Annotated in this window: 59 protein-coding genes and 1 pseudogene (2 of these 60 only partly in view); 44 read left to right on the top strand and 16 right to left on the bottom strand. The window is 71.0% G+C overall.

Annotated features, from left to right (window positions below):
* Positions 1–289, top strand: the 3' end of a protein-coding gene (locus OG448_RS13050) for an RtcB family protein (RefSeq protein ID WP_405553698.1). 905 nt of this gene lie to the left of the window's left edge; only the last 289 of its 1,194 coding nucleotides appear in the window; the start codon falls outside the window, past its left edge; its stop codon occupies positions 287–289.
* A 6-nt stretch (positions 290–295) separates the two neighbouring features.
* Here the strand turns inward: OG448_RS13050 and OG448_RS13045 are convergent, their stop codons facing one another.
* Both OG448_RS13045 and OG448_RS13040 read right to left on the bottom strand, forming a co-directional pair.
* Entirely contained in the window at positions 296–1,069 is a 774-nt protein-coding gene (locus OG448_RS13045) for an SDR family NAD(P)-dependent oxidoreductase (protein WP_405553696.1), read from the bottom strand.
* Positions 1,070–1,121: 52 nt separating this feature from the next.
* Positions 1,122–1,460, bottom strand: coding sequence for a YnfA family protein (locus OG448_RS13040; RefSeq protein ID WP_405553695.1), 339 nt, complete (start codon positions 1,458–1,460; stop codon positions 1,122–1,124).
* Between the two features lie 89 nt (positions 1,461–1,549).
* Here OG448_RS13040 and OG448_RS13035 point away from each other — a divergent pair, with 89 nt between their 5' ends.
* From OG448_RS13035 to OG448_RS13020, 4 genes are all read left to right on the top strand, one after another.
* A complete protein-coding gene (locus tag OG448_RS13035; protein ID WP_405553693.1) occupies positions 1,550–2,047 on the top strand; it encodes a hypothetical protein in 498 nt (165 codons plus the stop codon).
* 23 nt (positions 2,048–2,070) lie between these two features.
* The gene (locus OG448_RS13030; protein ID WP_405553692.1) at positions 2,071–2,565 is read left to right on the top strand and encodes a MarR family winged helix-turn-helix transcriptional regulator; all 495 of its coding nucleotides are present in this window, start codon (positions 2,071–2,073) and stop codon (positions 2,563–2,565) included.
* A gap of 83 nt (positions 2,566–2,648) precedes the next feature.
* On the top strand, positions 2,649–3,365 hold the full coding sequence (locus OG448_RS13025) for a response regulator transcription factor (protein WP_405553690.1): 717 nt from the start codon (positions 2,649–2,651) through the stop codon (positions 3,363–3,365).
* A complete protein-coding gene (locus OG448_RS13020) occupies positions 3,365–4,786 on the top strand; it encodes an ATP-binding protein (protein ID WP_405553688.1) in 1,422 nt (473 codons plus the stop codon). Before OG448_RS13025 ends, OG448_RS13020 begins: the two co-directional genes overlap by 1 nt.
* 3 nt (positions 4,787–4,789) lie before the next feature.
* Here OG448_RS13020 and OG448_RS13015 read toward each other — a convergent pair whose 3' ends face one another.
* Complete coding sequence (locus tag OG448_RS13015; RefSeq protein ID WP_405553686.1) at positions 4,790–5,089, bottom strand: hypothetical protein; 300 nt, start codon at positions 5,087–5,089, stop codon at positions 4,790–4,792.
* A gap of 198 nt (positions 5,090–5,287) precedes the next feature.
* Positions 5,288–5,743 (bottom strand): hypothetical protein, encoded by a 456-nt coding sequence (locus OG448_RS13010; protein WP_405553685.1) that lies wholly within the window; start codon positions 5,741–5,743, stop codon positions 5,288–5,290.
* A gap of 201 nt (positions 5,744–5,944) precedes the next feature.
* Between OG448_RS13010 and OG448_RS13005 the strand changes: the two genes are divergently transcribed.
* The gene (locus OG448_RS13005) at positions 5,945–7,204 is read left to right on the top strand and encodes a hypothetical protein (protein WP_405553683.1); all 1,260 of its coding nucleotides are present in this window, start codon (positions 5,945–5,947) and stop codon (positions 7,202–7,204) included.
* Between the two features lie 4 nt (positions 7,205–7,208).
* Here OG448_RS13005 and OG448_RS13000 read toward each other — a convergent pair whose 3' ends face one another.
* Entirely contained in the window at positions 7,209–7,946 is a 738-nt protein-coding gene (locus OG448_RS13000; RefSeq protein ID WP_405553682.1) for an SDR family NAD(P)-dependent oxidoreductase, read from the bottom strand.
* A 129-nt stretch (positions 7,947–8,075) separates the two neighbouring features.
* On the opposite strand from OG448_RS13000, the gene OG448_RS12995 reads away from it, so the two are divergent.
* The gene (locus tag OG448_RS12995; protein WP_405553680.1) at positions 8,076–8,678 is read left to right on the top strand and encodes a TetR/AcrR family transcriptional regulator; all 603 of its coding nucleotides are present in this window, start codon (positions 8,076–8,078) and stop codon (positions 8,676–8,678) included.
* 3 nt (positions 8,679–8,681) lie between these two features.
* On the opposite strand, the gene OG448_RS12990 is transcribed toward OG448_RS12995, so the two are convergent.
* On the bottom strand, positions 8,682–9,320 hold the full coding sequence (locus OG448_RS12990) for a hypothetical protein (protein ID WP_405553679.1): 639 nt from the start codon (positions 9,318–9,320) through the stop codon (positions 8,682–8,684).
* A gap of 337 nt (positions 9,321–9,657) precedes the next feature.
* Between OG448_RS12990 and hemL the strand changes: the two genes are divergently transcribed.
* The 8 genes from hemL (at position 9,658) to OG448_RS12950 (ending at position 17,823) form a co-directional block, all read left to right on the top strand.
* Positions 9,658–10,974, top strand: a complete 1,317-nt coding sequence (gene hemL, locus OG448_RS12985; RefSeq protein WP_405553677.1) for a glutamate-1-semialdehyde 2,1-aminomutase — start codon at positions 9,658–9,660, stop codon at positions 10,972–10,974.
* Positions 10,975–11,033: 59 nt separating this feature from the next.
* The gene (locus OG448_RS12980) at positions 11,034–11,690 is read left to right on the top strand and encodes a histidine phosphatase family protein (protein WP_403385714.1); all 657 of its coding nucleotides are present in this window, start codon (positions 11,034–11,036) and stop codon (positions 11,688–11,690) included.
* A 158-nt stretch (positions 11,691–11,848) separates the two neighbouring features.
* Complete coding sequence (locus OG448_RS12975; RefSeq protein WP_405553675.1) at positions 11,849–13,141, top strand: hypothetical protein; 1,293 nt, start codon at positions 11,849–11,851, stop codon at positions 13,139–13,141.
* Positions 13,142–13,244: 103 nt separating this feature from the next.
* Entirely contained in the window at positions 13,245–13,835 is a 591-nt protein-coding gene (locus OG448_RS12970; protein WP_405553674.1) for a TlpA family protein disulfide reductase, read from the top strand.
* A 1-nt stretch (position 13,836) separates the two neighbouring features.
* On the top strand, positions 13,837–14,610 hold the full coding sequence (locus OG448_RS12965; RefSeq protein WP_391295510.1) for a cytochrome c biogenesis protein CcdA: 774 nt from the start codon (positions 13,837–13,839) through the stop codon (positions 14,608–14,610).
* Between the two features lie 3 nt (positions 14,611–14,613).
* A complete protein-coding gene (locus OG448_RS12960; protein ID WP_405553672.1) occupies positions 14,614–16,305 on the top strand; it encodes a cytochrome c biogenesis protein ResB in 1,692 nt (563 codons plus the stop codon).
* Positions 16,302–17,402: a c-type cytochrome biogenesis protein CcsB gene (gene ccsB / locus OG448_RS12955; protein WP_405553671.1), complete on the top strand. Its 1,101-nt coding sequence runs from the start codon at positions 16,302–16,304 to the stop codon at positions 17,400–17,402. Before OG448_RS12960 ends, ccsB begins: the two co-directional genes overlap by 4 nt.
* Positions 17,403–17,427: 25 nt before the next feature.
* Positions 17,428–17,823, top strand: coding sequence for a hypothetical protein (locus OG448_RS12950; protein ID WP_405553669.1), 396 nt, complete (start codon positions 17,428–17,430; stop codon positions 17,821–17,823).
* 76 nt (positions 17,824–17,899) lie between these two features.
* On the opposite strand, the gene OG448_RS12945 is transcribed toward OG448_RS12950, so the two are convergent.
* The 3 genes from OG448_RS12945 to OG448_RS12935 all read right to left on the bottom strand — a co-directional run bounded on the left by OG448_RS12945 (position 17,900) and on the right by OG448_RS12935 (position 20,900).
* Positions 17,900–19,294, bottom strand: a complete 1,395-nt coding sequence (locus OG448_RS12945) for a condensation domain-containing protein (protein WP_405553668.1) — start codon at positions 19,292–19,294, stop codon at positions 17,900–17,902.
* Between the two features lie 136 nt (positions 19,295–19,430).
* Positions 19,431–19,880 carry a nucleoside deaminase gene (locus OG448_RS12940; RefSeq protein ID WP_405553666.1) on the bottom strand — a complete coding sequence of 150 codons (450 nt, stop codon included), beginning with the start codon at positions 19,878–19,880 and terminating at the stop codon, positions 19,431–19,433.
* Between the two features lie 45 nt (positions 19,881–19,925).
* The gene (locus OG448_RS12935) at positions 19,926–20,900 is read right to left on the bottom strand and encodes a zinc-binding alcohol dehydrogenase family protein (protein WP_405553664.1); all 975 of its coding nucleotides are present in this window, start codon (positions 20,898–20,900) and stop codon (positions 19,926–19,928) included.
* Positions 20,901–21,026: 126 nt separating this feature from the next.
* Here OG448_RS12935 and OG448_RS12930 point away from each other — a divergent pair.
* Positions 21,027–21,347: pseudogene (locus OG448_RS12930) on the top strand (ArsR/SmtB family transcription factor); the annotation flags it as partial.
* 21 nt (positions 21,348–21,368) lie between these two features.
* Here the strand turns inward: OG448_RS12930 and OG448_RS12925 are convergent.
* A complete protein-coding gene (locus tag OG448_RS12925; protein ID WP_405553661.1) occupies positions 21,369–21,644 on the bottom strand; it encodes a PLD nuclease N-terminal domain-containing protein in 276 nt (91 codons plus the stop codon).
* A 75-nt stretch (positions 21,645–21,719) separates the two neighbouring features.
* On the opposite strand from OG448_RS12925, the gene OG448_RS12920 reads away from it, so the two are divergent.
* The 8 genes from OG448_RS12920 to OG448_RS12885 all read left to right on the top strand — a co-directional run bounded on the left by OG448_RS12920 (position 21,720) and on the right by OG448_RS12885 (position 30,002).
* The gene (locus OG448_RS12920; protein ID WP_405553659.1) at positions 21,720–23,177 is read left to right on the top strand and encodes a menaquinone biosynthesis decarboxylase; all 1,458 of its coding nucleotides are present in this window, start codon (positions 21,720–21,722) and stop codon (positions 23,175–23,177) included.
* A gap of 79 nt (positions 23,178–23,256) precedes the next feature.
* Positions 23,257–24,156, top strand: coding sequence for a menaquinone biosynthesis prenyltransferase MqnP (mqnP, locus tag OG448_RS12915; protein ID WP_405553657.1), 900 nt, complete (start codon positions 23,257–23,259; stop codon positions 24,154–24,156).
* A gap of 289 nt (positions 24,157–24,445) precedes the next feature.
* Entirely contained in the window at positions 24,446–25,096 is a 651-nt protein-coding gene (locus tag OG448_RS12910; RefSeq protein ID WP_405553656.1) for a UbiX family flavin prenyltransferase, read from the top strand.
* Positions 25,097–25,163: 67 nt separating this feature from the next.
* Positions 25,164–25,619 (top strand): Lrp/AsnC family transcriptional regulator, encoded by a 456-nt coding sequence (locus OG448_RS12905; RefSeq protein ID WP_018543802.1) that lies wholly within the window; start codon positions 25,164–25,166, stop codon positions 25,617–25,619.
* Positions 25,620–25,681: 62 nt separating this feature from the next.
* The gene (mqnE, locus tag OG448_RS12900) at positions 25,682–26,845 is read left to right on the top strand and encodes an aminofutalosine synthase MqnE (RefSeq protein WP_030813748.1); all 1,164 of its coding nucleotides are present in this window, start codon (positions 25,682–25,684) and stop codon (positions 26,843–26,845) included.
* Positions 26,846–26,896: 51 nt separating this feature from the next.
* On the top strand, positions 26,897–27,430 hold the full coding sequence (locus OG448_RS12895) for a GNAT family N-acetyltransferase (protein WP_405553654.1): 534 nt from the start codon (positions 26,897–26,899) through the stop codon (positions 27,428–27,430).
* A gap of 94 nt (positions 27,431–27,524) precedes the next feature.
* Positions 27,525–27,812, top strand: coding sequence for a DUF4229 domain-containing protein (locus OG448_RS12890; RefSeq protein WP_405553652.1), 288 nt, complete (start codon positions 27,525–27,527; stop codon positions 27,810–27,812).
* Between the two features lie 183 nt (positions 27,813–27,995).
* Complete coding sequence (locus OG448_RS12885) at positions 27,996–30,002, top strand: AMP-dependent synthetase/ligase (protein WP_405553650.1); 2,007 nt, start codon at positions 27,996–27,998, stop codon at positions 30,000–30,002.
* On the opposite strand, the gene OG448_RS12880 is transcribed toward OG448_RS12885, so the two are convergent.
* Together OG448_RS12880 and OG448_RS12875 are read right to left on the bottom strand one after the other, a co-directional pair.
* The gene (locus OG448_RS12880; protein ID WP_405553648.1) at positions 29,984–30,655 is read right to left on the bottom strand and encodes a class I SAM-dependent DNA methyltransferase; all 672 of its coding nucleotides are present in this window, start codon (positions 30,653–30,655) and stop codon (positions 29,984–29,986) included. The two genes, OG448_RS12885 and OG448_RS12880, sit on opposite strands and share 19 nt — an antisense overlap.
* Positions 30,656–30,884: 229 nt before the next feature.
* The gene (locus OG448_RS12875; RefSeq protein WP_030813734.1) at positions 30,885–31,088 is read right to left on the bottom strand and encodes a cold-shock protein; all 204 of its coding nucleotides are present in this window, start codon (positions 31,086–31,088) and stop codon (positions 30,885–30,887) included.
* A gap of 285 nt (positions 31,089–31,373) precedes the next feature.
* Here OG448_RS12875 and OG448_RS12870 point away from each other — a divergent pair, with 285 nt between their 5' ends.
* The 6 genes from OG448_RS12870 (at position 31,374) to OG448_RS12845 (ending at position 37,418) form a co-directional block, all read left to right on the top strand.
* Positions 31,374–32,222, top strand: a complete 849-nt coding sequence (locus OG448_RS12870; RefSeq protein ID WP_405553646.1) for a menaquinone biosynthetic enzyme MqnA/MqnD family protein — start codon at positions 31,374–31,376, stop codon at positions 32,220–32,222.
* A 55-nt stretch (positions 32,223–32,277) separates the two neighbouring features.
* Complete coding sequence (locus tag OG448_RS12865; protein ID WP_405553644.1) at positions 32,278–33,843, top strand: serine/threonine-protein kinase; 1,566 nt, start codon at positions 32,278–32,280, stop codon at positions 33,841–33,843.
* Entirely contained in the window at positions 33,836–34,552 is a 717-nt protein-coding gene (locus tag OG448_RS12860; protein WP_405553642.1) for a prepilin peptidase, read from the top strand. The genes OG448_RS12865 and OG448_RS12860 overlap by 8 nt, the downstream gene beginning before the upstream one ends.
* A gap of 144 nt (positions 34,553–34,696) precedes the next feature.
* The gene (mqnC, locus tag OG448_RS12855) at positions 34,697–35,911 is read left to right on the top strand and encodes a cyclic dehypoxanthinyl futalosine synthase (RefSeq protein WP_405553640.1); all 1,215 of its coding nucleotides are present in this window, start codon (positions 34,697–34,699) and stop codon (positions 35,909–35,911) included.
* Positions 35,912–35,918: 7 nt separating this feature from the next.
* Entirely contained in the window at positions 35,919–36,518 is a 600-nt protein-coding gene (locus tag OG448_RS12850) for an imidazolonepropionase-like domain-containing protein (protein WP_405553638.1), read from the top strand.
* 204 nt (positions 36,519–36,722) lie between these two features.
* On the top strand, positions 36,723–37,418 hold the full coding sequence (locus OG448_RS12845) for a demethylmenaquinone methyltransferase (protein ID WP_405553637.1): 696 nt from the start codon (positions 36,723–36,725) through the stop codon (positions 37,416–37,418).
* Positions 37,419–37,429: 11 nt separating this feature from the next.
* Here OG448_RS12845 and OG448_RS12840 read toward each other — a convergent pair whose 3' ends face one another.
* Together OG448_RS12840 and OG448_RS12835 are read right to left on the bottom strand one after the other, a co-directional pair.
* Positions 37,430–37,738, bottom strand: coding sequence for a PASTA domain-containing protein (locus OG448_RS12840; RefSeq protein ID WP_405553635.1), 309 nt, complete (start codon positions 37,736–37,738; stop codon positions 37,430–37,432).
* 119 nt (positions 37,739–37,857) lie between these two features.
* Positions 37,858–38,364 carry a GNAT family N-acetyltransferase gene (locus OG448_RS12835; RefSeq protein WP_405553633.1) on the bottom strand — a complete coding sequence of 169 codons (507 nt, stop codon included), beginning with the start codon at positions 38,362–38,364 and terminating at the stop codon, positions 37,858–37,860.
* 47 nt (positions 38,365–38,411) lie between these two features.
* Here OG448_RS12835 and OG448_RS12830 point away from each other — a divergent pair, with 47 nt between their 5' ends.
* Complete coding sequence (locus tag OG448_RS12830) at positions 38,412–39,746, top strand: geranylgeranyl reductase family protein (RefSeq protein WP_405553631.1); 1,335 nt, start codon at positions 38,412–38,414, stop codon at positions 39,744–39,746.
* Positions 39,747–39,759: 13 nt separating this feature from the next.
* Here the strand turns inward: OG448_RS12830 and def are convergent, their stop codons facing one another.
* Both def and OG448_RS12820 read right to left on the bottom strand, forming a co-directional pair.
* Positions 39,760–40,380, bottom strand: a complete 621-nt coding sequence (gene def / locus OG448_RS12825; RefSeq protein WP_405553629.1) for a peptide deformylase — start codon at positions 40,378–40,380, stop codon at positions 39,760–39,762.
* Between the two features lie 127 nt (positions 40,381–40,507).
* Positions 40,508–41,332: an NlpC/P60 family protein gene (locus tag OG448_RS12820; RefSeq protein ID WP_391295463.1), complete on the bottom strand. Its 825-nt coding sequence runs from the start codon at positions 41,330–41,332 to the stop codon at positions 40,508–40,510.
* Positions 41,333–42,096: 764 nt separating this feature from the next.
* Between OG448_RS12820 and OG448_RS12815 the strand changes: the two genes are divergently transcribed.
* The 13 genes in view from OG448_RS12815 to OG448_RS12755 are tightly spaced (at most 15 nt apart) and all read left to right on the top strand, a layout consistent with a single transcriptional unit that may run on beyond the window.
* Positions 42,097–42,456 (top strand): NADH-quinone oxidoreductase subunit A, encoded by a 360-nt coding sequence (locus tag OG448_RS12815; RefSeq protein ID WP_030813697.1) that lies wholly within the window; start codon positions 42,097–42,099, stop codon positions 42,454–42,456.
* Positions 42,457–42,470: 14 nt separating this feature from the next.
* Positions 42,471–43,025, top strand: coding sequence for an NADH-quinone oxidoreductase subunit B family protein (locus OG448_RS12810; protein WP_161202280.1), 555 nt, complete (start codon positions 42,471–42,473; stop codon positions 43,023–43,025).
* On the top strand, positions 43,022–43,765 hold the full coding sequence (locus tag OG448_RS12805; RefSeq protein ID WP_405553626.1) for an NADH-quinone oxidoreductase subunit C: 744 nt from the start codon (positions 43,022–43,024) through the stop codon (positions 43,763–43,765). Before OG448_RS12810 ends, OG448_RS12805 begins: the two co-directional genes overlap by 4 nt.
* Entirely contained in the window at positions 43,762–45,084 is a 1,323-nt protein-coding gene (locus OG448_RS12800; RefSeq protein WP_030813690.1) for an NADH-quinone oxidoreductase subunit D, read from the top strand. The genes OG448_RS12805 and OG448_RS12800 overlap by 4 nt, the downstream gene beginning before the upstream one ends.
* Entirely contained in the window at positions 45,081–45,938 is an 858-nt protein-coding gene (gene nuoE, locus OG448_RS12795) for an NADH-quinone oxidoreductase subunit NuoE (protein WP_405553624.1), read from the top strand. Before OG448_RS12800 ends, nuoE begins: the two co-directional genes overlap by 4 nt.
* Positions 45,938–47,287 carry an NADH-quinone oxidoreductase subunit NuoF gene (nuoF, locus tag OG448_RS12790; RefSeq protein ID WP_405553622.1) on the top strand — a complete coding sequence of 450 codons (1,350 nt, stop codon included), beginning with the start codon at positions 45,938–45,940 and terminating at the stop codon, positions 47,285–47,287. The genes nuoE and nuoF overlap by 1 nt, the downstream gene beginning before the upstream one ends.
* A complete protein-coding gene (locus OG448_RS12785; protein WP_405553620.1) occupies positions 47,284–49,788 on the top strand; it encodes an NADH-quinone oxidoreductase subunit G in 2,505 nt (834 codons plus the stop codon). Before nuoF ends, OG448_RS12785 begins: the two co-directional genes overlap by 4 nt.
* Positions 49,785–51,146, top strand: coding sequence for an NADH-quinone oxidoreductase subunit NuoH (gene nuoH / locus OG448_RS12780; RefSeq protein ID WP_405553618.1), 1,362 nt, complete (start codon positions 49,785–49,787; stop codon positions 51,144–51,146). The genes OG448_RS12785 and nuoH overlap by 4 nt, the downstream gene beginning before the upstream one ends.
* Positions 51,139–51,741, top strand: a complete 603-nt coding sequence (gene nuoI / locus OG448_RS12775; protein ID WP_405553616.1) for an NADH-quinone oxidoreductase subunit NuoI — start codon at positions 51,139–51,141, stop codon at positions 51,739–51,741. Before nuoH ends, nuoI begins: the two co-directional genes overlap by 8 nt.
* Positions 51,738–52,580: an NADH-quinone oxidoreductase subunit J gene (locus OG448_RS12770; protein ID WP_405553615.1), complete on the top strand. Its 843-nt coding sequence runs from the start codon at positions 51,738–51,740 to the stop codon at positions 52,578–52,580. Before nuoI ends, OG448_RS12770 begins: the two co-directional genes overlap by 4 nt.
* Positions 52,577–52,876 (top strand): NADH-quinone oxidoreductase subunit NuoK, encoded by a 300-nt coding sequence (gene nuoK / locus OG448_RS12765; protein WP_030742982.1) that lies wholly within the window; start codon positions 52,577–52,579, stop codon positions 52,874–52,876. The genes OG448_RS12770 and nuoK overlap by 4 nt, the downstream gene beginning before the upstream one ends.
* A 15-nt stretch (positions 52,877–52,891) precedes the next feature.
* Positions 52,892–54,838, top strand: a complete 1,947-nt coding sequence (nuoL, locus tag OG448_RS12760; protein WP_405553613.1) for an NADH-quinone oxidoreductase subunit L — start codon at positions 52,892–52,894, stop codon at positions 54,836–54,838.
* Positions 54,839–54,843: 5 nt separating this feature from the next.
* On the top strand, positions 54,844–55,897 hold the 5' portion of the coding sequence (locus tag OG448_RS12755; protein ID WP_405553611.1) for an NADH-quinone oxidoreductase subunit M. The gene runs 518 nt beyond the window's last position; the window shows 1,054 of its 1,572 coding nt (coding positions 1–1,054); the start codon lies at positions 54,844–54,846; its stop codon lies beyond the right edge, outside the window.

Here is a 55,897-nt window from a genome sequence, read left to right as displayed (position 1 = left end):
GGGCTCGATGGGCACCAGTTCGTACGTCGTGAAGGGGCTCGGCAACGAGAAGTCCTTCAACTCGGCCTCACACGGCGCCGGTCGGCGGATGAGCCGGTCCGCTGCGAAGCGCCGGTTCACTGTGCGGGACCTGGAGGCCCAGACACGGGGCGTCGAGTGCCGCAAGGACGCGGGCGTCCTGGACGAGATTCCGGCCGCCTACAAGGACATCGACCAGGTGATGGCGCAGCAGCGCGACCTGGTGGAAGTGGTGGCCAAACTCAAGCAGTTCGTCTGCGTGAAGGGCTGAGGCGTCTCACAGTTCCCGGTGGACCTTGGTGTTGCTGGCCTGGGCTCGGGGGCGGAGGACCATGAGGTCCACGTTGACGTGGCTGGGGCGGGTCACCGCCCAGGTGATGGCTTCGGCCACGTCGTCGGCCGTCAGGGGTTCGGCGACGCCTTCGTAGACCTTGGCCGCCTTTTCCGTGTCGCCGTCGAAGCGGGTGAGGGCGAATTCCTCGGTCTTGACCATGCCGGGGGCGATCTCGAGGACGCGGACCGGCTTGCCGACGATCTCCAGGCGGAGGGTCTCGGCGAGGACGTGCTCGGCGTGCTTGGCGGCGACGTAGCCCGCGCCGCCCTCGTAGGTGGAGAGACCGGCGGTGGAGGAGACGACGACCACCGTGCCGTCGCCGCTGGCCTCCAGCTTGGGCAGCAGGGCCTGGGTGAGGTTGAGGGTGCCGAGGACGTTCGTCTCGTACATCGTGCGCCAGTGCTCCGGGTCGGCGCTGGCCACCGGGTCCGCGCCGAGCGCGCCGCCCGCGTTGTTGACCAGTACGCCGATGGTGCGGAACGCGCCCGCGAACTCGTCCACCGCCGCCCGGTCCGTCACGTCCAGCGGGTAGGCGGTGGCCGAGTGGCCCGCCTCGGTCAGCTCCTTCGCCAGGGCCTCGATACGGTCGGCCCGGCGCGCGGTGAGCACCACCCGGTACCCGGCCGCCGCGAGCTGCCGCGCGGTGGCCGCCCCGATACCGCTGCTCGCGCCCGTGACGACGGCGATGCGGGACGCGGCGGAGGGGGCGCTGGCCATGGGCTGCTCCTGGGCAGAGAGATCGGGGACTCGCGTCCAGCCTAGGCGAGCCTCAGCCGCCGTTCCTCGGGGCCCACATGATCACGGCCATGCCGGCCAGGCAGATCAGGGCGCCGGTGATGTCGTAGCGGTCGGGGCGGTAGCCGTCCGCGACCACGCCCCACAGGATGGACCCGGCCACGAAGATGCCGCCGTATGCCGCGAGGATGCGGCCGAAGTGGGCGTCCGGCTGGAAGGTGGCGACGAACCCGTACGCGCCCAGCGCCAGCACCCCGCCGGTCATCCACAGCCAGCCCCGGTGCTCGCGTACGCCCTGCCAGACCAGCCACGCGCCGCCGATCTCGAAGAGGGCGGCGATGACGAACAGGGCGGCGGAGCGCAGGATCAGCATGGGGAGAAGCCTGGCACGCGCCCCCCGTTCACCTGTTGGAGGGCGCCTGCGGTCCGGCTCGCGTGGCATACATCGGGTGGGTGGAACCGGTGACGGAAACGGGAGTGGTCGGCGTGCGGGTACGGACGAGGGCATGGCTGCTGCTGGCCGGCTGCGCGGGCGCGGTCCTGTGGGCCGGGGGCCCGGCCCAGGCGGCCCCGGCGCCCCGCGCCGACCTCGCCTTCCACGGCCACGCCGTGATCGACGGCGACCGGATGGAGGTGCGGCTCACCCCGCGCGACCACGGCCCGGCCGCCGTGCCGGAGGCGAGCGTGCGGCTGCGGTGGTCGGTGGGCCCCGCCGGGGCGGTGACGCTGTCGCCGGGGTGCGCGCGGACCGGGGAGCGGACGGTGGTCTGCGGGACCGGCGCGCTCGTCGCGGGCCAGGCGGGGGAGGAGGTCCGGCTGGGGGTCCGGCTGCGGGTGCCCGCGCCGGAGGTGACCCTGGAGGTGGAGACCGCGTGGAACGGCGGGGTCACCGACCCCGACCGCAGCAACGACCGGCTGCGGGTGCTGGTGCTGCCCACCGGCGACGAGTACTCGTTCTGACCCGCGGACGCGAGGAGGACGGCATGGCCGGGAACGACAGCGCGCGGCCCCGGCTGCTCGCGGAGCTGGACGCGGTGTCCCGCCGCTACATCGCCTCCTACGCCCTGTTCAACCAGGCCGTCGCCGACCGCATCGGCCTGCACCCCACCGACCTGCAGTGCCTGAACCTGCTCACCCTGGAGCCCGAGCCCGTCACCACCGGCCACGTCGCCGCGCTCACCGGCCTCACCACCGGCTCCGCGACCCGCCTGGTGGACCGCCTGGAGCGCGCCGGGTACGTCGTACGGCGCCGGGACGCGGGCGACCGGCGCCGGGTGCTGGTCGTCCCCGTACCGGAGAAGATCGCGGAGTTCCGGCACGTCTGGGAGGAGCTGTCCGGCGACTGGTCGCGCATCTTCGGTGAGCTGGACGACACCGAACTCGCCGTCATCATCGGGCACATGCAGCGCACGGTGGAGTTCACCGGGGAGCGGATCGCCCGGCTGCGCGAGGGCCGGGACACCGAAACCGGGGTGTGAGCGCCGGTGAGAGCCGGGTAAAAAGGGCGCCCGCGGGCCCCCGGCCCCGGCCGGAGCGCCGCCGCCCTTGGCAGACTGGGGGCGTGCCCCACACTGTGCTCCTCGCCGAAGACGACCGCGCCATCCGCCATGCCCTGGAGCGGGCCCTGACCCTGGAGGGCTACGCGGTGACGGCGGTCGCCGACGGCGTCGAGGCGCTGGCGCAGGCCCACCGCACCCCGCCGGACGTGCTGCTGCTGGACGTGATGATGCCCGGCATCGACGGCCTCCAGGTCTGCCGGGTGCTGCGCGCCGAGGGCGACCGCACCCCGATCCTGATGCTGACCGCGCTGGTGGAGACCGCCGACCGCATCGCGGGCCTGGACGCGGGCGCCGACGACTACGTGGTCAAGCCCTTCGACGTCGAGGAGGTCTTCGCCCGCCTGCGCGCCCTGCTGCGCCGTACCTCCCCCGCTCCCGCGGGCGAGCCCGGCCCGGCCCGGGACGCGCAGCTCTCCGACCGGCAGATCGAGGGCGCGGGCATCCGCATGGACCTCCAGGCCCGCCGTGCCTGGCGCGCGGGGCGCGAACTGGAGCTGACCAGGACCGAGTTCGAGCTGCTGGAGCTGCTGGTGCGCAACGCGGGCATCGTGCTCGACCACGCCACCATCTACGACCGCATCTGGGGCTACGACTTCGGCCCCGGCTCCAAGAACCTCGCCGTCTACGTCGGTTATCTGCGCCGCAAGCTGGACGCCCCCGGCGCCCCGCAGCTCATCCACACCGTGCGCGGTGTGGGGTACGTCCTGCGGGAGGAGTAGTGGGCCGCTCCTGGCGGCTGCCGGGCGGGTCCCGCACCGGACTGCGCTCGCTGCGCACCACGTTCGCCGTGTCGTTCGCGGCCGTCACCGCCGCGGTCACGATCCTGGTCGGCATCCTGTCGTACGGCTCGGCCGCGCGGCTGGTCCGGGTCGACCAGCAGTCGGTGTTCACGCAGGTCGTGCGGGACGTGCAGGCCGAGGTGCGGCAGCACCCGATGACCCCGGACGACTTCTCCTCCGCCCGGCCCGGCCACGACCTGGTGCGGCCGGCCCGTACGGACGTGCAGGTGCTCGGCGCGCGCGGGGAGGTCGTGGACCACGGCACCCCCGGCCTGCCCGTCACCGCCCGCGACCGCGAGGTGGCCGGGGCGCGGAGCGCGGGGAGACTGGCCGAGCACAAGGACGTACGGGTCGGCGAGGACCTCTTCCGGGTCGCCACCGTCTCGCTCGGCGGTGGCCGGGGCGCGGTGCAGGTGGCGCAGGAGTTCAGCGACACCGAGGACCTGCTGCGCACCCTCCAGCAGCGCACGCTGATCCTGATGGCGGCCGTGGTGGTGGGCGCCGGGCTGTTCGGCTGGTGGCTGGCCCGCCGCATCACCCGGCGCCTGGTGCTGCTGACCTCCGCCGCCGAGGACGTGGCCCGTACCCGGCGACTCGGCATCCAGGTGCCGGTGACCGGGCCGGACGAGGTGGGGCGCCTGGGCCGCGCCTTCGACCGGATGCTGGGCCGGCTCGCCCAGTCCGAGGAGGACCAGCGGCGGCTGGTGCAGGACGCGGGGCACGAGCTGCGCACCCCGCTGACCTCGCTGCGGACGAACATTTCGCTGCTGCGCCGGATCGACGAGCTGCCGCCGGAGACGCGCGAGGACCTGGTGGCGGACCTCACGCTGGAGGCGCGGGAGCTGACCGACCTGGTCAACGAGCTGGTGGACCTGGCCGCCGGGCAGTCGGACTCCGAGCCGCCGCAGTGGGTGGACCTCGCGGACATCGCTGAGGACGTGGTGGGGCTGGCCGTGCGCCGTACCGGCCGGCGGATCGTGCTGGCGGTGAGCGGGGACACGTACGCGGAGGGCCGTCCGGGACTGCTCCAGCGGGCGCTGTCGAACCTCGTGGAGAACGCGGCCAAGTTCGACCGGGAGGGGACGGAGCCCATCGAGGTCCGGGTGGCCGGGGCGGCGGCGGGGACGGTCCGGGTTGAGGTGCTGGACCGGGGGCCCGGTATCGCCGAGGGCGACCTGCTGCGGATCTTCGACCGCTTCTACCGGGCCGCGGAAGCTCGCTCCCAGCCCGGCTCGGGGCTCGGGCTGTCCATCGTCCGGGAGATCGCGATGTCCCACGGCGGGGCGCCGTTCGCCTACCGCAGGGAGGGCGGGGGCGCGGTGATCGGGTTCACGGTGGGCGGGGGAGTGGGCCCCGCCTGAGGTCTAGGGCCGCTCGTCCTGGGGGCCCCGGCGGGCCGCCGAGAGGGTCCAGGCCAGGTTGCCGACCGCCGCTCCGGCCGCGACCGCGGCGACGATCACTCCGCCGGTGGTCAGGCCGTCGCTGAACAGATGCGGGCGCTGGTCGAGGCTGTGCAGGCCGAAGCCGCACAGTTCGTAGACGCCGACGGCCGCGATGGCGAGGCTGACGAAGAGCAGGGTCAGGGTGGGTTTCAGGTCCCGCACATCGACGACCGGCGTCGACGCGGTCCCCGCCGGTTCGGTCTCGGATCGTGTCTGGTGCATGTCTCCCCGATGAACTGGCTTGTGGCTGGGGGCGGTTGAAAACCTACGATACGTAGGGTCGGCCCGGTGCGGGCGTGATTGCCGTGCGGTTGCTCCCTGGGTGTGGACAACGACGGCCGGCCCCTCCGGGCGACGGCTCTGGCGTCCGGACTGGCGAGCGAGGCCGTGCATACGGCCCCCTCCATCATGGCCGACGGCTCAGTGCCGCAGCGCCGTCCCCACGTCGGCCCGTATGTCGCCGGTCAGCTCGCGGTGGCTGCGGGCGGTGGCCCGGCCGGTCGCGCCGGCCGCGACGTCATCGACGTTCACGACCACGGTGTCCTGCAGATCACCCTTGGCGTCACGGAAGTTGACCTGCACGGTGAAGGACTTCTTGTCGCCGGTGGTGTTCTTCGCGGACACCTCGGTCGTGGGTACGCCGCCCTTGCCGGTGGTGACCTTTCCCACCGACACGTCCTTCTTGGCGTCCACCCCGCCCTTGACCTGGTCCAGCTTCCGCTTGGCCTCCGCCGTGGCCGAGGCCACCGTGCCGGAGGCGCGCGAGGCGAGGGAGGAGGCGGCCGAGGCGGCCTTGCTGGCCTGGCCGGAGGGGCTGTTGCCGTCCGAGCAGCCGGTCACCGCGATCCCGAGCGCCACCACCAGGGCCGTACCCACCGCCCGCCGTGTCCCGCACCCAGCCATGCCAGCCTCCCGAATTCGGCTCCGCTGCCCCCAGTGAAGGGGCGGTCACCGGACTCCGCACGCCGGGTACGGCAGGCGGTGGAGGCGGACACCCGAACGGCGCACCGTCGCTCGCGCTCGCGCGGGGCACGGGATGTGCTGCTCCTGACAGGGTGTGGGCGGAGGAGGACCAGCATGGCGGATCGGGAGCCGGGCGACGAGATGGCCCGGCTGCGGGAGCGCGTCGACGCGCTGGAGTCCCGCCCGGCGCCCGTACGGCACCGGACGCGCTCGGCGTGCGCGGTCGTCCTGATCGTCCTCGGCTGCCTGCTCGCGCCGCTGGCCCTGGTCGCCACATGGACGGCCGACCTGGCTGACGACACCGACCGGTACGTCGCCACCGTCGCGCCCCTCGCCCACGATCCCGCCGTGCAGGACGCCGCCGCCGACCGGATCACCGGCGCGCTGATGCAGTACCTGGACCTGGCCCACCTGCTGAAGGACGCCGCCCCCGCCGACCGGCCCCTGCTGGAGAAGGCCCTCGGCGCGCTCGGGAGCTCGCTCGACGACGCGGTGTCCGGCTTCGTCCGGGACAAGGCCCGCGAGGTCGTCGCCTCCGAGACCTTCGCCCGCTTCTGGACCGACGCCAACCGCCGGCTCCACACCACGGTCGACAAGGCGCTGACCGGCAGCGGCGGGGGAGCGGTACGGATCGAGGGCGACGCGGTGACCGTCGATCTCGCCCCCGTCATCCAAGAGGTCAAGACCCGACTGGTGGACGCTGGTCTGAAGCCCGCGGCGAAGATCCCGGACGTGCACACGGACTTCACGGTCCTGCGCACGGAGAAGGTCGCCGACCTCCGTTCCTACTTCCGGCTGCTCCAACTGGCGGGCGTATGGCTGCCGGTCATCGCCGCCGTGCTCCTCGCGGCCGGGGTCTTGCTCGCCGTACGCCGCCGCCGCGCCCTGGTCGCGGCGGCCCTCGGCTTCGCCGTCACCGCCCTCGTCCTGGGCGTGGCCCTCACCGTCTTCCGCGCCTTCTACCTGGACGCCCTCCCCGCCTCGGTGTCCCAGCCCGCCGCCGGAGCCGTCTACGACACCCTGACCCGCTTCCTGCGTACGGCGGTACGAGCGGTCGTCGCCCTCGGCGTCATCCTCGCTCTGGCCGCCTGGCTCAGCGGCCCCGGCCGCCGTGCCCGCGCCGTCCGCCAGGTCTGGCACGCGGGCATCGGTGCGGCCCGTGCCCAGACCGACCGCCTCGGCCTGCGCACCGGCCCGGTGGGCCCCTTCGTCCACCGCCACCGCGTCTGGCTCGGCTGGCTGCTGGTGGCGGGGGCCGTGGTCGCGTTCGTCTTCTGGCCCCACCCCACCGGCTGGGTGGTCGTGGGCCTCGCGCTGGCTCTGCTGTTCGCGTTGGCGGTGGTGGACTTTGTAGGGGAGGAGCGGGCGGGCTGAGCCGTCAGACGGCGTTGCGGCCGCCGTCCACGTCGAGCGTGGCGCCGGTGACGTAGCTGGAGCGGTCGGAGGCGAGGAAGCCGACCAGTTCCGCGATCTCCTCGGGCTCCGCCACGCGGCCCAGCGGAGCGGCGGCGGCGATCTGCTCGACCACCTCGGGGTCGCCCATCGAGGTCCGTACCGGCCCCGGCGCGACGGTGTTCACCCGCACCCCTCGCCCGCCGAACTCGGCGGCCCACGCACGGGTCAGCGCGTGCAGCGCGGCCTTGCTGGCGCTGTAGGCGGCGGCGCCGGGCACCCCCAGGTCGGCGGCGATGCTGCCGATGTTGACGATCGCGCCGCTCTTGTTCTCCAGCATGGCCGGCACGAAGGCGGCGACCAGGAGGAAGGGGGCGCGGACGTTGGTCGCCCAGGTGGCTTCCAGGTCCTCCTGCGCATAGGTCTCGGTGGGCGCCCAGAGGGCGAACCCGGCGTTGTTGACGAGGATGTCGATGTCACCGGCCTCCTGCCGCAGCGCGGTGATCTGCGCCGGGTCGCCGACATCGGCGCGGACGAACCGGGCGGTGCCGCCGGCGTCGGTGATCTGCCGTAGGACGTCGGCGCCGCGCGCGCCGTCCCGGCCGACGACGATCACGTGCGCACCGCGCGCCGCCAGGTGGCGGGCGGTGGCCGCGCCGATCCCGCTGGTGGCCCCGGTGACGAGGGCGCGCCTGCCGGTGAGTTCAGGGGTGTTCTCGGACATGCGTGTCTCCGATGCTCGCTGCGTACGTATTTCTGTAGCGATCGCTAAAGCACGTGCTTCTACACTGTATCGATCGCTATGAAAAAGCAAGCCGGAGAATAGGGGTCGGCGAGGAGCGGGAGGACGGACATGCCAAGGGGCCGCAAGCGGGCGTTCGACAGGGACGGGGCGCTCGACATCGCCATGAACCTCTTCTGGCGGCAGGGGTACACGGGCACGTCGATAGCCGACCTCACGGCCGCCATGGGCATCAACCCGCCGAGTCTGTACGCGACCTTCGGCAACAAGCGCGCCCTGTTCGAGGAGGCGCTGAGCCGCTACGAGAACGAGCGCTCCCGCACTCTCACCGAGTCGATGGCGGAGCCCACCGCGCGGCAGGCGGTACTGAAGTTCCTGACCGGGACCGCCGAGGCCGCGACTCTCCCCGACCGCCCGGCGGGCTGTCTCACCGTGCAGGGGGGCCTCGCCTGCGGCGGCGAGGACGGCGAGATCGTCCAGCTCCTCGCCGCCAGCCGCGCCCGCACCCGCCAGGCCCTGCACGACCGCCTGGAAAAGGCCGTCACCGACGGCGACCTCCCCCCGGCCACGGACTGCGCCGCCCTGGCCCGCTGCGTCGTCGCCACGGCCGAGGGCCTCAACGTGGAGGCATCCGCTGGAGCCACGTACCCCGAACTCGCGGCAGCGGCGGAGGTGGGAGCACGCGTGATCCCGCCCCCGGAGCGCTCCGTCTAGGGCTCAGGGCCAGACGAGGCAGTACGGCTGGTGCCCCGCCTCGTGCAACCGGTGGCTGAAGTCCTGCCACTCGTGCAGGAGTTGGTAGACGTTGAAGGCGTCGCTCGGGCCGCCGCGGTCCGGGACCGTGGACCAGATGAAGGCTGCCGCGCCGACCGCTTCCTCGCCGATGTCGCGGAGCGGGTCGACGACGGTCATGGGGAGCTTGACGACGGCGTAGTCGGGGTGGAGGACGACGAGTTCGAGGGGCGGGACCTTGTGCAGGGGGACGCCCTCGATGCCGGTCAGCACCATCGCGGCCATCGTCTCCGGCTTGATCTTGGTGAACATGCCGTTCATGCCCAGCTCGTCGCCGCCGAGTTCCTCGGGACGCATCGAGATGGGGACGCGGGCCGCGGTCGCGCCGTCCGGCGCACCGAAGTATTTGTACGTCACCCCCACCCGACCACCATTTCTGCTCCCCGCCCCGAGGCGGGCGGCCCGGTCGCCCAGTTCGGGCTCACTCGGTAGACCCTGTGCCTGACGTGCGTCGGCCTGACGTGTTTCGGTCGCTTCCTCCGCTTCGCGCCGGTGCCTTCCCCGCCGGGCTCGCCGAGGACCCAGGTCATCAGTCCCCTCGCCCAGTCCGCCACCGCGATGCATATCTCCACCCGAGTGCTTTTCTAGGACGCGTGGCCCCCGCCGCGCAACCCGATCATCGTGTCAGTGACCTCCCCCACGGCCGCCCGCCGAAACGTGCGGTGAAACCGAAGTCCGCAGGATCTTCCCGGTCTCAGATCACTACGTGCCGCGGAGGTGTGTGTATCAGGTGTCAGTCTCGCAGATCGTCAAAGACCGGCCAGGAAGGTCGGCCGGATCGGCTCCGTGAGAGCGGTCGCCCCCGCCCGGACGGGGCACGGCGCCGCCGCCGGGCCGCTCCGCCTACCCTGAGGGGGTCACCACCCCACCGGAGTCCGAGAAGTCGGAGAAGCCGCACGTCATGAGCGAAACGCCCTACCCCTACGACGCGCCCGCCTCGCAGGCGCTCTTCGACCGCGCCTCCGTCGTCACGCCGGGCGGCGTGAACTCGCCGGTGCGCGCCTTCCGCGCGGTCGGCGGCACGCCCCGGTTCATGGTCTCGGGCAGCGGGCCGTACCTGACCGACGCCGACGGGCGGGAGTACGTCGACCTGGTGTGCTCCTGGGGTCCGATGATCCTCGGGCACTCGCACCCCGAGGTCATCGCCGCCGTCCAGGAGGCGGTCGCGCGCGGCACGTCCTTCGGTACGCCCGGTGAGGGCGAGGTCGCCCTCGCCGAGGAGATCGTCGGCCGCGTCGAGCCGGTCGAGCAGGTGCGGCTCGTCAGCAGCGGCACCGAGGCCACCATGTCGGCGATCCGGCTGGCCCGCGGGTTCACCCGGCGGTCCAAGGTGATCAAGTTCGCCGGCTGCTACCACGGCCACGTCGACTCCCTGCTGGCCTCCGCCGGTTCGGGCCTCGCCACCTTCGCGCTGCCCGACACCCCTGGTGTCACCGGCGCGCAGGCGGGCGACACCATCGTGCTGCCGTACAACGACCTCGAGGCCGTGCAGGAGGCGTTCCACCGGCACCCCGGCGAGATCGCCTGCGTGATCACCGAGGCGTCGCCGGGCAACATGGGCGTCGTCCCACCGGACCCCGGCTTCAACCAGGGCCTGAAGGACGCCTGCGCCAAGAACGGCGCGCTGTACATCTCCGACGAGGTGATGACCGGCTTCCGCACCTCCCGCGCCGGCTGGTACGGCGTCGACGGGGTGAAGCCCGACCTGATGACCTTCGGCAAGGTGATGGGCGGCGGCTTCCCCGCGGCCGCGTTCGGCGGTCGCGCCGACGTCATGGCGCACCTCGCCCCGGCCGGCCCGGTGTACCAGGCGGGCACCCTCTCCGGTAACCCGGTCGCCACCGCCGCCGGTCTCGCCCAGCTCCGGCTGCTGGACGACGCGGCGTACGACAAGGTCGACGCGGTGTCCGCGCAGATCCAGTCGCTGGTCACCGAGGCGCTGACCAAGGAGGGCGTGGCCCACCGGCTGCAGCACGCCTCCAACATGTTCTCGGTGTTCTTCACCGACCGGCAGGTGCGCACCTACGAGGACGCCAAGCGGCAGGAGTCGTTCCGCTTCACCGCGTTCTTCCACTCGCTGCTGGCGAACGGCGTGTACCTGCCGCCCTCGTCCTTCGAGTCCTGGTTCGTGTCCACGGCCCACGACGAGCGGGCCATCCAGAAGATCGCCGACGCCCTCCCGGCGGCGGCCCGAGCAGCCGCGGAGGCGACCGCGTGACCACCCCCGAGAACAAGGCCGGTGCCGCCGGCGAGAAGGACGTCACCGTCGTCCACCTGATGCGCCACGGCGAGGTGCACAACCCCGACGGCCTGCTGTACGGCCGGCTGCCCGGCTACCACCTCTCCGAGCTGGGCCGGAAGATGGCCGAGCGGGTCGCCGAGCACCTGGCCCCGCGCGACATCACGTACGCCGTCGCCTCCCCGCTGGAGCGGGCGCAGGAGACGGCCACCCCGATCGCCAAGGCGCACGGGCTGGACCTCGCCACGGACGCCCGGCTCATCGAGGCCGACAACGTCTTCCAGGGCAAGACCTTCGGTGTCGGGGACGGCGCGCTGCGCAACCCGGACAACTGGAAGCACCTGGTCAACCCGTTCCGGCCGTCCTGGGGCGAGCCGTACGTCGACCAGGTGGTGCGGATGATGGGCGCGCTGAACGCGGCCAAGGACGCGGCGCGCGGGCATGAGGCGGTGCTGGTGAGCCATCAGCTCCCGATCTGGATCGTGCGCAGTTACGTCGAGCGGCGCCGGCTCTGGCACGACCCGCGCAAGCGGCAGTGCACGCTGGCCTCGCTGACGTCCTTCACGTACCTCGGTGACAAGATCGTGTCCGTCGGCTACAGCGAGCCCGCGATCGACCTGGTCCCGGCGCACCTGCGCGCCGGTGCCAAGCCGCAGAAGGGCTCCGAGGCGCAGGGCAAGGCGTTCGGCGCCTGAGACCGCGCCCCGAATCGGTAACCGGAATCCGCACATTCGGTGTGCTTCGTGTGACTTTGCCGTGTCCGTCGCGATGGAGCGGCCCCTCGCGGAACCTCCCCGTTCGTCACATCATCTGACTGGGTGACACCAGTGGGCGTGACGAATCGGGGAGCTCCATGCAGACCATCACCCGGCGGGGAATACTCGGCCTCGGCGCGGGGGCGGCGGCGGCCGGACTCGTCGGCTGCGGTACCTCCGCATCCGTGGACGGCGGCAAGCACCCGAGCGGTTCCGGCAAGCCCTCGCCGAGCCGCACCCCCGCCAAGGCCCGCCCCATCGGCGACGGCTCCACCGCCTTCACCGGCAAGCAGCCCCACCAGCCCGCCCGCCCCGAGCCGCTGGAGCCGGGTCAGATGCCGCCCCAGTTCGTGGTCTTCTCCTGGGACGGCGCCGGCGAGGTCGGCAACGGTCTCTTCCCGCGCTTCCTGGACCTGGCCAAGGAGCACGGCGCGAGCATGACCTTCTTCCTCTCCGGGCTCTATCTGCTGCCCGAGTCGAAGAAGCGGCTCTACAACCCGCCGAACAACCCGCGCGGCGCCTCCGACATCGGCTACCTCACCGACGAGCACGTCAAGGCCACGCTCACCAACGTGCGCCGGGCCTGGCTCGAGGGCCACGAGATCGGCACCCACTTCAACGGGCACTTCTGCGGCGGCTCCGGCACCGTCGGCAACTGGACGCCCGCCCAGTGGCGCAGCGAGATCGAGCAGGCCAAGGCGTTCGTCAAGGAGTGGCGCACCAACACCGGCTGGACCGACCTGCCCGCGCTGCCCTTCGACTACGACAAGGAACTGGTCGGCGGCCGCACCCCCTGTCTGCTCGGCCAGGACAACCTGCTGCCCACCGCCCGCGAGCTGGGCTGGCGCTACGACGCCTCCTCGCCCGGCGGCCGCCAGATGTGGCCGGTCAAGCGCCAGGGCATCTGGGACCTGCCCCTCCAGCAGGTGCCGTTCCCCGGACACTCCTTCGAGGTGCTGTCCATGGACTACAACATGCTGGCCAACCAGTCGGTCAACTCGACCAAGGCCCCCGCCTACAACTATCCGGGCTGGCGCAAGCAGTCGGCGCAGGCGTACATCAGCGGCTTCCAGCGCGCGTACGAGACCAACCGGGCGCCGTTCTTCATCGGCAACCACTTCGAGGAGTGGAACGGCGGGATCTACATGGACTCCGTCGAGGAGGCGTTCAAGCACATCGCGCGCGAGAAGGAAAAGGGCGCGGACGTGCGGCTGGTCTCCTTCCGGCAGTTCGCCGACTGGCTGGACGTGCAGCGGCCCGAGGTGCTGGCGAAGCTGCGCACCCTGGAGGTCGGCCAGAAGCCGGCCGGGGGCTGGAAGGGCTTCCTGGCGGACGGCGGCGGCGGCGCGGGCGGCGCGGACGACAAGAGCGCCAGTCCCGACGCCGCGTGACGATACGTCCGTGATGTCCCGTGTAAATGCCCCTTGAAAGGTACTTTTCGGCCCGGCAGGGGGGCGGGCGAAACCGCCGGAACCGTCATGCGAAACTTTTCACATGAGTACCCGTAGCCGCGCCGCCCTGCTCGGTGCCGTGGCCGCCGCCGCGGCCCTGACCCTGTCCGCGTGCGGCAGCGGCGGGACCTCCGGCGGTGGCGGCGACACCAACTTCGTCACCGGCCACAACGGCATAGACACCGCCGCGAAGAGCGACCGCGCCCAGGCCCCCGCCCTGTCGGGCAGGACGATCGACGGCAAGACCCTCGACGTCGCCGACTACAAGGGCAAGGTCGTCGTCCTCAACGTCTGGGGCTCCTGGTGCGGGCCGTGCCGGGAGGAGGCCAAGTACTTCTCCAAGGTCTCCAAGGCGTACGCGGGCAAGGGCGTGCAGTTCGTCGGGATCAACACCCGCGACACCAGCACCACCCCGGCCCTCGCCTTCGAGAAGGCCAACGAGATCTCGTACCCGAGCCTGTACGACCCGACCGGCAAGCTGATGCTCCGCTTCCCCAAGGGCACGCTCAACCCGCAGCTCATCCCCTCCACGCTGATCCTGGACCGGGACGGGAAGGTCGCCGCGCGGGCGCTGGAGGCGCTCGACGACACGGCCCTGCTGAAGATGCTCAAGCCGGTCCTCGCGGAGAAGTGACGTGAGCGCCCTGCTGACGCTCGCCGCCGTGACGAGCCGTAACGAGACCGTGCTCAACGGCGCCCTGCTGCTCGCCCTGCCCGTCGCGGTGCTGGGCGGGCTGGTCTCCTTCTTCTCGCCCTGCGTGCTCCCCCTGGTCCCCGGCTACCTCTCCTACGTGACCGGCGTCACCGGCACCGACCTGGCCGACGCCCGGCGCGGCCGGATGGCCACCGGCGCCATCCTCTTCGTGCTCGGCTTCACCGTGGTCTTCGTCTCCGGTGGCGCCCTGTTCGGATACTTCGGGCAGACGCTCCAGGGCTACAAGGATGTGCTCACGCATGTCCTGGGCGTCCTGATGATCCTGCTCGGCATCTTCTTCATGGGCCTGATGCCCTGGCTGACCCAGCGCGAGTTCCGCTTCCACAAGCGCCCGGCGACCGGCCTGATCGGCGCGCCGGTGCTCGGCGCGCTCTTCGGGATCGGCTGGACGCCCTGCATCGGTCCGACCCTCGCCTCCGTCGTCGCCCTCTCCTCCCAGCAGGCGAGCGCGGGCCGGGGCGCGATACTGACCGTCGCGTACTGCCTCGGGCTCGGCGTGCCCTTCGTGCTCACCGCGATCGCCTTCCGCAAGGCGCTCGGCGCCTTCGGCTGGGTCAAACGCCACTATGTCTGGGTGATGCGCGCCGGCGGCACGATGATGATCGTGACCGGCGTGCTGCTGCTGACCGGTGCCTGGGACCACCTGGTGCAGGAGATGCAGACCTGGTCCGACGGCTTCTCTGTGGGGATCTGAACGATGAGCGACACCGAAACCGAGCAGAGCCAGGACCAGGAGGGTCTCGGCGCGGCCGGCTCACAGCTCTCCACCGCGCCCCAGGAGGACACCGGCGCCCTGCCGGGCCTCGGCGTCATCGGCTGGGTCCGGTGGTTCTGGCGGCAGCTCACCTCCATGCGGGTCGCGCTGCTGCTGCTCCTGCTGCTCTCCCTCGGCGCGATCCCCGGCTCGCTGATCCCGCAGACCGGCGCCGACGCCGGCAAGGTCGAGGCGTTCCGCGCGGCCCACACCACGCTGGCGCCCCTCTACGACAAGCTCGGGCTGTTCCACGTCTACAGCTCGGTGTGGTTCTCCGCGATCTACATCCTGCTGTTCGTCTCCCTCATCGGCTGCATCGTCCCGCGCACCTGGCAGTTCATCGGCCAGCTCCGCGGCCGCCCGCCGGGCGCCCCCCGGCGCCTGGACCGGCTGCCCGCGTACACCACATGGCGCACCACCGCCGACCCCGAGCAGGTACGCGCGGACGCGCTCGCCCTGCTGAAGAAGCGCCGCTTCCGCGCCCACACCGCGGGTGACGCGGTCGCCGCCGAGAAGGGGTACCTGCGCGAGCTGGGCAACCTGGCATTCCACATCGCGCTGATCGTGCTGCTGATCGCCTTCGCCTCCGGCCAGTTGTTCAAGTCCGACGGCACCAAGCTGGTGGTCGAGGGCGACGGCTTCTCCAACGCGCTCCCGATGTACGACGACTTCAAGTCCGGCAGCCTGTTCCGCAACGACGACCTGGTGCCGTTCAGCTTCGACCTGAAGGACTTCAAGGGCACCTACGAGCTGTCCGGCCCCAACCGCGGCACCCCGCGCACCTACGAGGCGAAGATCGACTACAGCGTGGGCGCGGACGGGAAGACCCGCGCCAAGACGGTCCAGGTCAACCAGCCGCTGAAGATCGACGACTCCAAGGTCTACCTGGTCAGCCACGGCTACGCGCCCGTCATCACCGTCCGCGACGGCAAGGGCAAGGTGGTCTACAAGGACGCCGTGCCGCTGCTCCCGCTGGACGGCAACGTCACCTCGCAGGGCGTCATCAAGGTCATGGACGGCTACCACGACGCCGAGGGCCGGTACGACCAGCTCGGTATCCGGGCCTTCTTCCTGCCGACCTACGGCGGCGGCGCCTCCGTCCTCTCCCAGTTCCCGGCGCTGCTCAACCCGGTGCTCAACCTGGAGCCGTACCACGGCGATCTCGGGGTGAACTCGGGTCTGCCGCAGAGCGTGTACCAGCTCGACAAGAAGCACATGAAGGGCTTCAAGGACGCCCAGGGCAAGCAGCTCCGGGCCAACCTCAAGCCCGGGCAGACCATGAAGCTGCCCGGCGGTGCCGGCACCGTCACCTTCGAGAAGGACGTCAAGGAATGGGCCGGCTTCCAGATCGTCCAGGAGCCGGGTGGCGCCTGGGCACTGGGCGGCGCCGTTGCCGCGATCCTCGGCCTCGCCGCGTCCCTCTTCATCCAGCGCCGCCGGATCTGGGTGCGGGCCGTGCGCGGCGCCGACGGGGTCACGGTGGTCGAGATGGCCGGGCTCGGCCGCAGCGAGTCCGCCAAGGTCCCCGAGGAACTGGGTGACCTCGCCGGAACCCTCTACGACCGCGCGCCGGGCGCCCCCGGCACCCACGAAGACGCATCCCACGCCGTACCTGCCGAAGGGGCTGAGCAGTGACTCTCGCCGCCGCAACCGATCTCGCCGCCGCGACCAACGAGCATCTGGCGAGCATCAGCAACACGCTGATCTACTCCTCGATGGCCGTGTACACGCTGGCCTTCTTCGCCTACATCGCCGAGTGGCTCTTCGGCAGCCGCAGCAAGGTCGGCCGCACGGCCGCCGCGCTCACCGCCGACACCCGGCCGGCCAGGAGCGCCCCCGCCGTCACCGTGAAGCAGGCGGGCGGCACCACGGTGCTGGAGCGCCCGCAGGTCGTCGTGCGCTCCGCCGCCGGCGCCCGGGACGTGCCGGACGGTCCCGGCGCCCACGGTGGTGACGCCCAGGGCGACATGTACGGCCGGATCGCGGTCTCCCTCACCGTGCTCGCCTTCCTGGTGGAGCTGGCCGGTGTGGTCGCCCGCGCGGCCTCCGTGCAGCGCGCCCCCTGGGGCAACATGTACGAGTTCAACCTGACCTTCTCCACGGTCGCGGTCGGCGTGTACCTGGGCCTGCTCGCATGGAAGAAGAACGTGCGCTGGCTCGGCCTGTTCCTGATCACCACGGTCCTGCTGGACCTCGGCCTCGCCGTCACCGTGCTCTACACCGCCAGCGACCAGCTCGTCCCGGCGCTGCACTCGTACTGGCTGTACATCCACGTCTCCACCGCGATCTTCTGCGGCGCGGTGTTCTACGTGGGCGCGGTCGCCACGATCCTGTACCTCTTCAAGGACTCCTACGAGAACAAGCTGGAGAACGGCGGCACGCCGGGCACCTTCGCCCGCTCGGTGCTGGAGCGGCTGCCCGCCTCGGCCTCGCTGGACAAGTTCGCCTACCGGGTCAACGCGGCCGTCTTCCCGCTGTGGACGTTCACGATCATCGCGGGCGCGATCTGGGCGGGCGACGCCTGGGGCCGGTACTGGAACTGGGACCCCAAGGAGACCTGGTCCTTCATCACCTGGGTCGCCTACGCCTGCTACCTCCACGCCCGCGCCACGGCCGGCTGGAAGGGCCGCAAGGCCGCCTACCTGGCGATGATCGCCTTCGGCTGCTGGCTGTTCAACTACTACGGCGTCAACATCTTCGTCAGCGGCAAGCACTCGTACGCGGGCGTCTGAGCGCCGGGTCGTAGACACTGGTGACATGCACGGTTCCATCGAACAGGGCATGAGCCAGACACACGGCAACACGCACATCCGGCACTTCCTGGTGCGGCTGCCGAGGTCCATGGAGGAGGTCTGGCCCGCGGTGGCCGACGCCGAGGGCCTGTCCGCCTGGTGCACCCCGGTCGACGTGCTCGAACCCCGCTTCGACGGCATGGTCGCGCTGCGCGACCTGGGCGCCGGGCGGGTCACCGCCTGGGACGTGGACCGGGTCGCGGAGTACACCGTCGAGGGCGGCGGCCGGCTCCGCTTCCACCTCGAACGCGACGGCGAGCGGGGCAGCACCCTCCGTTTCACCCACGAGTACCAGGGCGAGGGCGCCTCGGAGGCGGAGTGGCGCACCCGCTTCGAACGCCTGATCGACCAAGTGGGCTAGCCGGTCCCCTCCTCACCCGGCCCCGCCCGGAGCGTGTCCCGCGGCCGCGTCAGCCCCGCGTCAGGGGCAAGGCCGCTCAGGCCGGCAGTGCCGACATCAGGTCCCGCAGGCGCTCCACGTACAGGCCCATGTTCTTGGCGGCCACGTCCGTGTCCGGATGGCGGCTGGCCAGCCAGAGGCCGTCGTGGCCGCGGTTGACCCAGACGCAGACCTGGTCGCCGTAGGAGACCCGGAGCAGCGCGTGGGCGTTCTGCTCCGCCCAGCGGTCGGCGCCGGGGATGCCGCGGGTGTCGACGAAGGAGACGATCGAGTACAGGTCCGGGGACGTGGGCCGGAAGTCCGCGCCGAGCAGGCTCAGCACCCGGGCCAGCGGCATCCGGGCCAGGGTGCGGTTGGCCTGGAGCTGGGCGCGCACCGCACGCAGGGTGGCGGTCAGGTCGGGGGCGTGGTCGAGCGGCACCTCGATAGGGGCGCCGCCGACGAACCAGCCGACCGAGTCGCTCCACTGGGACTTCACCCGCGTGTGGAACGGCACCACCGTCCGGTACACCGACTGCTCGCCCAGCTCCTGCACGATCAGCGCGGTCGCCGCCAGCAAGCCGACCAGGCTGCCCCCGTACGGCCGGCAGTACGCCTCGAACGCGGCCGCCGCCTCCGCGCCCACCAGCGGCTCGCAGATCATCCGCTGCGGCGGCAGCGGGCCGCCCGGCTCCACACCCAGCTCCACCGGGAACGAGGGCAGCGTGCCGTCGCAGCGGCGGATGAACTCCCGCCAGCGGGCCACGGTCTCGTGCTCGCCGTCCAGCCGGTCCGCGTCCGCCCGCTCGATCTCGCAGAAGTCCACGTAGCTGGCGGCCGGGGTGCGCACCACCGGGCCGCGCCCCTCCATGCCCGCCGTGTACAGCTCCTCGATCTCGGCCGGGATGCCGTGCAGCGAGTAGGCGTCCACATTGCTGTGGTCGAAGGCGAGGAAGACGGTGGCCGAGTCGTCCCGGACCACGGCCGCGTAGATCAGGTTGGGCCAGCGCAGCGCGTCCGCGACCGTGTCGAAGCGGGACTGGAGATGCGCGGTCAGCGCGGCCGCGTCCATGAACTCGCCCTCAGCCCCCCGGAGCAGTGTGACGTCCTCGGCGTCCAGGGTGAAGCGGCGCAGCTCCTCGCCGTCCTCACCGGCCCAGCGGAAGCCGCTGCGCAGCGTCTCGTGCCGGACCGTCCAGGCCCGCAGGGACTCCTCGAGCACATCGAGGTCGACCGGTCCGGACAGGTCGAAGGAGGTGCCGAGCCAGGTCGGCACGAACAGGCCGTCCTCGCGGACGTGCCGGGCCGTGCGGATGTGCGACTCCTGGATGTAGGCGGGCCTGCGGGAGTCCTCCGGCAGGCCGTGCGCCGTGGCGACGGTCGCCGGACTCAGCGTCCACTCGACGAGCCGGCCCGGCCGGACCTCGCAGCGCTGGATGTCAGTGATTCGCACGCGTCTCCGATCGCAGAAGGGGACCCCGGTGTGGTGGGGCCCCCGTCAAGGGAATGCCGTCGCACGCGGTGGAGACATGCCCGCGCGGGGCTTTTCAGCGGAACGGATGGCGGGCCGAACGCGTGACCGTGTGCCCTCACATTCCGATGTCCTCATTCCACAGCTCGGGGTTCTTCGCCACGAACTCCCGCATCAGCGCCCCGCATTCGGGATCGTCCAGCAGTACGACCTCCACCCCGTGCGCGGCCAGCCACTCGTGTCCGCCGCTGAAGGTCCCCGCCTCCCCGACCACGACCCGCGAGATCCCGAACTGCCGCACCAGCCCGGAGCAGTACCAGCACGGCGACAGCGTGGTCACCATCGTCGTCCCCCGGTACGACCGCCGCCGCCCCGCGTCCCGGAAGGCCGCCGTTTCCGCGTGCGTCGCCGGGTCCCCGTCCTGCACCCGCCGATTACGCCCCCGCCCGAGCACCTGGCCCTCGGGCCCGTAGAGAGCGGCCCCGATCGGGATGCCACCCTCCGCGTATCCCGCCCGCGCCTCTTCGACAGCGGTACACAGCCAGTCCCGCGCCAGCTCCAGATCCATGGGGGCACTGTCCCCGGACCGGTACGGGGGCCAAACGCCCGGCGCCTACGCCCCCACCCGCAGCAGCAGCTTCCCCGTACTCGTCCGGCTCCCCATCAACCGGTGCGCCTCGGCCGCCTCCGCCAGCGGGAACTCGGCGGTGACCGGCAGGGACAGCTCGGCCTCGGCCGCCCTGGCGAACGCCGCCCCGGCCAGGGCGCGCAGGGTGTCCGGCGCCGTCGTGGCCAGGGTGAGGATGGAGAAGCCCGCGACCGAGATGCCCCGCGGGTACAGCTCGGCCGGGCCCACGCTCCACGCACCGGACGAGCCCGCGTCCCCGTAGGAGACCAGGCGGCCGAACGGGGCCAGTACGGTCAGGCCCGCGCGCACCGAGTCACCGCCGACCGGGTCCAGGACCAGATCGACCCCGCGCCCGCCGGTGGCCTCCCGCACCGGGTCCGGGAAGTCACCGACGAACACCTCGTCGTAGCCGTGCTCCGTGGCGTACGCCGCCTTCGCCGCCGAGGAGACCACGCCGTACACCGCCCCGGCGCCCGCCGCCCGCGCCAACTGGCCGGCCGCCGTGCCGACGCCGCCCGCCGCGCCGTGCACCAGGACCGATTCGCCTGGCTGGAGCCGGCCCACCGTGTGGATCAGGGCGTACGCCGTGGGCATCACCGCCGGCAGGGTGGCCGCCGTGCGCAGGTCCGTGCCGGCGGGGACGGCGAAGACCGCCGACGCGTCGGCGACGGCCACCTCCGCGTACCCACCGCCCCCCACGAGCGCCGCCACCTCCTGGCCGACGGTCAGGTCCGTGACCCCCGCGCCGAGCGCGCGTACCCGGCCGGAGACCTCCAGGCCGGGCCTGAACGGCAGTTCCGGCACCCGGTACCCGTCCGCGCGGGCCTTCAGGTCGGCGAAGTTCACCCCCGCGTACGCCACGTCGACGCTCACCTGGCCGGGGCCGGGCTCGGGCACCCCGGCCGGGACCACCTCCAGTACCTCGGGACCGCCGCACCGCTGGATCTCGATCGCACGCATGCCAGACTCCCCGGTCGCCACCTGAAGTGGGTGTTCAATGGAAAGCGAACACCTGCGACTGTATGATTCCCATCGAACACTTGGCAAGCGGAGCCGCGGCACGGGCGCGGCGGCGAGGAGGACGGCATGGCCGCGAACGGTCACCGGGCCGCCCCCGAGCACACCCACCCCGGCGAGGTGACGGTGGCGAACGCTTTGGCCGCGCTGGCCGACCCCGTACGCGGCACCCTGGTCCGGGAGCTGGCCGGGTCCGCCGACTGGAGCCGCACCTGCGGCAGCTTCGACGTACCGGTCGGCAAGGCGGCCCTCAGCCACCACTTCGCGGTGCTGCGGGCGGCCGGGCTGGTCGAGCAGCGCGACGAGGGCGCCCGGCGCGTCAACCGGCTCCGGCGCGCCGAGTTCGACGCACGCTTCCCCGGACTGCTGGACCTGGTCCTCAGGGGCGACCGACCTCCGGGGCCGGCCGGGTCACTCCGTACCCGGCTCGTCCTTCTTCAGGGAGCGCAGGAAGTCCGGGTTGTCGTCGGGGGCCACCCAGGTCGGGGCGGGGCCGGCCGGCCGGCGGACCTTGCCGGTGATCAGCCAGGCCAGGGGACCGACCAGGACCTCGCCGAAGAGCAGCACGATGAACACCCAGGACACCTTCGGCAGGTGGCGGACCTCGTCCTCGGGGGTGTTCAGACAGTCCACGAACGCGTAGATCCACAGGGCCAGGACCAGCAGGAACGGCAGATACCTGAGCATGGTCGCGCGATCTCCCCACGGTGTGGACGGCCCCGGTGACCGGGCCAGCGTAGCCGGTGGCCGATACTGGGACACATGGCTTACGACGATCTTCGCTCCCTGCTGCGGGCGCTGGAGCGCGAGGGAGACCTCAAGCGCATCAAGGCCGAGGTCGACCCATACCTGGAGGTCGGTGAGATCGTCGACCGGGTGCAGAAGGCCGGCGGACCGGCGCTGCTCTTCGAGAACGTCAAGGGCTCCGCGATGCCCCTGGCGATGAACGTCTTCGGCACCGACCGCCGCCTGCTCAAGGCGCTCGGGCTGAAGTCGTACGCGGAGATCTCGGACAAGATCGGCGGGCTGCTGCGGCCCGAGCTGCCGCACGGCTTCGTCGGCGTCCGCGAGGCGTTCGGCAAGCTCGGTGCGATGGCGCACGTACCGCCGAAGAAGGTCAAGGGCGACCACGCGCCCGTCCAGGAGGTCGTCCTCACCGGTGACGACGTGGACCTGGACGCGCTCCCGGCCCTGTTCACCTGGCCCCAGGACGGCGGGTCCTTCTTCAACCTCGGGCTCACCCACACCAAGGACCCCGACACCGGCGTCCGCAACCTCGGTCTGTACCGGCTCCAGCGGCACGACAAGCGCACCATCGGCATGCACTGGCAGATCCACAAGGACAGCCGGAACCACTACCAGGTCGCCGCCCGCCGCGGTGAGCGGCTGCCGGTCGCCATCGCCTTCGGCTGCCCGCCCGCCGTCACCTACGCCTCCACCGCGCCGCTGCCCGGTGACATCGACGAGTACCTGTTCGCCGGGTTCATCGCGGGCAAGCGGATCGAGATGGTCGACTGCAAGACCGTCCCGCTCCAGGTGCCGGCCAACGCCGAGGTCGTCATCGAGGGGTGGCTGGAGCCGGGCGAGATGCTGCCCGAGGGTCCCTTCGGCGATCACACCGGCTTCTACACCCCGCAGGAACCGTTCCCCGCGCTGAAGATCGACTGCGTGACGATGCGGAAGCGGCCGCTGCTGCAGTCCATCGTGGTCGGCCGTCCGCCCACCGAGGACGGGCCGCTCGGCCGGGCCACGGAGCGCTTCTTCCTGCCGCTGCTGAAGATCATCATCCCGGACATCGTGGACTACCACCTCCCCGAGGCGGGCGGCTTCCACAACTGCGCGATCGTCTCGATCGACAAGAAGTACCCGAAGCACGCGCAGAAGGTGATGTCCGCGATCTGGGGGGCGCACATGATGTCCCTGACCAAGCTGATCGTGGTCGTCGACTCCGACTGCGACGTGCACGATCTGCACGAGGTCGCCTGGCGGGCGCTGGGCAACACCGACTACGCCCGTGACCTGGTGGTCGCCGAGGGCCCCGTCGACCACCTCGACCACGCCTCCTACCAGCAGTTCTGGGGCGGCAAGGCGGGCATCGACGCCACGAAGAAGCTGCCCGAGGAGGGCTACACGAGGGACGGGGGCTGGCCGGAGATGGTCCTGTCGGACCCGGATACGGCCGAACGGGTCACCCGGCGCTGGAAGGAGTACGGACTGTGAAGGACATCGGAATGATGGCGTCGAGCAGCGCGAAGACGGGGTCTCCCCGCCGACGCGGGGATGATCCGGAGTACGGGCTGTGAGCACTGCCGCCGCCGTCCCGCAGCCGGGGCGCACCAAGGCGTTCCTCCGCCTGGTGATGATCGAGCACTCGGTCTTCGCGCTGCCCTTCGCGTACATCGCCTCGCTCACCGCCATGTACCAGTGGGACAAGAACATCCACTGGGCGCGGCTGCTGCTGGTGACCATCTGCATGGTCGGCCTGCGCACCTTCGCCATGGCGGTCAACCGGATCATCGACCGGGAGATCGACGCCCGTAACCCGCGCACCGCCCACCGCGAGCTGGTCACCGGCGCGATGTCGGTACGGCACGCGTGGACCGGCGCGCTGGTCGCGCTGGTGGTCTTCCTCGGTGCGGCCGCGCTGCTGAACCCGCTGTGCCTGGCGCTCGCGCCGATCGCGGTGATCCCGATGGTCGTCTATCCGTACGGCAAGCGGTTCACCAACTTCCCGCAGGCGATCCTGGGCATCGCGCAGGCGATGGGCCCGGTCGGCGGCTGGCTGGCGATCTCCGGCACCTGGTCCTGGGACGCGGTGATCCTGGGTCTCGCGGTCGGCATCTGGATCGGCGGCTTCGACCTGATCTACGCCTGCCAGGACGTGGAGACCGACCGCGAGGTGGGCGTGAAATCGGTCCCGGCCCGCTTCGGCATCCCGGCCGCGATCTGGGGCGCGCGGGTCTGCCACGCCGTCACGATGGCCCTCTTCATCTGGTACGCCGTCCTCACCCACGCGGGCCCGTTCTTCTGGCTGGGCCTGGTGATCGTGGGCTCGGCGTTCGTGTACGAACACCGCATCGTCCGCCCGCACGACCTGTCCCGCCTGAACCGGGCGTTCTTCTCCACCAACGGCTTCATCGGCATCAGCCTCTTCGTCTGCGCCTTGATCGACCTGCTGATGCGGGGACTGACCGTCTGACCCGATCGAGTGGCGCCCCACCACCCGTCCGGTCGGGCTCCGCGCGCGGTGCCTACGCTGGTGGGGCGTCGGCCAGGACGCCTCCCCGCCGGGCGGGGGTGGTCCCAGCGCGATGCCGATGAGTCGGTCCACGCTCCAGTCGTCCCCGCGCCTGCGGGGCTTTCGTGGACGGTCCGGCCGACGCTCTTCCCGATCTGCCGTACGGCGGCTGCGCGTTCACCCCACCCGGCCTGAGCACAGTGCGTCACGCCGGTACTCTCAAGGTGTGAACGCAGGACAAACGCAGCGCGTGCCTTGGATCGTGGGGGTTTCGGGAGCTTCCGGGACGCCGTACGCGGCGGCGGTGCTGCGGGCGCTGCTGGACGCCGGGGAGGACGTCGACCTGGTGGTCAGCCGGGCCTCGCGGCTGACGCTGCTGGACGAGACGGGGATCTCGTTCCGGGACGCCCACTGGCGCGAGGACCTGCGGGACTGGCTGGCGCGCGGCGCCGACGGCAAGCCGGACAGCTTCGAGCCCGACCTCGGCCGGGTGCGGTACTGGAACGCGGGCGACCTCGCGGCGGGACCGTCCTCGGGGTCGTATCCGGTCAAGGGCATGCTGATCGTGCCGGCGTCCACGGCGTGCGTCGCGGGGGTGGCCCTGGGCCTGTCCAAGGACCTGCTCCAGCGGGCGGCGAGCGTGACGCTGAAGGAGCGCAGGCCGCTGGTGGTGGCGGTGCGCGAGACCCCGCTGAACGGGCAGACCCTGCGCCAGCTCGTCGCGCTGGACGAGGCCGGGGCGAGCGTGGTCCCCGCCTCGCCGGCCTTCTACGCGGGCGCCACCCACATCCAGGACCTGGTGGACTTCGTCGCCGGGCGGGTGCTGGACGCGGCGGGCGTGCGGCACGGCCTGTACCGGCGCTGGAAGGGCGAGCTGGGCGGCGGCGCGCAGAACAAGTAGGCGTGCAGGGCAAGTAGCGGTACCTCACTTCACTACGGCGAATTTCACACCGGAAGGCTTCGATCGCATGGACGCGGTGGACAGGCAGCTCATCCAGGCCCTGAGGGAGAACGGCCGGGCCTCGTACGCGGAGCTGGGGCGCCTCGTCGGCCTGTCGGGACCCAGCGTCACCGACCGCATCAACCGGCTGGAGGCGGCCGGAGTCATCACCGGTTACCGCGCCACGGTGGACGCGGCCTCGCTGGGCCTGGGTGTCACCGCGCTGATCGGCATCTCGCTGTCCGACGCCGCCGACCACGAGGACGTGGCCCGCAGGCTGAAGGACCTCACCGAGATCGAGGACTGCTGGTTCATCGCCGGCGACGACTCCTTCATGCTCAAGGTCCGCTCCTCCGACGTGGACGGTCTGGAGAAGACGATCCGCCGGCTGAGCGGCACCAAGGGCGTCTCCCGCACCCGCACCACCATCGTGCTCTCCACCAAGTGGGAGAACCGGGTCGGGGAGCTGCCCGAAGAGGTGTAGCCGCGCGGGAACGCCGGTTCGGGGGAGTACGGTTGGTCAGGTTGTCGTGGAAAGGTGTTGGTATGGACGTCGGACTCAAGCGCGAGCTGGAGGACAAGGTCCGCTCCGGTGAGCGGCTGACCCGTGAGGACGGCATCGCGCTCTACGAGTCGGACGACCTGGCGTGGCTCGGCGGCCTCGCCCACGAGGTGCGCACGCGCAAGAACGGCGACGTGGTCCACTTCAACGTCAACCGTCACCTCAACATGACCAACGTGTGCACGGCGTCCTGCGCCTACTGCTCGTTCCAGCGCAAGCCGGGCGAGAAGGACGCGTACACGATGCGCATCGAGGAGGCCGTGAAGCTGGCCAAGGCGATGGAGTCGGAGAACCTCACCGAGCTGCACATCGTCAACGGCCTGCACCCGAACCTGCCGTGGCGCTACTACCCGCGCTCGCTGCGGGAGCTGAAGGCGGCCCTGCCGCACGTCTCCCTGAAGGCGTTCACGGCGACGGAGATCCACCACTTCGAGACCATCTCCGGCCTGTCGGCGTCCGAGATCCTCGACGAACTGATCGACGCGGGGCTGGAGTCGCTGACCGGCGGCGGCGCCGAGATCTTCGACTGGGAGGTCCGCCAGCACATCGTGGACCACCGCACCCACTGGGAAGACTGGTCCCGTATCCACCGCCTGGCGCACGAGAAGGGGCTCAAGACCCCGGCCACGATGCTCTACGGGCACATCGAGGAGCCCCGGCACCGTGTGGACCACGTGCTGCGGCTGCGCGAACTCCAGGACGAGACCGGCGGTTTCCAGGTCTTCATCCCGCTGCGCTACCAGCACGACTTCGTGGACATGAAGGACGGCAAGGTCCGCAACCGCCTCCAGGCACGCACCCAGATGGCGACCGGCGCCGAGGCGCTGAAGACGTTCGCCGTCTCCCGGCTGCTGTTCGACAACGTGCCGCACGTGAAGGTGTTCTGGGTGATGCACGGCGTGCAGACCGCCCAGCTCGCCCTCCAGCACGGCGCGGACGACATGGACGGCTCGGTCGTCGAGTACAAGATCACGCACGACGCGGACAACTACGGCACGCCGAACAAGCTGACCCGCGAGGACCTGCTCGACCTGATCCGCGACGCGGGCTTCCGCCCGGTGGAGCGGAACACCCGGTACGAGATCATCCGCGAGTACGAGGGCCCGGACCCGCTGCGCCGGGAGACCCCGCAGGCGATGCGCGTCTGACCGTACGGACGTTGGTTGAGCCGGGGCCGAGGTAAGGACTACCTTGGCCCCGTGTCTCTTACCTTCACCCTGGACCCCGCCGTCACCCCCGACCTGCGCGACGGCCTGCTCGACCTGTGGGTGGACGTCACCAACGCGGGCGGCGCCGTTGGCTTCGTGGCGCCCGCCACTCGGGAGGACATACGTCCCGAGCTGGTCCGCTCGCTGGCCCGGCTCGCCCAGGGGCACAGCAGGCTGCTGGTCGGACAGGACGATGAGGACGGGGCGGGGCGGGTCGCCGCGACCGCGTTCCTCACCTTCAACACGCACCGGCTGATGGGCCACTGGCTCTGGCTGTACACGGTGATGGTCCACCCCAAGTACCAGGGCCGCGGCTACGGCCGCGACTTGCTGGCGGCCGCCGCCGACGCCGCGCGGGGGATCGACGGCATCGACGCGATACGGCTGGGCTGCCGGGGCGGCCTGGGCCTGGAGCGCTTCTACGCCTCCTGCGGCTACCGTGAGGTGGGCCGCGTACCGGACGCCATCCGGGTCGCCCCCGGCGACCACCGCGACGACGTCACCATGCTCCTGACCCTGCGCTGAGCCCGCCCACCCCCTGCCAAGATCGGGTAGGGCACGTGCTTCACTGGACGGTGCACGTCTTTGGGGCCGAAACGACACGGAAGAGTGGATTGAGATGCTCCGCTACACGCTGATGCGCCTCGGCGTCTTCGCCGGCTGCCTCGTGGTGGCCTGGGGAGCCGTCTACTCCGGGATCTTCCCGCGCGGGTTCGGCGCCTCCAACCTCTTCTGGATCGTGCTGCTCGCCATGGTGCTCTCGGCGCCCATCAGTTGGGTGGTGCTGCGCAAGGAGCGCGAGCGGGCCTCGGTCCAGGTGGCCGGCCGGGTGGAGCGGATGAAGGCCAACCTGGACGCCAACCGCAGCCAGGAGGACGCGGCCGAGGCGCCCAGCCGGGCTTCCTGACCCCGCCCCCGAAGCGGAACATCCCTCACGAAACCTCCGGGACTGCACACACCCGGCGCCGGACCACCGCCCGATGTGCACAGGGTCACCACAGGTGCCTCGTACGATCGCCAGCCTGAACGGCGGCGCACCGGTGTGACGGACGGCCGCCCTGAACGCCCCGGTGCGCGGGGCGCGTATGTCATGCAGCAAGCAGTACGCCGCTGCACGTCCCAGGAGCCGCCCGTGACCGCCCTGTATCCCAACGCCCCCGTCTCACCCGCCCCGCGCGTCTCGGCCCTCGACTACGACGGCCGTCCGGTGCTGGTGGAGCCGGAGATCCGGCGCCTGGACGGGGCCGTGCGGGAAGTGGCGGTGCCCCCCTTCGCGCCCCCGGTCACCCACGGCTCGCTGGCCGACCTGCCCTTCGACAACGCGGAGGCCGCGCCGGGCGCGGTGGTGCTCAGCCGGAAGAACGCGTCCGGCGACTGGGAGGACGTCACCGCCGAGCGGTTCGCCGCCGAGGTGCTGGCGGTGGCGCGCGGGCTGATCTCGGAGGGGCTGATGCCCGGCGAGCGGATCGCCGTCATGGCCCGCACCCGGTACGAGTGGACCCTGCTGGACTTCGCCGCCTGGGCGGCCGGCCTGGTCACCGTGCCCGTCTACCCGACCTCCTCGGTCTACCAGACCCGCTGGATACTCCAGGACTCCGGCGCTGTCGCCCTGATCACCGAGACCACCGCCCAGGGCGCCGCCATCGCGCCCGAACTCGCCCAACTGCCGGAGCTGCGGCACGTCTGGGTCATGGACGAGGGACACGTGGGGCTGCTCGCCGAGGCGGGCGCGGGCACACCGGACGGTGAGGTCGCCGTACGCCGGGGCATGCTGGGCCCCGACACGCTCGCCACCCTGATCTACACCTCGGGCACCACCGGCCGCCCCAAGGGCTGCGCCCTCTCGCACGGCAACTTCTTCGCCGAGGTCGACAACGCCATCGAACTCCTCCACCCGGTGTTCAAGGCGACGACCGGCGAGGAGGCGTCGGTGCTGCTGTTCCTGCCGATGTCCCACGTCTTCGGCCGCATGGTCGCCATCGCCTGCGTCCGGGCCCGCGTACGCCTCGGCCACGCGCCCAGTCTCAAGCCCGAGCATCTGCTGCCGGACCTGGCCGCGTTCCGGCCGACCTGCCTGCTGACCATCCCGTACATGCTGGAGAAGGTGTACAACAGCGCCCGCGCGAAGGCCGAGACGAGCGGCAAGGCCGCCGCCTTCGACCGAGCCGCCGCCACCGCAGTGCGCTACGGCGAGGCGCTGGAGGCCCGCCAGACCGGCACCGGCAACGGCCCGAACGCGGCGCTCAAGGCCAGCCGTTCGTTCTACGACCCGCTCGCCTACCGCAAGCTGCGCGCCGCCATGGGCGGCAAGGTCCGCTACGCCATCTGCGGCGGCTCCCCCCTCGGCCGCCGCCTGGCCGCCTTCTTCGCGGGCGCCGGCATCGAGATCTTCGAGGGGTACGGCCTCACCGAGTCCACCGCCGCCACCACGGTCACCCCGCCGCTGCGGCCCCGCCTCGGCACCGTCGGCTGGCCGCTGCCCGGCACCCGGGTCCGGATCGCGGCCGACGGGGAGATCCTGATCTCCGGCGACCACGTGCTGCGCGGCTACTGGGACCAGCAGGCGGGCGGTGTCGTCCCCGCGACCCGCGACGGCTGGCTCGCCACCGGCGACCTGGGCGAGCTGGACGACGACGGCTACCTCACCATCACCGGCCGCAAGAAGGAGCTGCTGATCACGGCGGGCGGCAAGTCGGTGGCCCCGGCCCCGCTGGAGAACTGGCTGCGCCAGCATCCCCTGATCTCCCACTGCCTCCTCGTCGGTGACGGCCGCCCCTACATCGGCGCCCTCATCACCCTGGACCCGGACGGCATCAACCACTGGCGCCAGATGAACGGCAAGCACCCGGTGCCGCCGGAACTCCTCGTCGGTGACCCGGACTTGAACGCCGTGCTGTGGGACGCGATCGAGCAGGCCAACCAGCTCGTCTCCCGCCCCGAGTCCATCCGCCGCTTCACCGTCCTGCCCGGCGACTTCACCGAGCACACCGGCCACCTCACCCCGTCCATGAAGCTCCGCCGCGCCCGCATCCTGCGGGACTTCGCGGACGCGGTGGAGGGTCTGTACGACGGGTCGGGTCAGGTCACCGGTCCCTGACCCGGGCCCACTTGGGCCAGCAGGTACGCCTGCGGGACGGGTTCCGTGGGGCCGGGCTCGCGCACCGTACGGGAGTTCAGGGCGAACCCGGCCTCCGTCAGCAGCGCGGCCATGCGTTCCGGGTCGCGGCGCAGGAAGTCGAGGCTGACCGGGTGGCCCCACGGCTGATCGTGGCGCCGGGGTTCCTCGCCCGCCTGGAAGGCCAGCAGCAGATGCCCGCCCGGCGCCAGTACGCGGCGGAACTCGGCGAACAGGGCGGGGAGTCGTTCCACCGGGGTGTGGATGCTGGAGTACCAGGACACGACACCGGCCAGCTTCCCGTCGGGGAGGTCCAGCTCCAGCATGGAGCCCTGTTCGAAGCGCAGGCCGGGGTTCTCGCGGCGGGCGATCGCCAGCATGGCGGGGGAGAGGTCGAGTCCGAACACATCGAGGCCCTCGGCGGCGAGGAACCCGGTGACCCGGCCGGGCCCGCACCCCAGGTCGGCCACCGCCGCGCCCGGCCCCACCAGCTCCGCGAACACCCTCAGCAGGGCCCGGTCGAAGGGCTGGGCCAGATGGGCGTCCCGGAAATGATCGGAGTAGTCCTCGGCGATCGCGTCGTAGAACGTCCGGGTCGCGGCGAGGAAGTCGGGGGAGGCGGGGGAGTCGGTCATGGGGAGCGACCCTAGGGGTTCCGGGGACTTCCCCGCGGCCGTTCGGGTGAGAAGTCCGGGGCCGGAATGCCTCTGCCGCCGGTGATCAATGCGCGGCGGGCGGGACGCGGAATTCGTCCGGAATTCATCGGGGTGTCGCGCGGGGACGCCGGGAAAAGGCAGGAGCCCCGTCGCCGGAAGGCGTGGGGCTCCTTGGGTACTGCACTCAGGTTCTGCGATCAGGCAGTGATCAGACGGGAGTGACGTTCTCCGCCTGCGGACCCTTCGGGCCCTGGGTCACGTCGAAGTTCACCTGCTGGTTCTCCTCGAGGGAGCGGAAGCCGGTGGCGTTGATCGCGGAGTAGTGAACGAAGACGTCGGGGCCGCCGCCCTCCTGGGCGATGAAGCCAAAGCCCTTTTCGGCGTTGAACCACTTAACGGTTCCGGTAGCCATAAGCCCTCCTTGGGCCCAAAAGGGTTGCCCTGCTCCAGAACCTGCAAGTGCGAACGGTGCTGCACGACTGCATTCATCTGAAAACGACGAGAGCCCGCGGTCACATGCTCCGCAGGCTCTGTACTGCAAGGGAAACCAAACTGCAACTTGCGGCGAGCCTAGCATGCAGCCACCGGAAAGCAATAGAGGTCAAGATCACGTCACCCGAATGTTTGAACCCTCTGCCGGGGGCGCACCCGACGGGCCGGTCGGGGAGGCGTATCGCAAGGGGTCTAGTCTCGCGATGTGGACAATTCTCGCACCCGGCCGCGCGTCGGCCACATCCAGTTCCTCAACTGCCTGCCCCTCTACTGGGGGCTCGCGAGAACCGGCACGCTCCTGGACTTCGAGCTGACCAAGGACACCCCGGAGAAGCTCAGCGAGCAGCTCGTGCGCGGTGATCTCGACATCGGCCCCATCACGCTCGTGGAATTCCTGCGCAACGCCGGTGACCTGGTCGCTTTCCCGGACATCGCGGTGGGCTGCGACGGCCCGGTGATGTCCTGCGTGATCGTCTCGCAGGTGCCCCTGGACGAGCTGGACGGCGCGCGTGTCGCCCTCGGCTCGACCTCGCGGACCTCGGTCCGCCTGGCCCAGTTGCTGCTGGCCGAGCGGTACGGGGTGCGGCCGGAGTACTACACCTGCCCGCCCGACCTGAGCCTGATGATGCAGGAGGCGGACGCCGCCGTCCTCATCGGCGACGCGGCCCTGCGCGCCAACCTGCTCGACGCGCCGCGGTACGGCCTTCAGGTGCACGACCTGGGCGCGCTGTGGAAGGAGTGGACGGGACTGCCGTTCGTCTTCGCGGTGTGGGCCGCGCGGCGCGATTACGCCGAACGCGAGCCGGAGATCACCCGCAAGGTGCACGAGGCGTTTCTCGCCTCCCGGAACGTGTCCCTGGAGGAGGTCACCAAGGTCGCCGAGCAGGCCGCCCGCTGGGAGGCGTTCGACGAGGCGACCCTGGAGCAGTACTTCACCACCCTCGACTTCTCCTTCGGCCCCCCGCAACTGAAGGCGGTCGCGGAGTTCGCCCGCCGCGTCGGCCCCACGACCGGCTTCCCGGCCGACGTGAAGGTGGAACTGCTCGGGGCGTAATCACTACGCTGCGAGGGCGCGGCTTTACGGGGGAGCCCGCGGGGGAGGGGTCGCCATGCAGCCGCTCGGAGCGGACGAACCGGCCGCCGTCGGCCCGTACCGACTGCTGGGCCGGCTCGGCTCCGGCGGCATGGGACGCGTCTACCTGGGCCGCAGCGCGGGCGGCCGGACTGTCGCGGTGAAGATCGTCCACCCCCAGTACGCCCTGGACGAGGAGTTCCGGGCGAGGTTCCGCCGCGAGGTCGCGGCCGCACGCCGGGTGGGCGGCGCCTGGACCGCGCCCGTGCTCGACGCCGACCCGGACGCCCCGGTCCCCTGGGCCGCCACGGCGTACGCGGCGGGCCCCTCCCTCGCCCAGGCCGTCACCGCCCACGGCCCCCTGCTCCACCACACCGTGCGGGCGCTGGGCGCCGGCCTCGCCGAGGCGCTGGCCACCGTCCACGCGCTGGACCTCGTCCACCGGGACGTGAAGCCCTCCAACGTGCTGCTCACCCTGGACGGCCCGCTGCTGATCGACTTCGGCATCGCCCGCGCCACCACCGGCACCGCCTCCCTCACCGCGACCGGCGCCTCGGTGGGCTCACCCGGCTACATGGCCCCCGAACAGATCCTCGGCGGCCGCGTCACCGGCGCGGCGGACGTCTTCTCCCTGGGCGCGGTCCTCGCCTACGCGGCGACCGGCACCCCGCCCTTCCCCGGCGACTCCTCGGCCGCCCTGCTCTACAAGGTGGTGCACGAGGAACCGGAACTCGGCTCCCTGGCCGGTGAGTCGCGCGAGATCGCGGCCGCCTGCCTGGCCAAGGACCCGGCCCGGCGCCCCGCCCCCGCCGACCTCGCCCGCCGCCTCGCCCCGCAGGGCGCCGCCTCCCTGATGACCGGCGGCTGGCTCCCCGGCCCCCTGGTCGAGCAGGTCAGCCGGAGCGCGGTGCAGATCCTCAACCTGGAGGCGTCCGCCGACGCGCCCTCGGGCCCGGTGGACTTCAGCAGCCCGGCGGTGCCGGGGGAGTTCGGCCCGGCCCCGGTGATGACCCCGGCCCCGGAGGCGGCGCCCGGCAGGGTGAGCGTCAGCTTGGTGGCGACCTCGGCACCGGGGGAGCGGGGACGCGGGCGCCGGATGAGCTGCACGGTGGCCCTCGCGGTGGCGGGCGCGCTGGCGGCGGTCTCCCTGGGCGTCACGACCTGGCTGCACCCCGGCTCCGGCGACGGCGACGACACGGCGGGCAGCGCCCCGAGCCACTCCGCCCCGGCCGACCGCGCCGGCGCGATCCCGGCCCGCTACCTGGGCACCTGGGAGGGCAGGGCCACCGCCCTGGACGGCGCGCTGCCCATGGGCACCTTCCGCGTCACGGTCCACCAGGCCACGGTGGGCAAGGAACTGGGCAACCTGCGCCAGACCGACCAACTGGGCGGGATCTGCGTCGACATCCTCACCCTGAAGCAGGTGAACTCCACTCGCCTGCTGGCCACGTCGACCGGCGCCAAGAGCAACCACAAGGGCTGCGACCCCGCCCCGCACGAGATCCGGCTGACCCCCACCGGAGACCACCTGGCCTACACCTCCACCAGCGCGGCGGAGGGCAACCCCGAGGCCCGCCTGTCCAAGGTGACCCCCGATGACTGACCTGCTCCCGACGGCACTGGCCGCCCTGTGGGGCGCACTGACAGGCGCCCTGCTCCCGAGAGCCGCGTACCGCTTCACGACCCCGCAGGGCGCCCCCTGGCGCACGACGTGCGAGGCGGACCACCCCTTGACCGGCTGGCTGGGCACGACTCCGTGCCCCGGATGCCCCCGCACGACAGCGGTGACCCTCCCCGCGATCACGGCGGCGATCTGCGCCCTCCTGGCCCTGGCGACGGGCCCCCGCCCCGAACTGGCGGCCTGGCTGACCCTGACCCCGGTGGCGATCCTCCTGACAACGGTGGACCTACGAGTACACCGCCTCCCGGACCCCCTGACCCTCCCCCTCACCCCCGCGGTCCTGCTCCTCCTGGCCCTGGCGACACAGCTCCCGGACCACACCGGCTCCTACCGCACAGCCCTCTACGGAGCCCTGACCCTGGGCGCCGCCTACCTGGCCCTCCACCTCCTCAACCCCTCCGGCATGGGCTTCGGGGACGTGAAACTCGCCCCGGCCCTGGGCGCGTCCCTCGGCTGGTACGGCTGGCCGACCCTGATGCTCGGCACGTTCGCCACCTTCACGACGGGCGCGCTCTACGGCGTAGCCCTCCTCCTCACCCGCCGGGCCACCCGCAAGTCGGCCATCCCCTTCGGCCCTTTCCTGCTGACCGGCACGCTGCTGGGCGTACTGGCAGGCGCGTACACCTCCTGAGCGAGCCCCCACACGGCCTGAAGTCGGTTGATCAACGACGCTGGCGTAGGCTGACGAAGTCCGCCCACCCGTCTCCCGCCCCCACCCTTGTTTCGAGCGCTACGCGCACTGTCCTTGATTAACCCTTGACGAAAGGGACGCCCGGTGACCGAGAAGGCCGAACTCGCTTCTTTGGATGTCGCAGCCGTGCTGGACCGAGCCGCAGCGGGCGGACGCATCACGCCCGAGGAAGCGCTCGTCCTCTACCGCGACGCCCCCCTGCACGCGCTCGGCGCGGCCGCCGACGCCGTGCGCCGCCGCAAGTACGCGGGTACCGAGCACATCGCCACGTACATCATCGAGCGCAACATCAACTACACGAACGTGTGCGTCACGGCGTGCAAGTTCTGCGCCTTCTACGCGGCCCCGAAGGACACCAAGAAGGGCTGGACCCGCGACCTGGACGACATCCTGCGCCGCTGCGCGGAGACGGTCGAACTGGGCGGCACCCAGATCATGTTCCAGGGCGGACACCACCCGGACTACGGCGTCGAGTACTACGAGACGCACTTCAAGGCGATCAAGGACGCGTTCCCCCAGTTGGTCATCCACTCCCTCGGCGCGTCCGAGGTCGAGCACATGGCCAGGATCTCCAAGGTGTCGGTGGAGGAGGCCATCACCCGCATCCACCAGGCGGGCCTGGACTCCTTCGCGGGCGCCGGGGCCGAGCTGCTCCCGGCTCGCCCCCGCAAGGCCATCGCCCCGCTGAAGGAGAGCGGCGAGCGCTGGCTGGAGATCATGGAGACGGCGCACAACCTGGGCGTGGAGTCGACGTCCACCATGCTGATGGGCACGGGCGAGACGAACGCGGAGCGCATCGAGCACCTGCGCATGATCCGGGACGTGCAGGACCGTACGGGCGGCTTCCGGGCCTTCATCCCGTACACCTACCAGCCCGAGAACAACCACCTGAAGGGCCGCACGCAGGCGACGCTCTTCGAGTACCTGCGCATGATCGCCATCGCCCGCCTGTTCATGGACAACGTCCAGCACATCCAGGGCTCGTGGCTGACCACGGGCAAGGAAGTGGGACAGCTCTCGCTGCACTACGGCGCGGACGACCTGGGCTCGATCATGCTGGAGGAGAACGTGGTCTCCTCGGCCGGCGCCAAGCACCGCAGCAACCGCCTGGAGATCATCGACCTGATCCGCAAGGCAGGCCGCACGCCCGCCCAGCGGGCAACCACCTACGAGCACCTGGTGGTGCACGACGACCCGGCGAACGACCCGGTCGACGACAGGGTGGTCTCCCACATCTCCTCGACAGCGATCGAGGGCGGCACGGCCCACCCCGAACTGAAGCTGATCGCCTCCAACTAGCCACAAAGTGCCGACACTTCACGTAGCCGAGAACTCCCCGGAGACGGCGGTCCTGATCGACGGGTCAACGGTCGTAGCCGTCGGCCCGTACGAGAACCTGACCGCCGCCGCACCGCAGGCCAGAGTGCGGCACTGGCCCGGCATCCTGCTGCCGGGCCTGCTGAACCCGTACGCCCCGGAACTCCTGGAAGCGACCTACCACCCGGACCCCCGCGAGGCGGACGCACTGGGCACCGAGCCCATCACCGGAGAACGGGCGCAGGCGATCTTCCGCGGCGACCCGTCCCGCCTGGGCGCGAGCGCCCGCAGGGGCGTACAACGCATGCTGGCCCACGGCACCGTGGCAGTGGCAGGCGACCTACGCACGCGCACGGTGGCAGACGTAGTACGCAGAGCGGGTTTGGCGGTAGGCCAACGCCCACCCCGCCTGCCCGGCCCGCCGTCTCTCTCCCCGACGCCCCTCATCCTCCTGCCACCCCTGGCACGGTCGGGAGCCGCCCGCTTCGCGGTATTCGATGTCGCGTCGCGCGAGGAGTTGGTGAAGCGCGGCGCAAGCACCTGCGTGGCGACGGTGATGGCGGGCCGCCTCGTATACCGCGGCCGCTGACCGAATCGCCGGAAGAGCCGGCAACGGCGCCGAGGGGACGTGTCGGGGGGTGTCCGCCCGCAGCGGCCGGCGAAACACCAAGTCCAGCGCATCGAAGAAACAGAAGTCGCCGGACCGAGGACGGACACCCCCCGGCGCGGCCCCGCCCCACGACGCACCCGTCCCGAACCGAAGCGAAGACGACCGGCCTGCAACAATGACCGGGTGACCCGCGCTTCCTTGAACAAGCAGCCCCACGAAGTCGCCGAGATGTTCGACGACGTGGCGGAACGGTACGACCTCACGAACGACGTGCTGTCGCTGGGCCAGGACCGCCGCTGGCGCAAGGAGGTGGCGAAGGCGGTGGACGCACGCCCCGCGCAGAAGGTCCTGGACCTGGCGGCGGGCACGGCGACGTCATCGCTCCCCTTCGCCCGCGCAGGCGCCTACGTGGTCCCCTGCGACTTCTCCCTGGGCATGCTCCAGGTGGGCAAGAAGAAGCACCCGTGGCTCCCGCTCACGGCGGGGGACGCGACGAAGCTGCCGTTCAAGGACGACACCTTCGACGCGGTGACGATCTCCTTCGGCCTGCGCAACGTCCAGGACACGGACGCCGCGCTGAGGGAGCTGTACCGGGTGACGAAGCCGGGCGGCAGGGTGGTGATCTGCGAGTTCTCGCACCCCACGTGGACCCCGTTCCGCACGGTGTACACGGAGTACCTGATGCGGGCGCTGCCCCCGGTGGCCCGCTCGGTGTCGTCGAACCCGGACGCGTACGTGTACCTGGCGGAATCCATCCGAGCCTGGCCCGACCAGCCGGCGCTGGCGGAGAAGCTCCAGAAGGCGGGCTGGTCGAGGGTGGCCTGGCGAAACCTGACGGGCGGAGTGGTGGCCCTGCACAGGGGCTTCAAGCAGTCCTGACGAAGCACACCTCACCGAGCGATCACCTCGAACGCGTCCCCGGGCTCCCCGAGTTCCCGCTGAAGCCCCCCGGAGGGCGGCCCGGGAAGCCGGGGCTCCCGCACACCCCCACCTCCCTCACCCTCCCCGAAGTCGAACCACACGTAGACGACGGAGTCGGGCGGAACTTCGGCCCCGGGCGCGGGGAACTGCCGTACGACGTAGTCCACGACGAGCCCGGCCAGCTCGGGCCGGTCCGGCGCGTTGAGGAACAGTCCCCGAGCCCGGGCGGCCGCACGGGCGTCCACGGCCATGAGCCCGACGAACCGAGGCACCCGCACCTCGGGCGTTTTGGGTGGTATTCGCACTGATGTCACCCCCAGCGGTACTGGCAGGGTAACTCCGGGGAGCCCGACCCGGAAGCGACATCTGTCTTTCTGTAACAATCAGCTACCGAGAGTCACAACTCAAGGGCGTAGCAAAGCCCTTGCCGCTCGGAAGCGGGGGTGACGAACCGCTCGGAGAGCCGCATCCCCAGCCGCTGGGTGACAGCGATGGACCGTTCGTTCTCGGCGTCGACCATGGCGACAACCCGCGGAACCCCGGCGGAGCGAACCCGCTCGAGACAATCCGCAGCGGCGGCGGACGCGTACCCCAGCCCCCAGTGCGGCCGCCCCAGCCGCCACCCGATCTCGATCTCCCCGGCGGGCCCCCACGCGTGCGGCCAGGGCTGAGCCCCGGTGAATCCGACGACGTCCCCGGAGCCGTCGAGCACGGACCACAGACAGAACCCCAGCTCGGCGTCGTGCCGCCGCTGCCGGGCGGTGAGTTCCTCGTACACGGACAGCTCGGCCGCCCGCCCCCCGTGGAACCGCATGACCTCGGGATCGGCGAAGACCCGGTGCCAGGCGAAGGCGTCCTCGTCGGTGGGCACACGCAGCCGTACTACGGGGGGAGTTCGGTTCACGGGGCAGCCCTTCAGCCGGTTGATCAATTCTGCTGAATAGACTGCCCATGTCCAGTGCCCGTCGGCACGAAGATTCACAACCTTGGGGAGAACCCGCCGTGACTGAGCCCCTCTCCGACAACACCGCAGACGTGATCGTCGTGGGCGCGGGGCCGGCCGGCTCCACCACCGCCTACCACCTCGCCAAGGCCGGACTCGACGTCCTGCTGCTGGAGAAGACCGAGTTCCCGAGGGAGAAGGTCTGCGGTGACGGCCTGACCCCGCGCGCGGTCAAGCAGCTCGTGGCCATGGGTATCGACATCTCCGAGGAGGCGGGCTGGCTGCGCAACAAGGGCCTGCGCATCATCGGTGGGGGCTCCCGGCTCCAGTTGGACTGGCCCGATCTCGCCTCGTACCCGAACTTCGGGCTGGTGCGGAAGCGGGACGACTTCGACGAGCAGTTGGCCCGGCAGGCGCAGAAGGCGGGCGCCCGGCTGTTCGAGCTGTGCAATGTGAGCGGGCCGATCGTCGACGACCGTACGGGCCGGATCACCGGCGTGACGGCGAAGCTGGGCGACGACAAGCGCCCGGTGACCTTCCACGCACCGCTCGTGGTCGCCGCCGACGGCAACTCCACCCGGCTCTCCCTGGCCATGGGCCTGCACCGCCGGGAGGACCGCCCGATGGGCGTCGCGGTGCGTACGTACTTCGAGTCGCCACGTCACGAGGACGACTACCTGGAGTCCTGGCTGGAGCTGTGGGACCGCCGGGGCGCCCAGGACCGCCTCCTGCCCGGCTACGGCTGGATCTTCGGCATGGGCGACGGCACGTCGAACGTGGGCCTCGGCGTGCTGAACACCTCGGAGTCCTTCAAGGAGCTGGACTGGCGCGAGGTGCTCAAGGCGTGGTGCGCGTCGATGCCGGAGGAGTGGGGCTACACCCCGGAGCACATGACGGGCCCGATCCGGGGCGCGGCCCTGCCGATGGCCTTCAACCGGCAGCCGCACTACACCAAGGGCCTGCTGCTGGTCGGTGACGCCGGCGGCATGGTGAACCCCTTCAACGGCGAGGGCATCGCCTACGCCATGGAGTCCGGCCAGCTCGCCGCCGACGTCATCGTGCAGGCCCACGCCCGCCCGACCCCGGCCACCCGTGAGATCGCCCTCCAGCGCTACCCCCGCGTCCTGAAGGACACCTACGGCGGCTACTACACCCTCGGCCGCGCCTTCGTAAAACTCATCGGCAACCCCAAGGTCATGCAGATCGGCGCCCAACGCGGCCTGACCCACCCCCTCCTGATGAAGTTCGTCCTGAAGCTCCTCGCCAACCTCACCGATCCCACCGGCGGCGACACCATGGACCGAGTCATCAACGGCCTCACCAAGGTGGCCCCGAAGGCGTGAGCCCCCTGGGGAGTCAGCCCGACTGAGTTGCCCTGGCGGTCCGGCGGGCGAGCACCTCGTCCCGTCGGGCCGTCATCTGTCGCAGCGCGTCCCGTTTCTCCCGCTTGGAGAGGCGGTCCAGGTAGACGAACCCGTCGGTGTGGTCGGTCTCGTGGGCCAGGCAGCGGGCGAAGTAGCCGGTGCCTTCGATGAGGAGAGGGTTGCCGTCCTTGTCCTGGCCCCGGACGACGGCCCGTTCGGGCCGGGGGACGGACATCAGCGCGCCGGGGACCGAGAGGCAGCCCTCGACGTCGTCGAGCAACGGCCGCCCGGCCGGGGTGGATTCCAGTACCGGGTTGACGATGTGCCCGACATGGCGGACGCCGTCGTCGTCGGGGCAGTCGTACACGAAGAGCCGCAGCCCGACGCCGACCTGGTTCGCCGCGAGCCCGGCGCCCTCGGCGACGTACATCGTGCGGAACATGTCGTCGATGAGGGCCGCGAGGTCGGGCCCGAACTCCGTGACGTCCCGGCACGGTTTGTGCAGGACCTCCTCGCCGGTCTCGGTGATGCGGCGCACCGCACCCCGTCCGGCCTCCGGGGCGTGCCGGGGGTAGCGGTCGGCGGGACTTCCCTGGACGAACACGCGTGGCATCGCGCTGTCTCCCATCGCTTCTCGGAGGGCCGCCGGGCGGCAGCCCGGGTCCGAGCATGGCAGGAGACGCACGAAGGCCGCTGCCCCCCGAGGGCAGCGGCCTTGTCGTGCAGGCGGGGCGGAGGGGTCAGAGGACCCGGACCGCGCCGGTGGGCTGGTCGTAGGAGAGAGGGCGCTCCACGACGCCGGTGGAGGGGTTCTGGGCGCCGACGAACATGCCGTCGCCGACGTAGACGCCCACGTGGTACGCGCTGCCCGCGCTGCCCCAGTAGAGGATGTCGCCGGGCTGGAGGCTGTCCAGGGAGACCTGGGTGCCGGCCGTGGACTGGTCCTGGGAGACGCGCGGGAGGCTGATGCCGACCTGCTTGAACGCCGTCTGGACCAGGCCCGAGCAGTCGTAGGCGGAGGGACCGGTGGCGCCGGAGACGTACGCCTTGCCGACCTGGGACTTCACGAACGACACGATGGACGCGGCCGAACCGGTCGCGCTGGACGAGCCGGTGACCGTGGAGCTGCCCGCGTCGGTGCTCGCGGACGCGGAGAGCACGGTGCGCTCGGCGTTGCGGGTGGCGCGGGCGGCGGCCTCCTTGCGGGCCTCCTCCTGCGCCTTCTTCTTCGCCTCGGCCTTCTGCTGGGCCTCGGCGAGGTCCGCCTTGGCCTGCTTCGCGGCGCTGGCGGCGGCCGCGTCACGCTCGGCCTGCAGCTCGTAGTTCGCGGCCGCCTGCTGGGTGGCGTCCGCGGACTGCGCGACCTGGGTGGCCACGTCGGCGGTGAGGGTGGGGAGTTCGAGCGTCTGCGTCACGGGCTCGGCCTCGGCCGCGTTCGCGTAGCCGGCCGCTCCGGCGACCGCCAGGGTGCTGAGGACGCCGCCGGCGACACCGGACCGCACGACGATGGACGACGCGCTGCGGCGGGGCTTCCGGTGGCTGCGTATGTGAGCGGTGTGGGACATGGGAACAACCGGTACCAGGGGCTCCTTCATATCTTCAACAAACGTGGGCTGCGCCACAATTGTTCAATCGGATCTCCGAAACCCGGTCGCGTCACTCTTTATTGACGCCGTAACGGACATAGCGGACGGAGATCATTGGGCCCTTGATCACGGTGTTTGATCATTACGTCCGAATTGCCCCGCGCCTACCATCGGTTGGGGTCGATGGCCAAGCCCGGCTCCGGAACGCCCGCCACCGGTGTGGCGGAGGTCACGGAACGGTCACCGGAAGAGTCGCGTCCGCGACGATCGGCCGCGCGGCCGGACTTCGTGAACGCGCGCACGTGCCCGGACCGCGTCCACACCGTGCCCCGGATCTCCCTCCGAGGTGTGAATGCCCGCCACTAGCAGTCGCATGCGTCCAACACCAATTTGCATGCACCGGAACCCTCTTGATATTGAGGCACCCCCTTCGCACCCCTCCTGGCCTGCACCGACGAGCGGGATTGTCACTTCTGGTGATCAACTGAACGCTTCGCGTACGAAGATCACCCATCCTCCGGCTTCATGATCCTTCGTCAGGTGGTGGAGATCACAAAGCTTGTGCAATACCCCGTGTCGCAGATCACAGAGCGGCGGGCATAAGATGCGGAGCAGTTGGGCTTGTGACCTGCTTCACATGTTCTCGATCTTCGCCGGGACGGGTGGGGACGGTGGGACGGAAGAGGCAGCAGTGAGCCCCTGATCCGCCACCAGTCAATGCCGACTGAAGGGAGCGAGGAGCGGTGAACGCGTACGCGCCCATCCTCGTACTGGGAGCCCTCGGGGCAGGCTTTGCGATCTTCTCCGTGGTCATGGCCGCGCTGATCGGTCCGAAGCGCTACAACCGCGCGAAGCTCGAAGCCTACGAATGCGGCATCGAGCCGACCCCCACGCCGGCCGGCGGCGGGCGCTTCCCCATCAAGTACTACCTGACGGCGATGCTCTTCATCGTCTTCGACATCGAGATCGTCTTCCTCTACCCCTGGGCCGTCACCTTCGACGCGCTCGGGGTCTTCGGGCTCGTGGAGATGCTGCTCTTCGTGCTCACCGTCTTCGTCGCGTACGCGTACGTATGGCGGCGCGGCGGCCTGGAATGGGACTGAGGGGCCTTTAAGTCATGGGACTCGAAGAAAAGCTGCCGAGCGGCTTTCTGCTGACCACCGTCGAACAGGCCGCGGGCTGGGTGCGCAAGGCGTCCGTCTTCCCGGCCACCTTCGGACTCGCCTGCTGCGCCATCGAGATGATGACCACCGGCGCCGGACGCTACGACCTCGCCCGCTTCGGCATGGAGGTCTTCCGCGGCTCACCGCGCCAGGCCGACCTGATGATCGTCGCGGGCCGGGTCAGCCAGAAGATGGCGCCGGTACTGCGGCAGGTCTACGACCAGATGCCCAACCCGAAGTGGGTCATCTCCATGGGCGTCTGCGCGTCCTCGGGCGGCATGTTCAACAACTACGCGATCGTCCAGGGCGTCGACCACATCGTTCCGGTCGACATCTACCTCCCCGGCTGCCCGCCCCGCCCCGAGATGCTGATGGACGCGATCCTCAAACTCCACCAGAAGATCCAGGGCACGAAGCTCGGCGTCAACGCCGAGGAAGCCGCCCGCGAGGCGGAGGAAGCCGCGCTCAAGGCCCTGCCCACGATCGAGATGAAGGGGCTGCTGCAGTGAGCGACGACAACGGCACGGGCGGCGTGAACCCCGAGAAGGACCTCTCCGCCTCCAACCTCCCCGGCCAGCGCGGTCAGGGCGGCGAGGAGATCCGCGTCCAGCGCGGCATGTTCGGCGCCAACAACGGCGGCGACACCTCCGGCTACGACGGCCTGGTCCGCTCGATCCGGCTCCCCGGCGCGGCGAGCCGCCCCTACGGCGGCTGGTTCGACGAGGTCGCCGACGAGCTGGAGGGCGCGCTGGAGGAGCAGGGCCTGCTCCCGGAGAACGCCATCGAGCGCACCGTCGTCGACCGCGGCGAGCTGACCTTCCACATCGAGCGCGAGCACCTGGTCCGCGTCGCCCGCACCCTGCGCGACGACCCGGCGCTCCGCTTCGAGCTGTGCACCGGCGTCAGCGGGGTGCACTACCCGAGCGACAAGGGCCGCGAGCTGCACGCGGTCTACCACCTGCGCTCGATCACCCACAACCGGCTGATCCGGCTGGAGGTCAGCGCCCCCGACGCCGACCGGCACATCCCGTCCCTGGTCACGGTCTACCCGACCAACGACTGGCACGAGCGCGAGACGTACGACTTCTTCGGGATCGTCTTCGACGGCCACCCGGCCCTCACCCGGATCATGATGCCGGACGACTGGCAGGGCCACCCGCAGCGCAAGGACTACCCCCTCGGCGGCATCGCCGTCGAGTACAAGGGCGCCCAGATCCCGGCTCCCGACCAGCGGAGGTCGTACTCGTGAGCACTCCCCACGCAACCGGCCGCGCCACCACCGAGGGAACCGTCTACACGGTCACCGGTGGCGACTGGGACGAGGTCGTCCAGTCCGCGGTCAAGGCGGACGACGAGCGCATCGTCGTCAACATGGGTCCGCAGCACCCGTCCACCCATGGAGTGCTCCGGCTCATCCTGGAGATCGAGGGCGAGACGGTCACCGAGGCCCGCTGCGGCATCGGCTATCTGCACACCGGCATCGAGAAGAACCTCGAGTACCGCACGTGGACGCAGGGCACCACCTTCGTCACGCGCATGGATTACCTGACGTCCTTCTTCAACGAGACCGCCTACTGTCTCGCCGTCGAGAAGCTGCTCGGCATCGAGGACCAGATCACCGAGCGGACCGACATCATCCGGGTGCTCCTGATGGAGCTGAACCGGCTGTCGTCACACCTGGTGTGCATCGCCACCGGCGGCATGGAGCTGGGCTCCACCACGATCATGATCTACGGCTTCCGCGACCGGGAGATGATCCTCGACATCTACGAGCTGATCACCGGCCTGCGCATGAACCACGCGTACATCCGCCCCGGCGGACTCGCGCAGGACCTGCCGCCCGGCGCGGTCGACCAGATCCGCGAGTTCGTCAAGAAGATGAAGAAGAACCTCCCGGAGTACGACAAGCTCGCCACCGGGAACCCCATCTTCAAGGCCCGTATGCAGGACGTCGGCCACCTCGACCTGGCCGGCTGCATGGCGCTCGGCGCCACCGGCCCGATCCTGCGCTCCACCGGCCTCCCGCACGACCTGCGCAAGGCCCAGCCGTACTGCGGTTACGAGACCTACGACTTCGACGTGCCCACCGCCGAGACCTGCGACTCCTACGGCCGCTTCCTGATCCGGCTGGAGGAGATGCGCCAGTCGCTGAGGATCATCGAGCAGTGCCTGGACCGGCTCCAGCCGGGCCCGGTCATGGTCGCCGACAAGAAGATCGCCTGGCCCGCCCAGTTGGCGCTCGGCCCGGACGGTCTCGGCAACTCCCTGGACCACATCAAGAAGATCATGGGTACCTCCATGGAGGCCCTGATCCACCACTTCAAGCTGGTCACCGAGGGCTTCCGGGTCCCGCCGGGTCAGGCGTACGCGGCCGTCGAGTCGCCCAAGGGCGAACTCGGCGTGCACGCCGTCTCCGACGGCGGCACCCGCCCCTTCCGGGTCCACTTCCGGGACCCGTCCTTCACCAACCTGCAGGCCATGGCGGCGATGTGCGAGGGCGGCCAGGTCGCCGACGTCATCGTGGCCGTGGCGTCCATCGACCCCGTGATGGGAGGCGTCGACCGGTGACCACCTCTTCTTCCGAGCGGGGCGTCGGCCTGGGCATGCCGGAACTGCCCCCGCCCGCCTACCCGGACGACGTCCGGGCCCGGCTGGAGACGGACGCGCGCGAGATCATCGCGCGCTACCCCGACTCCCGCTCCGCCCTGCTGCCACTGCTGCACCTCGTGCAGTCCGAGGACGGCTACGTCACCCGGACCGGCATGAAGTTCTGCGCCGACGTGCTGGACCTGACCACCGCCGAGGTCACCGCGGTCGCCACCTTCTACTCCATGTACCGGCGCCGCCCCTCCGGTGACTACCAGGTGGGCGTCTGCACCAACACCCTGTGCGCGGTCATGGGTGGCGACGCCATCTTCGAGACCCTCCAGGAGCACCTGGGCGTCGGCAACGGCGAGACCACCGGCGACGGCAAGGTCACCCTGGAGCACATCGAGTGCAACGCGGCCTGCGACTACGCGCCGGTGGTGATGGTCAACTGGGAGTTCTTCGACAACCAGACCCCGGCCAGCGCCACCCGCCTCGTGGACGACCTGCGCGCCGGAGCGCCCGTCGAGCCCACGCGCGGCGCCCGGCTGTGCACCTTCAAGGAGACCGCCCGCATCCTGGCCGGCTTCCCCGACGAGCGCCCCGGCGCCGTCGAGGAGGGCGGCAGCGCGGGCCACGCCTCCCTGGTCGGCCTGCGCCTGGCCAAGGGCGAGGCGCAGCCCGCGCGCGTGGTCCACCCCCGCGAGTCCGCTCCGCAGGAGGAGCCGGTGCACGAGCCCTCGCCCACCGAGCGCCTCAGCTCCCACGACCCGGTCGAGACCTCGGCCTCCGACCCGGCGCACCCGTCCGGCCCGACCGCAGAGGAGGGGGAGTGATGACCGTGGTGACCGACGTCAAGGACGACACCAGCCCCGAGAAGCTGCTCGCCCCCGTGCTCTCGGCCTTCTGGGACGAGGACCGCTCCTGGACGCTGGACGTCTACCGCAGGCACGACGGGTACGAGGGCCTGCGCAAGGCGCTCGCCATGTCCCCGGACGACCTGATCGCCTACGTCAAGGAATCCGGCCTGCGCGGCCGCGGCGGCGCCGGCTTCCCGACCGGCATGAAGTGGCAGTTCATCCCGCAGGGCGACGGCAAGCCGCACTATCTCGTCGTCAACGCCGACGAGTCCGAGCCCGGCACCTGCAAGGACATCCCGCTCCTCTACGCCAACCCGCACAGCCTCATCGAGGGCATCGTGATCGCCTGCTACGCGATCCGCTCCTCGCACGCCTTCATCTACCTGCGCGGCGAGGTCGTCCCCGTCCTGCGCAGGCTGCACGAGGCGGTGCGCGAGGCGTACGCGGCCGGGTTCCTCGGCGAGGACGTCCTCGGCAGCGGACTCGACCTCGAACTCACCGTGCACGCGGGCGCGGGCGCGTACATCTGCGGCGAGGAGACCGCGCTGCTCGACTCGCTCGAGGGCCGCCGGGGCCAGCCGCGACTGCGGCCCCCGTTCCCGGCCGTCGAGGGCCTCTACGCCTGCCCCACCGTGGTGAACAACGTCGAGTCGATCGCCTCGGTTCCCGCGATCATGCACCAGGGCAAGGACTGGTTCCGCTCGATGGGCAGCGAGAAGTCGCCCGGTTTCACGCTGTACTCGCTCAGCGGGCACGTGGCGAGCCCCGGCCAGTACGAGGCGCCGCTCGGCATCACCCTGCGCCAGCTTCTCGACATGAGCGGCGGCATGCGCCCCGGCCACCGGCTGAAGTTCTGGACCCCGGGCGGTTCCTCCACCCCGATGTTCACCGACGAACACCTCGACGTGCCCCTCGACTACGAGGGCGTCGGCGCCGCCGGTTCCATGCTCGGCACCAAGGCGCTCCAGTGCTTCGACGAGACCACCTGTGTGGTGCGGGCGGTCACCCGCTGGACCGAGTTCTACGCCCACGAGTCCTGCGGCAAGTGCACGCCCTGCCGCGAAGGGACGTACTGGCTGGTGCAGTTGCTGCGGGACATCGAGGCGGGCAAGGGGGCGATGTCCGACCTCGACAAGCTGAACGACATCGCCGACAACATCAACGGCAAGTCCTTCTGCGCCCTGGGCGACGGCGCGGCCTCGCCGATCTTCTCCTCGCTGAAGTACTTCCGCGAGGAGTACGAGCAGCACATCACGGGCCGGGGCTGCCCCTTCGACCCGGCCAAGTCGACGGCCTGGGCGGACCGCCCGGAGGTGAACGCATGACCGTGACCACAAATGCCCCCTCAGGCGGGGGGCAGGCGGCGGTCCCGCCGGAGGACCTGGTCTCGCTGACGATCGACGGCATCGAGATCAGCGTGCCCAAGGGCACCCTGGTCATCCGGGCCGCCGAGCAGCTCGGCATCGAGATCCCGCGCTTCTGCGACCACCCCCTGCTGGACCCGGCCGGCGCCTGCCGCCAGTGCATCGTGGAGGTGGAGGGCCAGCGCAAGCCGATGGCGTCCTGCACCATCACCTGCACCGACGGCATGGTGGTGAAGACCCAGCTCACCTCGCCGGTCGCCGAGAAGGCCCAGCACGGGGTGATGGAGCTGCTGCTCATCAACCACCCGCTGGACTGCCCGGTCTGCGACAAGGGCGGCGAGTGCCCGCTGCAGAACCAGGCCATGTCGCACGGCAACGCCGAGTCCCGCTTCGAGGGCCGCAAGCGCACCTACGCCAAGCCGGTCCCGATCTCCACCCAGGTGCTGCTCGACCGCGAGCGGTGCGTGCTGTGCGCCCGCTGCACCCGGTTCTCCAACCAGGTCGCGGGCGACCCGATGATCGAGCTGATCGAGCGGGGAGCGCTCCAGCAGGTCGGCACCGGCGAGGGCGACCCGTTCGAGTCGTACTTCTCCGGCAACACCATCCAGATCTGCCCGGTCGGCGCGCTCACCTCGGCCGCCTACCGGTTCCGCTCGCGCCCCTTCGACCTGATCTCCTCGCCGTCGGTGTGCGAGCACTGCTCGGGCGGCTGCGCCACCCGTACCGACCACCGGCGCGGCAAGGTCATGCGGCGGCTCGCGGCCAACGACCCTGAGGTCAACGAGGACTGGGTCTGCGACAAGGGCCGGTTCGCCTTCCGCTACGCCCAGTTGCGCGACCGGCTCGACACCCCGCTGGTCCGCAACGCCGAGGGCGTGCTGGAACCGGCCTCCTGGCCGGAGGCGCTGGACGCGGCCGCGCGGGGCCTGACCGCCGCCCGCTCCCGCGCCGGGGTGCTCACCGGGGGCCGGCTGACCGTCGAGGACGCGTACGCGTACAGCAAGTTCGCGCGCGTGGCGCTCGACACCAACGACATCGACTTCCGCGCCCGCGTGCACAGCGGCGAGGAGGCCGACTTCCTGGCCGCCCGGGTGGCCGGCCGAGGCCGCGACCTCGACGGCACCGGGGTCACGTACACCGCGCTGGAGCAGGCGCCCGCCGTGCTGCTGGTCGGGTTCGAGGCCGAGGAGGAGGCGCCCGGCGTCTTCCTGCGGCTGCGCAAGGCGTGGCGCAAGCACGGCCAGAAGGTGTACTCCCTGGCCACGCACGCCACCCGGGGCCTGACCAAGGCGGGCGGCACGCTGCTGCCGGCCGCCCCCGGCACCGAGCCCGAGTGGCTGGACGCGCTGGCCGGCGGGGTCGGCCTGGAGGACGCCGGCACCGAGGCGGCCGGGGCGCTGCGCGCCGAGGGCGCCGTGATCGTGGTCGGCGAGCGGCTCGCGGGCGTCGCGGGCGGCCTGACGGCCGCCACGCGCGCGGCGGCCGCGACCGGCGCCCGGCTGGTGTGGATTCCCCGGCGGGCGGGGGAGCGCGGCGCCGTCGAGGCGGGCGCGCTGCCCTCGCTGCTGCCGGGGGGCCGCCCGGCCACCGACCCGCGCGCGCGGGAGGAGGTCGCCGCCGCCTGGGGGCTGGCCGAACTCCCCGCCCGCTACGGCCGCGACACCCAGCAGATCGTGGAGGCCGCCGCCACCGGCGAGCTGTCCGCGCTTCTCGTCGCCGGGGTGGAGGTCGCCGACCTGCCCGACCCGGCACGCGCGCGTGAGGCGCTCGACAGCGTCGGCTTCCTGGTCTCGCTGGAGCTGCGGCCCAGCGAGGTCACCGAGCGCGCCGACGTGGTGCTGCCGGTCGCCGCTGTGGTCGAGAAGACGGGCACCTTCCTCAACTGGGAGGGTCGGGTCCGCTTCTTCGAGGCCGCGCTCAAGCCCGACCAGATGACCCGCCGACTCGCCCCGGCCGACGCCCGCGTCCTGCAGATGCTGGCCGACGCCATGGACGTCCACCTGGGCCTGCCGGACCTGCGCACCACCCGCGCGGAGATCGACCGGCTCGGCGGCTGGACCGGGGCCACCGCAGCCGACCCGCTGCACAGCGGGGCCGCGCTGCCCCGCCCGGCCGCCGGGGAGGCCGTGCTCGCCGGGCACCGGCTCCTGCTCGACCTCGGCGTCCTCCAGCAGGGCGACGAGGCGCTGGCCGGCACCCGGCACGCCGCCCACGCGCGCCTGTCCGCGGCGACGGCCGCCGAGGCGGGCGTCAAGGACGGCGACGCGCTCGCCGTCACCGGCCCCGCCGGGACGACCGAGTTCCCGCTGCGGATCACCGAGATGCCCGACCGGGTGGTCTGGCTCCCGCTGGACTCGGCCGGCCGGGGCGTCGCCTCCGACACCGGGGCCCGGCCCGGCTCCCTCGTCCGTATCGGCCCGGCGGTCCCCGCCGCCGAGGCCCCCAAGGAGGTTCGAGGATGAGCCCGTTCCTCGCCGCTGAAGACCTCTCGCTGTTCGGCCGCGACCCCTGGTGGCTGGTCGTCGTCAAGGCGGTGTTCTGCTTCGCGTTCCTGATGCTGACGGTGTTGTTCTCCATCGTCTGGGAGCGCAAGGTCGTCGCCTGGATGCAGTTGCGCGTCGGCCCCAACCGGCACGGCCCCTGGGGCATGCTCCAGTCGCTCGCCGACGGCGTGAAGCTGATGCTCAAGGAGGACGTCGTCGTCAAGCGCGCGGACAAGGTGATCTACGTCCTCGCGCCGATCGTCGCGGCCATCCCGGCCTGCATGGCGATCGCGGTGATCCCCTTCGGCCCCGCCGACAACGAGATCTCGATCTTCGGCCACCGCACCACGATGCAGCTCACCGACCTGCCGATCGCGATGCTGTACATCCTGGCCGTCGCCTCGGTCGGCATCTACGGCATCGTGCTGGCCGGCTGGAGCTCCGGCTCGACCTACCCGCTCCTGGGCGGCCTGCGCAGTTGCGCGCAGATGATCTCCTACGAGATCGCCATGGGCGCCGCGTTCGCCTCGGTGTTCCTCTACTCGGGGTCGATGTCGACCTCCACGATCGTGGAACAGCAGCAGGACCGCTGGTACATCCTGCTGCTGCCGGTGTCCTTCATCCTCTACGTGATCACGATGGTGGGCGAGACCAACCGCGCCCCCTTCGACATGCCGGAGTCCGAGGGCGACCTGGTCGGCGGCTTCAACACCGAGTACTCGTCGATCAAGTTCGCGCTGTTCATGCTCGCCGAGTACATGAACATGGTGACGGTGTCGGCGGTGACGGCCACCCTCTTCCTCGGCGGCTGGCGGGCCCCCTGGCCCATCAGCACCTTCTGGGAGGGCGCCAACCACGGCTGGTGGCCGATGCTCTGGTTCGTCATCAAGGTCCAGCTCCTGCTGTTCTTCTTCATCTGGCTGCGCGGCACGCTCCCCCGCGTCCGTTACGACCAGCTCATGAAGCTCGGCTGGAAGGTCCTGATCCCGGTCTCGGTGGTCTGGCTGATGCTGGTGGCGACCGTGCGGGTGCTGCGCAACGAGAACTACGGCTTCGCCGACATCGCGCTCTACGTCGGCGGCGGCGTGCTCGCCCTGCTGCTGATCTCCTTCGTCGCCGACATGTTCCGCGACAAGGCCAAGGCCGCCGAACAGGCGGCTCCGCAGCCCGCGTTCGATCCACTCGCGGGCGGTTTCCCCGTACCGCCGCTGCCCGGACAGCAGTTGCCCGCGGTGCCCAGGCGCCGTCCGCGCCAGGAGCGGGAACTGATTGTCAGTGGCGGCGTGGACACTGTCAGTGACGGAACTTCGGATGGAAAGGAGGCGTCCGATGGCTGAGGAGCCCAAGGAGACCGCACCCGGTTTCCAGAACCCCGTGGCCGGCTTCGCCGTGACCTTCAAGGCCATGTTCAAGAAGCGGCTGACCGAGCAGTACCCGGAGCAGAAGAAGACCACCGCTCCCCGCTTCCACGGACGGCACCAGCTCAACCGCCATCCGGACGGCCTGGAGAAGTGCGTCGGCTGCGAGCTGTGCGCCTGGGCCTGCCCCGCCGACGCCATCTATGTCGAGGGCGCCGACAACACCGACGAGGAGCGCTACTCGCCGGGCGAGCGGTACGGCCGCGTCTACCAGATCAACTACGCCCGCTGCATCCTGTGCGGCCTGTGCATCGAGGCGTGCCCCACCCGCGCGCTGACGATGACCAACGAGTTCGAGCTGGCCGACTCCAGCCGGGCCAACCTCATCTACACCAAGGAGCAGTTGCTCGCCGGTCTGGACGAGGGCATGGTCGACTCCCCGCACTCGATCTTCCCCGGCACGGACGAACAGGACTACTACCGGGGCCTGGTGACCGAGGCCGCCCCCGGCACGGTCCGCCAAGTGGCCACCTCGAAGGGCGAGAAGCCCGAGGACGAGGGGGCGGAAGCATGAGCACACAGCTAGCCGCCTACTCCACCTCCACCGGTGAGGCGGTCCAGTTCTGGATTCTCGGCAGCGTCGCGGTGATCGGCGCCCTGTGCACCGTCCTCATGCGGCGCGCGGTGCACAGCGCGCTCTGTCTCGCCGGGACCATGATCGTCCTGGCGGTGTTCTACCTCGCCAACGGCGCCTATTTCCTGGGGATCGTGCAGATCGTCGTCTACACCGGCGCGATCATGATGCTCTTCCTCTTCGTGGTGATGCTCGTCGGTGTGACCGCCGCGGACTCGCTGAAGGAGACCATCAGGGGCCAGCGCTGGCTGGCCCTGCTCTGCGGGCTCGGCTTCGGCGTCCTGCTGCTGGGCGGCATCGCCAACGCCTCGCTCACCCAGTTCAACGGCACCGGCCAGGCCAACGCGGGCGGCAACGTGGAGGGGCTGGCGACCCTGATCTTCACCAAGTACGTCTTCGCCTTCGAGCTGACCGGCGCCCTGCTGATCACCGCCGCGATCGGCGCCATGGTGCTCACCCACCGCGAGCGCACCGAGCGGGCCAAGACCCAGCGCGAGCTGGCCGACCAGCGGGTCCGCGAGGGCAAGCAGCTACCGCCGCTGCCCGCCCCCGGCGTCTACGCCCGGCACAACGCGGTGGACATCGCGGGCCTGCTGCCCGACGGCACCCCCGCCGAGCTGAGCGTCAGCCGGACGCTGCGCGAACGCGGCCAGATCCGGGACGTCTCCACCCAGGCCCTGGGCGACCTCAAGGCGCTGGAACAGCGCGCCGAGGAACGCCTGGAGCGCACGGAGAACGAACCGGCGAACTTCAAGCGGACGGAGGACGCGGCGCAGTGAACCCCGTCAACTACCTCTATCTCGCGGCCCTGTTGTTCACCATCGGCGCCACCGGCGTGCTGATCCGGCGGAACGCGATCGTGGTGTTCATGTGCGTGGAGCTGATGCTCAACGCCTGCAACCTCGCCTTCGTCACCTTCTCCCGGATGCACGGCAACCTCGACGGCCAGATCATCGCCTTCTTCACGATGGTCGTCGCCGCCGCGGAGGTCGTGGTGGGCCTGGCGATCATCGTGTCGCTGTTCCGCACCCGCCACTCGGCCTCGGTCGACGACGCCAGCCTGATGAAGCTGTAAGGGGTCGGAAGAATCGTGGAGAACCTGATCGCGCTGCTCATCGCGGCGCCCCTGCTCGGAGCCGTCGTGCTCCTGCTCGGCGGCCGGCGCCTCGACGCCGTCGGCCACTGGGTCGGCACCCTGCTGTCGACCGCCTCCTTCGTCATCGGCCTGGTCCTCTTCGCCGGGCTGCTCGGCAAGGACGCCGAACACCGCACCTGGACCCAGCACCTGTGGAGCTGGATCTCGGTCGGCGACTTCCAGGCCGACGTCACCCTGCGGCTCGACCAGTTGTCGATGACGTTCGTGCTGCTGATCACCGGGGTCGGCTCGCTGATCCACCTGTACTCCGTCGGGTACATGGAGCACGACGAGCGGCGCCGCCGTTTCTTCGGCTACCTCAACCTGTTCCTCGCGGCGATGCTCCTGCTGGTCCTCGCCGACAACTACCTGCTGCTGTACGTCGGCTGGGAGGGGGTGGGCCTCGCCTCGTACCTGCTGATCGGCTTCTGGCAGCACAAGCCCAGCGCCGCGACCGCCGCGAAGAAGGCGTTCCTGGTCAACCGGGTCGGCGACGTGGGCCTGTCCATCGCCATCATGCTGATGTTCACCACCTTCGGCACCTTCGCCTTCGGCCCCGTCCTGGAGCACGCGGGTGACGCGTCCGAGGGCCGGCTCACCGCGATCGGCCTGATGCTGCTGCTCGCCGCGTGCGGCAAGTCCGCCCAGGTGCCGCTCCAGTCCTGGCTCGGGGACGCGATGGAGGGCCCGACCCCGGTCTCGGCCCTGATCCACGCGGCCACCATGGTCACGGCGGGCGTCTACCTCATCGTCCGCTCCGCCGCGATCTTCAACGGCGCCCCGGACGCGCAGCTCGTGGTCACCGTCGTCGGCGGGGTCACGCTGCTCTTCGGTGCGATCGTCGGTTGCGCCAAGGACGACATCAAGAAGGCGCTGGCCGGCTCGACCATGTCGCAGATCGGCTACATGGTCCTCGCGGCCGGCCTCGGCCCGATCGGTTACGTCTTCGCGATCATGCACCTGGTCACCCACGGCTTCTTCAAGGCCGGGCTCTTCCTCGGCGCCGGTTCGGTGATGCACGGCATGAACGACGAGGTCGACATGCGCAAGTACGGCGGCCTGCGCAAGTACATGCCGATCACCTTCGTCACCTTCGGCCTCGGCTACCTCGCGATCATCGGCTTCCCGGGTCTGTCCGGCTTCTTCTCCAAGGACAAGATCATCGAGGCGGCGTTCGCCAAGGGCGGCACCGAGGGCTGGATCCTGGGCGGGGTGGCCCTGCTGGGCGCGGCGATCACCGCGTTCTACATGACCCGCGTGATGCTGATGACGTTCTTCGGCGAGCCCCGCTGGAAGAACCAGCCGACCCGGTCCCCGGAGGCCCCCAGCGCCGAGCCCGCCGCCGAGCACCACGGCGCGCACGGCGAGCCGCACCCGCACGAGTCCCCGCGGACCATGACGATCCCGATGATCGTGCTGGCCGTCGGCTCGGTGGCCGGCGGTGCCTTCTTCGACGTGGGCGACCGCTTCCTGCACTGGCTGGAGCCGGTCACCGGGCACAGCGAGGGCCACTCCCCGCTGAGCGCGCTCACCGTCACCGGCGCCACCATGGTCTGCCTGGTCGTCGGCGTGGGCCTGGCCTGGGCGCAGTACGGCCGCAAGCCCGTACCCGCCGTCGCCCCGCGCGGCTCCGTGCTCACCCGCGCCGCCCGGCGCGATCTCTACCAGGACGACTTCAACTATGTCGTGCTGGTGCGCGGCGGCGAGCACCTGACGCGCTCGCTGGTCTATGTCGACCACACCCTGGTCGACGGTGTCGTCAACGGCTCGGCGGCCGGTTTCGGCGGCCTGTCCGGGCGGTTGCGCCGTGTCCAGAACGGCTTCGCCCGCTCCTACGCGGTCTCGATGTTCGGCGGCGCGGCCCTCCTGGTCGCCGCGACGCTGCTGATGAGGGCGGTCTGATACCGATGTCCTTTCCTCTGCTGACAGCGACAGCCGCGCTCCCGGCGCTCGGCGCGGTGGCCACGGCCGCCGTGCCGGCCCGGCAGCGCACCGCCGCCAAGTGGCTGGCCCTGCTGGTCTCCCTGGCCACGCTCGCGCTGGCGATCGTCGTCCTGGTCCGCTTCGACCCGGACGGCGCCCGCTACCAGCTCACCGAGTCCCACTCCTGGATCAGGGACTTCGGGGTGCGCTACGAACTGGGCGTGGACGGCATCGCCGTGGCCCTGATCGGGCTGACCGCGCTGCTGATGCCGTTCATCGTGCTGGCGGGCTGGCACGACGCCGACCCGCTGGAGACGGGCAGCAAGCGGTGGCGGCCCACTCAGGGCTTCTTCGCGCTGATCCTGGCCGTCGAGGCAATGGTGATCATCTCCTTCGAGGCGACCGACGTCTTCGTCTTCTACATCTTCTTCGAAGCCATGCTGATCCCGATGTACTTCCTCATCGGCGGCTTCGGGGACCGCGCCCACAGCCAGGGCGAGGAGGCCGCGTCCACCCAGCGGTCGTACGCGGCCGTGAAGTTCCTCCTCTACAACCTGGCCGGCGGTCTGATCATGCTGGCCGCGGTGATCGGGCTGTACGTGGTCGCCGGGAGCTTCAGCCTCCAGGAGATCGTCCAGGCGCGTGCCGACGGTTCGCTGACCATGGCGACCAGCACCGAACGCTGGCTGTTCCTCGGCTTCTTCTTCGCCTTCGCGGTGAAGGCGCCGCTGTGGCCGCTGCACACCTGGCTGCCCAACGCCATGCAGGAGTCCACCGCGCCGGTCGCGGTGCTCATCACGGCGGTGGTCGACAAGGTCGGCACCTTCGCCATGCTCCGCTTCTGCCTCCAGCTCTTCCCGGAGGCGTCGAAGTGGGCGACGCCGGTGATCCTCGTCCTGGCGCTGATCAGCATCGTCTACGGGGCGCTGCTCGCGGTCGGCCAGCGGGACATCAAGCGGCTGGTGGCGTACGCGTCGATCTCGCACTTCGGCTTCATCGTGATGGGCATCTTCGCCATGACGACCCAGGGCCAGTCCG

This window comes from Streptomyces sp. NBC_01171 (assembly GCF_045039805.1).
GTDB lineage: Bacteria > Actinomycetota > Actinomycetes > Streptomycetales > Streptomycetaceae > Streptomyces.
The sequence above is the reverse complement of the archived record's forward strand: the minus strand, read 5'-3'. Positions and strand labels throughout refer to the sequence as shown.

What these genes read in the sequence shown, in the direction of transcription:
- OG448_RS13045 (WP_405553696.1), bottom strand. Translation starts at nt 1,069, where the DNA reads ATGGCCAGCGCCCCCTCCGCCGCGTCCCGCATCGCCGTCGTCACGGGC.
- OG448_RS13040 (WP_405553695.1), bottom strand. Translation starts at nt 1,460, where the DNA reads ATGCTGATCCTGCGCTCCGCCGCCCTGTTCGTCATCGCCGCCCTCTTC.
- OG448_RS13030 (WP_405553692.1), top strand. Translation starts at nt 2,071, where the DNA reads ATGGCCGGGAACGACAGCGCGCGGCCCCGGCTGCTCGCGGAGCTGGAC.
- OG448_RS13015 (WP_405553686.1), bottom strand. Translation starts at nt 5,089, where the DNA reads ATGCACCAGACACGATCCGAGACCGAACCGGCGGGGACCGCGTCGACG.
- OG448_RS13005 (WP_405553683.1), top strand. Translation starts at nt 5,945, where the DNA reads ATGGCGGATCGGGAGCCGGGCGACGAGATGGCCCGGCTGCGGGAGCGC.
- OG448_RS13000 (WP_405553682.1), bottom strand. Translation starts at nt 7,946, where the DNA reads ATGTCCGAGAACACCCCTGAACTCACCGGCAGGCGCGCCCTCGTCACC.
- OG448_RS12995 (WP_405553680.1), top strand. Translation starts at nt 8,076, where the DNA reads ATGCCAAGGGGCCGCAAGCGGGCGTTCGACAGGGACGGGGCGCTCGAC.
- OG448_RS12990 (WP_405553679.1), bottom strand. Translation starts at nt 9,320, where the DNA reads ATGCATCGCGGTGGCGGACTGGGCGAGGGGACTGATGACCTGGGTCCT.
- hemL (WP_405553677.1), top strand. Translation starts at nt 9,658, where the DNA reads ATGAGCGAAACGCCCTACCCCTACGACGCGCCCGCCTCGCAGGCGCTC.
- OG448_RS12980 (WP_403385714.1), top strand. Translation starts at nt 11,034, where the DNA reads ATGCGCCACGGCGAGGTGCACAACCCCGACGGCCTGCTGTACGGCCGG.
- OG448_RS12975 (WP_405553675.1), top strand. Translation starts at nt 11,849, where the DNA reads ATGCAGACCATCACCCGGCGGGGAATACTCGGCCTCGGCGCGGGGGCG.
- OG448_RS12970 (WP_405553674.1), top strand. Translation starts at nt 13,245, where the DNA reads ATGAGTACCCGTAGCCGCGCCGCCCTGCTCGGTGCCGTGGCCGCCGCC.
- OG448_RS12960 (WP_405553672.1), top strand. Translation starts at nt 14,614, where the DNA reads ATGAGCGACACCGAAACCGAGCAGAGCCAGGACCAGGAGGGTCTCGGC.
- OG448_RS12950 (WP_405553669.1), top strand. Translation starts at nt 17,428, where the DNA reads ATGCACGGTTCCATCGAACAGGGCATGAGCCAGACACACGGCAACACG.
- OG448_RS12940 (WP_405553666.1), bottom strand. Translation starts at nt 19,880, where the DNA reads ATGGATCTGGAGCTGGCGCGGGACTGGCTGTGTACCGCTGTCGAAGAG.
- OG448_RS12935 (WP_405553664.1), bottom strand. Translation starts at nt 20,900, where the DNA reads ATGCGTGCGATCGAGATCCAGCGGTGCGGCGGTCCCGAGGTACTGGAG.
- OG448_RS12925 (WP_405553661.1), bottom strand. Translation starts at nt 21,644, where the DNA reads ATGCTCAGGTATCTGCCGTTCCTGCTGGTCCTGGCCCTGTGGATCTAC.
- OG448_RS12920 (WP_405553659.1), top strand. Translation starts at nt 21,720, where the DNA reads ATGGCTTACGACGATCTTCGCTCCCTGCTGCGGGCGCTGGAGCGCGAG.
- OG448_RS12905 (WP_018543802.1), top strand. Translation starts at nt 25,164, where the DNA reads ATGGACGCGGTGGACAGGCAGCTCATCCAGGCCCTGAGGGAGAACGGC.
- mqnE (WP_030813748.1), top strand. Translation starts at nt 25,682, where the DNA reads ATGGACGTCGGACTCAAGCGCGAGCTGGAGGACAAGGTCCGCTCCGGT.
- OG448_RS12890 (WP_405553652.1), top strand. Translation starts at nt 27,525, where the DNA reads ATGCTCCGCTACACGCTGATGCGCCTCGGCGTCTTCGCCGGCTGCCTC.
- OG448_RS12885 (WP_405553650.1), top strand. Translation starts at nt 27,996, where the DNA reads ATGCAGCAAGCAGTACGCCGCTGCACGTCCCAGGAGCCGCCCGTGACC.
- OG448_RS12880 (WP_405553648.1), bottom strand. Translation starts at nt 30,655, where the DNA reads ATGACCGACTCCCCCGCCTCCCCCGACTTCCTCGCCGCGACCCGGACG.
- OG448_RS12875 (WP_030813734.1), bottom strand. Translation starts at nt 31,088, where the DNA reads ATGGCTACCGGAACCGTTAAGTGGTTCAACGCCGAAAAGGGCTTTGGC.
- OG448_RS12865 (WP_405553644.1), top strand. Translation starts at nt 32,278, where the DNA reads ATGCAGCCGCTCGGAGCGGACGAACCGGCCGCCGTCGGCCCGTACCGA.
- OG448_RS12860 (WP_405553642.1), top strand. Translation starts at nt 33,836, where the DNA reads ATGACTGACCTGCTCCCGACGGCACTGGCCGCCCTGTGGGGCGCACTG.
- OG448_RS12830 (WP_405553631.1), top strand. Translation starts at nt 38,412, where the DNA reads ATGTCCAGTGCCCGTCGGCACGAAGATTCACAACCTTGGGGAGAACCC.
- def (WP_405553629.1), bottom strand. Translation starts at nt 40,380, where the DNA reads ATGCCACGCGTGTTCGTCCAGGGAAGTCCCGCCGACCGCTACCCCCGG.
- OG448_RS12820 (WP_391295463.1), bottom strand. Translation starts at nt 41,332, where the DNA reads ATGTCCCACACCGCTCACATACGCAGCCACCGGAAGCCCCGCCGCAGC.
- OG448_RS12810 (WP_161202280.1), top strand. Translation starts at nt 42,471, where the DNA reads ATGGGACTCGAAGAAAAGCTGCCGAGCGGCTTTCTGCTGACCACCGTC.
- nuoF (WP_405553622.1), top strand. Translation starts at nt 45,938, where the DNA reads ATGACCGTGGTGACCGACGTCAAGGACGACACCAGCCCCGAGAAGCTG.
- OG448_RS12785 (WP_405553620.1), top strand. Translation starts at nt 47,284, where the DNA reads ATGACCGTGACCACAAATGCCCCCTCAGGCGGGGGGCAGGCGGCGGTC.
- nuoH (WP_405553618.1), top strand. Translation starts at nt 49,785, where the DNA reads ATGAGCCCGTTCCTCGCCGCTGAAGACCTCTCGCTGTTCGGCCGCGAC.
- nuoI (WP_405553616.1), top strand. Translation starts at nt 51,139, where the DNA reads ATGGCTGAGGAGCCCAAGGAGACCGCACCCGGTTTCCAGAACCCCGTG.
- OG448_RS12770 (WP_405553615.1), top strand. Translation starts at nt 51,738, where the DNA reads ATGAGCACACAGCTAGCCGCCTACTCCACCTCCACCGGTGAGGCGGTC.